This window comes from Megasphaera sueciensis, from assembly GCF_050219315.1.
Taxonomy (GTDB): Bacteria; Bacillota; Negativicutes; order Veillonellales; family Megasphaeraceae; genus Megasphaera_A; species Megasphaera_A sueciensis.
The window spans coordinates 2,363,533-2,421,203 of record NZ_CP116939.1 but is presented as its reverse complement, the minus strand read 5'-3'; the positions used below and the strand labels follow the sequence as shown (position 1 = coordinate 2,421,203).

Genomic DNA, 57,671 nt, shown 5'->3' with positions numbered 1-57,671 from the left:
AAACATTTCTCCTACACCGCCGAAATAATGGAAGGGCAGATAAATGCCAAAGAAAAGCATAGCAAGCATCATGGCTATATCCTTAATAAGAGCAGTAGAAGCAACTCCCTTTAAGCCGCTTAAAAAAACAAATGCAGCAACCATAACAAATGCAATCAACATAGCGGTTATACGAGAAATCCCGCCCAGCGAAGCCACTTCCACAATAAGACCAAGCGCAGTAAGCTGCAACTGAAGATATGGCAATAAGAACGCTACACCAATACAAGATACCAAAATACCCAAAGGACGACTGTTATACAAGTATTCGACCAAATCACCTTGTGTAACAAGCAAGTGGCTGTGTCCATATACACAAATTTTCGGCAAAATGTAATAGCCTACCATATATGCCAAAGAACCATATCCCAAAATATAGAAGGACGGTCCTCCCTTCGCATAAGCCCAGCCGCTGGCACCTAAAAAAGCAAAGGCTGTATACACTTCACCCGCCATAATAAACCAATTCAGCCAACGGCCAAAATTACGATCACCGACAGCCCAGCTTTCAGAATTCATTTTATGTTTCATACCCGGGATAGCTCCCAGTATAGAAATGCCAACGATAAAAATAAACAATATAATAATTGCACTACTATTCTCCATGAATGAGTACCTCCTCTCTTAATTTTCCCTTGATTTATGACCGTCTAACGCATGTTCGGCCGCTTCTGCATCAGCTTTTGCATGCTTCTTCTTGTCTATCATATAAAGCGTATGAATACAAAACACAGATATAATGACACCCAGCTGGATCCAAAAAGCAAGAAACGGTACGCCAAAAATCATGGGATGTACCCGATTAACCCATGGCAATGCTCCAATAATCCAAATAAACGGCACTGCTGTCAAAAAAATTCGTAATGCCATAACAAAACCCCCTTCTTTATAAAATAGTATCCTATATAACAAACATCAAACAAATCCCACTAAACGCAAGAAATTGTGTCTCATTGCAGATTAATCGCAATGCATTTTCAGCCAATCAATGGCACTCTGGGCATATACACCCGAACCGCCGGATAAAATCGAATCATCTATGGTAAAGTTATTACTGTGATGGGAATTGACTGCCCCAATAAGCGGATTATTAAATCCCACAAAAGCAAAACAGCCTGGTTTATGTTCCTGATAGCGAGAAAAATCTTCGCCGCCCATAGTCTTTTGCATATGAAATAATGCATCTTTTCCCAGAACTTTTTTAACAGCACCTTGTGCAATAACTGAACATTCTTCATCATTCACAGTAGGAGGTACCATAATCCAATACTTAAATTCCGCCGTAGCTCCATACGCGTGGGCGGTATCCATAATAATACGTTCCATGGATTCCTTAAGGTCCTTTCCTACCTCCGTGCCGAAATAACGAGTTGTACCTTCCATAACGGCTTCACCGGAAATAATATTAAAACGATCCCCGCTATGTAATGTTCCTATAGTCAACACGACCGGATCAAGCGCACTGTAATGGCGGGATACCAATGTCTGCAAATTCATAACGATTGCCGACGCCGTAACAACTGCATCGATAGATTCCTGCGGCTGTGCTCCATGCCCGGATCTACCATGAACCTTAACAATAAATTGTCCGCCTGCAGCCATACGATCACCGGCCTCTACTGAAATCTTACCGGCCGGTACATCAATCCAAATGTGCCCGCCAAAAATAGCTCCAATTTCATTATACCAATTTCCAAAATTAATCATATACTGCGAACCGCTGCCCATTTCTTCTGCCGGTTGAAAAACAAGATATACTTTACCATATATATCATCTTTAACATCCAAAAGCATGCGTGCCGCACCCAAAAGCATGGCAATGTGACTGTCATGACCACATGCATGCATTTTCCCTTCATTTTTAGATTTAAAAGGAACATCATTCATTTCTGTTACATTCAATCCGTCTATATCGGCACGCAGCGCTACTGCTTTTCCCGCATGCCCTCCTTGTATCACGGCTACAAGTCCTGTGTTTTTTTCTGGGTTAATAGCATAAGGAATCCCCATTTTATCGAGCTCGTCAGCAATACGTTTCGTTGTTTCCACTTCTTCGTAACTGAGTTCAGGATATTGATGAAAATAACGCCGTAAATTGCGAACATAATCCTGATATTTTTGAACTAAATCCTTTACTTCCATTATTACCTTACCTTCTTTTCATTAAAATATTAAAGTTTATTCCACATTATACAATATAATCAAATTAGTTACAAGTAATTAATTACATTATTATTACAAAAACATTTCATTCACATTACTATTTATCATTATTATTCATTTTTATACCTTTCATACCGCATTAAACTATGTGATACTAACGCCGTTATTTTACACATTATCTTCTATATAATAAAAATAATAATATACAATAAAAATATATTAAAAATTATAATTATTTTTTTCAATTTAAATTAAGTTTTCATTTCAGACACTGAATATACCATTTTCCAACACCAAACAGCATTTATTAACAATACTCCCGCTGTAACAAAAAATACATTTTGAATTCCTATTGCCGCCGCCAAATGCCCCCCAAAAAAAGCACCGGCAAACATTCCCATAAATTGCGCCGATTGATTAAATCCGTAAATGCGCCCCAAACATAGGGACGGGGTATACTGCCGAATCAAATTATTGACAGACGGCAGCATACCCGCCAATGCGATTCCCAAAGCAAAGCGCAATATGCCAAGTTCCACCGGACTTGTTACTAATCCTTGCGGAACGAACGAAATACCTGCTAACACAAGAGAAAAAAACAATACCTTCTGCGATCCTATCCGATCAGCCAACCGTCCAATGCGGGACGCCGTAAGCATACTAGCAAAGCCGGTAGAAGAAAAAACAGCTCCGGCTATAAGTGCCAAGTGATCGGAAGACGCGACCAATTGTGAGATATACACGGTAATAATAGGTTGGATCGACATAGTAGCAAACTGCATAACCAGTGTGGTTATAAAAAGTCCGAAAATTAATTGCGGCTGCGGCAATCGATGAAACGTATCTTTTAACGTCAATGCGGCTGCCTGCACATGCGGCTTACATGTTTCATGAATTTTAAAGAGTGCTAAAAATCCCAAAAAACAGAAAAAACCTATAACAAAAAAAGTATGGCGGATACCGATAAGTTCCGAAAGCCAGCCGCCCAATAAAGGACCCAAAAGAGTTCCGCTGACCTGGCAAGTAAAAAACATGCCTAAGGCCCAGCCGGAATGATCCCGTGGTGATTCTTGGGCGATAAGTGGAATAACGGCCGCTTGAAAACCGCTCATAGCTCCCTGGGCAAGACGTAAGACCGCTAATTGATACACATTCTGTGCAAATCCCATCCCTGTCATGATAACCGCCAGCCAAAGGCTCGCTCGCAACACCATCGGCTTACGCCCATACCGATCCGACAATCGTCCCCATATAGGAGAAAAAACAGCCAAGCTAATAAAGTTGCACCCGAAAATGATGCCTGACCAGCGTTCTATTTGCTGTATGTCATGTATTCCCAGTTCCGCCACATATAGCGGCAGCATAGGCGCCATTTGACTCATTCCCACAGACACTATAAACCCTGCACAACAACATATCCATAAATTTTGTTTCCATTTTTCCATATCCACGCCTGCCTATATTGAAGTCATTTAACAATATATTATAGCATGGTACCTACGATTTATCACGTATTATACGAAATAATATTTACAGTATTTCTATATTCACTTATAATTTTTTTTAATACTTAGAACTTTTCTTTCTAAATCTTTTAATGACGTACCTATAACTAAAATTAATGTTTCCAGATTAATTCGATCCGGGGTTGTCAATATATCGGGAAGTGTATCACGATGTGCTAAAACCGTATCCAAATCAATCAAAAACTCATTCTCTTTCTGTTGATAATTTTTACATGACGGCATGTCAATACTAGTAAGCCCTGCCATATTACAAGCCTGCAAAACCGCTTTGTTCTTACGCAAATTCATTATGCAGGCTGCTTCAGGAAAATACTTGCGCACTTCAAGAATAGATTCTCCCATATGGACACTTGCCCCCATTTCCGGTTCGCTCGCAGCAACCGCCTTATTTTTAACACTGATAATTCTACCAGGTATTCCTGCCACCTGACTAAGTTGTTTGCCATTTTTTTTCACACAAGCAATATTAGCTCCAATTTCCGGTAAAAGTTTATAAATATTCTCATCACAAAATATAGCTGCAGTTTGTTTCAATGCCGCACACAACTTTTCTTCTTCTGATTGGATCTTATGCGCGTGAAGTGCTGCTGCTTCAAAAAAAACATCCCAGAATTTATCTCTGCCTGGCGGCACGAGTTCTTTTAAATCTCCATTTTCTAAATACATACACCCCTGTGATGATTTTGTAATGGTTCCGATAATCCGGGCTTTTATCCCTGCTTTTTCATAGTCGTTCAAAAGCTTTTCGGTTGTTTCCGGTGCACAGGTAAGCACTAATGTCCCTTCACTAATGATTTCCCATGTATTCAGGTTAAAATACCCGCAAACAGCTTCTATGTCATGCGGCCGCAATAAATCTTTTGTATTAATGACGACTCCCTTTCCGGAAGCCTGCGCAATTTCCCATACACCACGTTTTACGCCTCCCTCCGTGGCATCATGCATAGCATGAATGCCATGATTGTGTGCCGCTATGCGGGCATCCTTTACAACCGAAACGTCATGCATCCGTGCAAGGGATCGTTGTAAATCGTCTGTATCTATGTTGTCCTTGAGAACCTCCTGCAACTCGAACGATAATAAGGCAGCGGCTTCTACTCCGCAGCCTTTAGTAATAATAACATTATCCCCGTCTTGTGCTCCCATCGGCGATATATAGGTATCATTGGTTCCCCATACGGTGATGCCGCCAATCGTGGGTACCGTAACAGTTCCATAAAAGCCGGTATGTCCACCTACAATCGTAATACCGATTTCTTTCGCATACCGACTGATAGCTGCAATAAGTTCCGCAATATAATCTTCCTCCGTATCCGGCGGCAGCAGTAAGGAATATGTCATATAACGAGGTTGTATTCCCATAACGGCAATATCACTAGCCCCTATATGAACGGTTACAAAGGCAAAATCATCGGCGGTCATAGACAAACTGGGAAAAATCGGATCTTCAGCAACGGCCATATATGAATCTGAAAGCCTTAATATGGCCGCATCGACTCCCATATGAGGTCCCATAACGACAGCTTCTGCCTGCATTCCTGTCTGAGTCAGCACATGTTTTTGAAAAAAATCATCATTTACTTTTCCTATCATGGGTATTCCCTCCTGTATCATACTTTCAAAATAATTTTAATTGCCTGTATTCGCTTTTCCATAAAATCAAAATAGCAGCAAAAAAAGAGCGGTTCTCTTACCCGCCCTAAAAAAACGCCAAAATGCGCACCTCCGGAAAGAGTAAGCGGTCGATACTAACAGTATCCTCTCAACCTGTCATACAGGCTCCCATCGCATATTGGTCATCACTATATATTTTCCGCAGCAAAGCCAGGGCGCTCCCCCTCACTTCACAAGTAAACCAGCTTTAGTATATAGCACCCTAGACACCCTGTCAAATTCACAGCTTGCGAAAAAATTCCCACAACTTCATACTACTGCGTACTGTCATAATTTTCGATAAAATAAGTCCTGCTTTACTAATCAAACCCGGTACAGACGTCATACGCCCCAAAGAAGAATCTTTAAGTGCCTGCCGTACAACGGTTTTACCCTGCAAAGAAAATAGATAATTTGTTACATAGGTTTTCTTTTCCGTTTTTTTTGCTTTTTTGATAAATTCCGTATCCTTGATCCAATAAGGACAGACGGCCGTAACCATAATATCGTGATTTCGCAATTCTTCGTGAAGAGCACAGCTATAATGATAAAGAAATGCTTTGCTTGCAGCATAGACATTTAAATACGGCAGCGGTTGAAATGCCGAAGCCGAACAAATTTCCAATATTCTCCCCTGACTTGCCATATACGGAATTACCATTTCCGTAATCCATACAACGGCCTTGCAATTTAAATCTATCATAGCCATGCTATCAAAAATCGGAATGTCCTGCCCAAAGCCAATCCGGCCAAAGCCGGCAGCATTAACAACTATATCTACTACCGGCCGTTCTTCATCAAATATATGCTGAAGAATTTCCAAGGATGATCGCTGTGTTAAGTCCAGCATAATAGATCGAAAAGGCGTTTGTATTTGTTTTTCTAAACTATCTAAGGCTTCCTCGCTGCGTGCAATTCCCCAAATTTCATCTACTATTCGCAATTGATCTATTTGCATGACAAATTCGTGCCCTAATCCACTAGATGCGCCTGTTATCAATGCAATCCTCATATGTATTCCCCCTAAAAAATGACCTGCTAGAACTATTTTCCAATGTAACCACACTATACTTCCATCGCCAAAATTGCATTGTAGTTATTTTTATTATGTTTTTACAGAATAATATATGCAATTTTATCTTGTATACAGTATTTTTATTAAAATTATTTTGATTATTTTTAATTTTATTGTATACTGTAACTTGTATTATCGATATAAGTCCAAAGGAGCGAATTCACATGGCCGATATGAACAAATATGTTAATAACGTGTTAGAAATGGTAGTTGCAAGAGACCCTGAACAAAAAGAATTCCACAATGCCGTACGCGAAGTATTGACATCAATTATACCCGTTTTGGAAAGTGACCCGACGTATTATAACGCTAACATTCTTGAACGTTTGGTTGAACCGGAACGCATCGTTATCTTCCGTGTTCCTTGGGAAGATGATAAAGGAGAGCTCCATATCAATCGTGGATATAGAGTTCAGGCAAATAGTGCCATCGGTCCGTATAAAGGCGGTTTGCGCTTTCATCCCACTGTAACTCTTAGCATTCTAAAATTCTTAGCATTTGAACAAATTTTTAAAAATGCGCTGACGGGTCTTCCCATCGGCGGCGGCAAAGGTGGCTCTGACTTTGATCCAAAAGGAAAATCAGACAAAGAAGTCATGCGCTTCTGTCAAAGCTTTATGACGGAATTGCAGCGCCATATCGGACTTAATACCGATGTTCCTGCCGGAGATATCGGTGTAGGCGGACGAGAAATCGGTTATCTTTTCGGACAATACAAACGGCTTCGCAATGCCAATGATGCCGGTGTACTTACCGGCAAAGGCTTAACCTACGGCGGCAGCCTTGTGCGTACAGAGGCTACAGGGTATGGTCTTCTTTACCTCGTAAAAGAAATGCTTGACGACAACAACATCGATATAAAAGGCAAAACCATCGCGATATCCGGTTCCGGCAATGTTGCCATTTATGCCATCCAAAAAGCGCAGGAATTAGGCGCCAAGGTAGTAACCTGCTCCGATTCCAATGGGTATATTTATGACCCTTCCGGCATTGACCTTGCTCTCGTGAAAGATATCAAAGAAGTTCACCGGGCCCGTATTCAAGAATATATAACGCATCATCCTCAGGCAGAATATCACGAAGATCCGTTCAGCGAATGGAATATAAAATGCGACATCGCACTTCCTTGTGCCACACAAAATGAACTGGATCTTGCAAGTGCTGCCGCACTTGTAAAAAACGGAGTAATTGCTGTCGCCGAAGGAGCCAACATGCCTTCTTCATTGGAAGCCATTCAATATTTCCAAGAACACGGCGTCCTTTTTGTCCAGGCAAAGGCCGCCAATGCCGGCGGTGTTGCTGTTTCCGCATTAGAAATGTGTCAGAATTCTGCACGGTTGGAATGGGATTTTGAAGCAGTTGATCGAAAACTTAAAAATATTATGACAAGTATTTATCACCAAGCTAAAACAAACGCCAAAAAATATGGCGTAGAAGGTGACCTTGTTGCTGGTGCCAACATTACTGCCTTCCTCAAGGTAGCCGACGCTATGATTGCACAAGGAAATTATTAAAATCGATGCTGATATAAGGAAAAACTACATCATTACAGGGCTGAGCGAAATATTTGATCTTCTTTTCGCTCAGCCCTGTATTTTTTCTATATACCATAACACATTACTTATTTTTATACTTTTCGTTCCAAAATCAGCCCATTGCGATAGGCACAGAGAAGAGCTTTCAAATCTTCAACCATTGTCAATATTTTTTTTCCATTATCTGTATCACCAATCATAACGCGCTGCGGTTCCATTTCCACCTGTGTTGAATCGGAACCAATATCGGCATTGGTCATAAGAACTTGATGAACATCTTTAAACGGATAATGCGCTTTTATGCGCAGCCCGTGAGAATTGAAAATCAGCGTATATCCGGCAATACCCGTAGAAGATTGATAGGCCCGGCAAAAACCGCCATCGATACAAAGCACTTTTCCTCCTGCCCGGATAGGACTTTCTCCTTGTACTACCTTTACCGGTGTATGTCCATTAATAATATGCCCTTGCGGAGAATCAATTCCAAATTCATGAAGGATCCGAACACACGTATCTGGATCCTTTTCCCACGTATAATACGGATCCTGCGGTTCTTCCCATGTTCTTTTATCTTCAATATATGTTCGTTCAAAAGTCTTAACAACACGTCCGGAAACAGGAGATTTATCTCCGCACCAAAGATACCACATATAGTCCAGGCTATCCTGATCGCGTTGTTCATATGCCTTGCGTGCTACGCGATCCGCATAATCCATAAAAGCCTTTCCTTTATATGATTTGCCATTATAAAACATTTCATGAAATGTTCCATCCTCATTAATGGGAATTCCTCCGTGAAATAAAAGATTGCCGTTAAAACAGCGATACATGGATCCATGACTATAAAGAAAACTCATATGTCGGGCCAAGCGTTCACTTTCCAAAAAGGCCGTACGCAAATCAATAACAATTCGGTGTTCTTCCGGTGACAATGTATACGGATCTATCGAATTACGTGTTGGAAAATCGACACTTTTCAATGGATAGGTTTCTCTATCAATATTAATAGTTCCTTCTTCGAGATTCATTTTATGGAACAAAAGCCGGTCATCCATATTATACTCCGGATGACGGATAATGGTTTGTCCTTCAAGTTTAAATAAAATTACATTGATTGCCTTTACCAGTGGATCGATATTATCTTCTCTCGTATACGTATCTCTAGCAAAAAGCGCCAAAGGCCGCAGACTGATACCATATCCGCTTTCTAATATTTCCAGATTATTATAGCGAATATTATTTCGTAATACATTGGCAATACAGGCATCACTGCCAGCAGCAGCCCCCATCCAAAGAATATCATGATTTCCCCATTGAATATCAAGCGAATGGTGCTGCATCAGGTTATCCATAATTTTATCGGCATGACCGCCTCGATCATAAATATCCCCAATAATATGAAGATGATCCACAGCCAATCGTTTAATGAGTGCAGCCAAGGCATATATAAATTCTCTCGTACTACCCGTTTCAATAATAGAGTCAAGAATTTTTGTATGGTATACATGGCGATTATTATCTTCATCGGACTGTGCATGTATCAATTCATCAATAACGAAGCGGAATTCTTCAGGCATAGATTTACGTACTTTAGAGCGGGTATATTTTGAAGACAATAATTTAGCCAGGCGCAGTAAATGATGCAGCGTTTGTATGCGCCACGTATCATTTACTTTATTCTTGCGGTTCAATAAATCAAGTTTTTCTTTAGGATAATAAATTAAAGTCAATAAATCATCCTGTTCTTCAGATGTCATAGAATTAGCAAAAATGGTTTCAACCTTTTCACGAATTACCCCGGAACAATTATTCAGAATATGGTAAAAAGCTTCATATTCTCCGTGAAGATCACTCATAAAATGTTCTGTTCCTTTAGGAAGATTGACAATAGCCTGCAAATTTATAATTTCTGTAAAGGTCGCCTGCTGTGTAGGGAACGATTGTGACAACAATTCCAGGTACTTTAGATATTCGGCTGAAAATTCTTCCTCATTTTTCATAATAACTCAACCCCATCTTCATTTTATTCGGCCGTACATTGTTATTATTATCATATCACGATTCTCCTCTAAATTGCGAACAAATATATAAACTTCCTTCAAATGCTTGATTTTAAAACAGTAATACGACGCACCCTCGAAAAAAACATGTATTGTCAGAAAACTACTGATAGATACTCTTTCCATTCGTCATTTTATAATAGACTTAGATCTTGTCAGCTCCATCTTGGATATTGCAACCTTTAGCCTTATGTATTTTATCATTTACCGGCTGTATGCGGCGGATCCTTATTACTCGTCTAGTGAAAACCAGCATCTGCTTTTTATTTTTCTTTTTCAAGCCGGTTGGTTTATTGAATCCATGTGGAGCCAACCGTTAGTGATTTATATACTGCGAACACCAAAAATACCTTTTTTCCAAAGTCATGCTTCTTGGCAAGTAACTCTGCTCACTTTTATGGGAATTGCCATATTGACGCTAATACCTTTCACCACGGGGCAATGCTATCGGATTTCATGCGCTGCTGTTTTTTTACTTTATTTTGCTAAGTATTATTATTGCAGGATATATGATTCTGGTTACTTTTAGAAAAAAGCTTTATGTAAAGAAATATGGGGATTTGCTATAACCGCATAAACGATTCCAATAGTCTCCATGACGAGAGCCATTTATCTTGTTTTTTACTAGTCATAAGACTGCAACAGTTATATAATATAAAAAACATCCCATAAAGGAGCTTGATTAATGCATATCTCTCAACTAATACAAAAAGCAATTGAATTTGACAGCGGTGATGCACGGCGTATTCAACACTTTCTCAAGGTATATCAGTTCGCCGCGCTCATAGGAACCTTGGAAAAGATATCTGCCGCACAGCAAGAAGTACTTGATGCGGCTGCTATCCTGCATGATATCGGCATCCATGCTGCAGAAGAAAAATATGGCAGTTCTGCTGGAAATTATCAGGAAATAGAAGGTCCTGCTATCGCTCATCAAATACTGGATGAATTCTCCTGTTCGCCGCAATTCATAGCCCGAGTATGTTTTCTCATCGGGCATCACCACACATATAACCAAGTGGATGGTGTTGATTATCAGATTCTTATAGAAGCTGATTTTCTCGTAAATGCATACGAAGATAATCTAACTTCCTCTGCTATCAAAACAGCAGCAGCCCGATTATTCAAAACAAAAAACGGAATGCTGTTATTAAAAACTATATACAATATTTAATTTTTTCTAAGGAGGCTGCATTACTATGATATTTATTTGTTATCCTAAATGTACAACCTGCCAAAAAGCAAAAAAATGGCTGGAAGAAAGAAACATCAGGTTTGATTTTCGTGATATCAAAATCAATAATCCTACAGCAGAAGAATTGCAAAAATGGCACAAGAGCAGCGGTCTTCCTTTAAAACGTTTTTTCAACACCAGTGGTATCCCTTACCGGAAGCTGCAGTTAAAGGAAAAAATCTCCTCCATGAGTGAAAGCGAGCAGTATGCGTTGCTGGCAACAAATGGGATGCTGGTCAAGCGTCCGCTTCTTATCGATGATACAACGGTACTTGTAGGTTTTAAAGAATCGGAATGGGCGGAAAAATTGCAGCAATAAAAAAACGGTTCTGTTTAGTCGTTTGTATACTGACTACGCAGAACCGTTTTATAGTTTATTGGCCGGCTTCTGAAAATTCTTTTTTCATACTATTTCTTACGACTTCATCCGATGCCATCCTCAATATTGTTTTTACCATGATATGGGCACCTTGTAAAATAGTAGATTCTATATTCTTATTTTTTACCATATCGGCAATTTCCCGAGAATGTCCCGGATAGAAAGTATTACCCATAGCAAGCTCTATATGAACAGCCGGACACTGATGACTTACATTGCCAATATCAGAACTTCCGCCATCTCGTTCTTCTTGAAAAGGTATATGCATATCCCGTAAAACCTGCCGGACTACCTCCGTTGCCGTTTCATTCCAAAGCATATCATCAAATGCATATCCCCATTCTGCCACTTCATAGGTCGTTTCTGTGGCAATAGCCGCTCCTTTAAAACAATTCATAACCTTAGCAATAACAGTATCAAGATATTTTCGCTGCGTATGACGAATACAACATTCCACTTCAGAATAATCTGGAACAATATTAGATGCCGTCCCCCCATGAACGATATATGAGCCAATCCGAGTTTCCGGACGTACATGCTGACGCAGCATATCCACTGCATGCAAAGCCAGCATTGCTCCATTCAAAGCATTACGTCCTTGCCAAGGCTGCGCCGCAGCATGCGCCGTCTGTCCATGAAATTTGATACGATAATCGCTCAATGCCAAGAAACGGGAATTAGGGGTTGTCTCATTAGGGGAAACATGAACCATCATAGCCAAATCATATTCTTTAAATATATTTTGTTTGCACATGGCCACCTTGCCACCCCGTAATTCTTCATCAGGTGTACCGATAAGGTCAATATCGACTGGAATATCTTCCATGTCATGAAATGCTGCTGCTGCCAAAAAACTCATAGCTCCATTGGCAGAGTGTCCGCACCCATGTCCAATATCAGGCAATGCATCATACTCGGCTAAAAGAGCAATTTTCATAACCGGATGAATACTGCGTTTAATACTTGCTTTAAATGCGGTTGCTTGTCCATTAAAATGTTCTTCTACCTTCATTCCCAAATCGCAGCATTCTTTTACATACGTCGCACAGGCATGATATTCTTCGCCGGATAATTCCGGATCATTAGCAATTTTTGAATTAATACGGTACGCAGCATTGCTGTGTTTTTTTAAATTTTCTTCCATCGTACTTTCTAAAGACATATCTTCCTCCTGTTAACCGATAATAAACATATATATAGGAATAACAAGCATCCCCAATATAATAGAAATAAAGCTCACCGCCGTGGAATATTCCACATCCGCACCCACAGACTTAGCAACAATAGTCATATTAGTCATAGCTGGCATACTGGCTTGCATGGTAAATACCTTTGCCGACATATCCGTTACAGGAATAAACGGCAGCAAGATAAGTACGCAGACGGGACAAACAACAAACCGACCAATGAGTGCACCGATAACATCTCTGTCCCATGTAATTTGGGTCAACGGAATCGTACTCATTTCTATCCCAATAACAATCAGCGCCATAGGAGTTGCTACATTCCCCACATATTGAAAAGAAGCTATCACAAAATCCGGCAACCGTAAATCGAATAAAGTCATCGCAAGACCAACCAGAAATCCTAATAACGGCGGTGAAAAAACTTTTTTTAAGGCCGGCAGGGAAAGCATTGACATACCCGATTTGCCGGCCATGGTATCATTAACGATGTGATATACGCCAAGCGTCCAAAACATAACGGTATTGGCCATGTAATATAGCATAACGGAAGGAATGCTCTGCGGGCCAAATAAAGCCAGATTAACAGGCAGCCCGATAAAAATCGTATTGGCAATAAAGAAGAACACGATAAACAATCCTTGGCGGTCTTTATGAATATGCAGAATTTTTACAACTATGCGGCCTACAATATAGGCTGCTATAATAGATGCAAAAGGGAGCACTAAATCCGGCGCCATAGCCAGCAAAGATTCTCGGGTAAAATCTTTCTGAATATTGCAAAACAAATATAAAGGAAGAGAAATTTTCATAATGAAACGTGTAAGCAGTGCACTGCTGGCTGTATCAAACCAGTTTTTTTTAGCTAGGACAAAACCGATTCCAATAATAAATAATACTTCGAATATCCCTTGTAAGCCGTGAATAGCTCCTTCCATCTCATCAACCTTCTTTTATTCTATATTGTAGAGCTCCGGCCGTCGATCATAAAACACATTTATTTTATCCCGAATACTTTTGATTACTGAAAAATCTAGATCTGCGGCAACGATTCGTTCCTCATCTTCTCCTTGCGCGATTATTTCGCCCCAAGGATCAATCAGCATCGTATGTCCGCAGAACTTCAGCGTTCCAGAAGTACCGCAGCTATTAACAGCAGCAATAAATACTTGGTTCTCAATCGCACGCGCCTGATTCAGAATTTGCCAATGATTTAATCGCGGATACGGCCAAGCTGCCGGCACAAAAAGAAGCTGAATTCCCGAAAGTGCTGCCTTTCTTATCCATTCACAAAACCGAATATCATAACAAATAACCGATGCCATCTGCACTTCGTCTAAGGAAAAAATATTCATAGTATTTCCTGCAGTAAAAACTTTTTCTTCTTTTCCCGGGGTAAACAAATGTACCTTGTCATAAGATGACACTATAGTCCCCTTCCGATCCACAATAAAGGTAGTATTGTACAACTGCCCCTTACGCTTGTTAGCAACAGAGCCGCCAACAATATTTATGCCGTATGTTTTCGCCAGATTTTCCAGGAACGGTTTCGTCCGCTCCCCGTCTGTATCAGCCAGTGCTTCTACATTGGGGGGGTAAAAAGATGTGTTCCACAATTCCGGCAATACAACACTATCCGTTCCCTGTTGGGCCGCCTTGCGTATCAATCGTTCGGCGGCAGCATAATTAAACTCTATATCTCCTAATTTAACAGCAAATTGTATGGCTGATATTCTCATATATATCCCTCCCGGCAAGTCAGCAGCTTTCAAAAAATTCTTTGATTTCCTGATGTTGTTTCATGCCTTTCAATTCTTCTGCTGTCGGTAACTTAACTTTATCACGATCCACATTGACCAGACAGAGAAATCCCAGCGATTCTCCCTTATTAGCACGAAACTGATGTAGTTCCTGCGGTGCAATAGAAATTACATCTCCGCACTTCACATCGTGTATGTGCTTACCGAGCAGAACCTGGCCTTGTCCTCGGAAAACAACCACCAAATGAACATGTTCATGATGCTCCAGTGTAGAATATCCGCCTGCCTTAACTTCAAAATAACGCAGCTGACAAGGAATATTTCCCATTCCATTGAATAAAACCTGGCGCGTCACATCTTTAAAAGGGCTGCCATCATTCTTATATATCAAACGATCTACATCATCCCAAGAATAATCAGCTTCATGAAAATGACGAATCATATGCATACCGCCTCCATTTTTTATTGATTATTCTATTATAGACGAGGCAGTATACTTACGCAAATGAAAGATATATAAAACATACTATTTCACATGAAATTTATTAGAACTGTTATTTTTTATATAACATACGAGCTGCATTAAGTACACATAAAGCGGCTACTCCGGAATCGGCAAAAACAGCAGCCCACATAGAAGCATACCCAAAAAGTCCCAACACCATAATAATAGCTTTGATGCCAAGTGCAAAAACTATATTTTGCGTTGCAATATCTACCGTTTCACGTGCAATATGCATAGCTTGGGGAACCGCACTCATTTGAGAGTTAAGAAAGACCACATCCGCAGCTTCCACGGCAGCATCTGCCCCACTGCCCATAGCTGCACCTACATCAGCTCCAGCTAAAACCGGAGCATCGTTAATGCCATCACCGACAAACATAACGGGACCATATTTTTTACGCAAAGCTGCCATATGTTCCACTTTATCCTGCGGCAACAGTTTTGCCTTCATTTCATTCATGCCTGTTTGCCGCGCAATATATGCTGCCGCATCCTGCGAATCCCCGGTAAGCATGGCTGTGACTGCACCCAATTCATGAATTTTCCGCACTGCCGCTGCTGCGTCAGGTTTAATGGTATCGGAAATGATAATACGTCCCCAGAAAATATGATCCACCGCAACAAACAATTCTGATCCATATGCCGGATCTTGTATAACCGGAACCATCACATCACAGCGATCCATTAATTTTTTATTACCGCACGAAACGGTACTTCCCATGATTTCAGCAATTATACCTTCTCCTGCTATCTCTTGGTTTTGCACCGTTTTATATAAAACTAAATTTTTATTTTTTGCCGCCATGACAACACTCCGTGCAATCGGATGCAAGGAATGCTGTTCCGCCGAGGCACACATGCGCAATATTTCATCCGATTCCGCCGAACCTGCCGGTATAATATCTTGTACGGTAAAAACACCTTTTGTTACAGTCCCCGTTTTATCCATAACAACGGCTTTAATGCGTTTCATTTGTTCAACAGCATTGCCGCTTTTAAATAAAATTCCTTGTTTAGAAGCGGCTCCTATCCCTGCAAAAAAAGATAACGGAACGCTAAGTACCAACGCACAAGGACAGCTAATAACTAAAAAAGTCAATGCTATATAAATCCACTGATGCCATTCCCCCGTTATCATCGATGGTATAAACGCCGTCATAACAGCAATCCCTACAACAACCGGCGTATATACGCGGGAAAATCGGGTAATAAAGCGATCTAATTTAGGCTTATTGGCAGCTGCCGTTTCAACCGATTCCAATATTTTAGTAACCATTGATTCTGACAATCTTTTTATAACCTCTATTTTCAGCACTCCAGAAATATTAATACCTCCGGACATTACGCGGTGTCCCTCCTCACACAAAACAGGCACCGGTTCTCCCGTTACGGCTGAGGTATCAATAAAACTGCGTCCTTCAATAACGGTACCATCCAGCGGGATTCTATCCCCCACACGAACCAGCAATATATCTCCTATATCGGCCTCCGCTGCGGGGATCGTTTCCCAATCATTTTTTTTTGTAATCCGCTGCACTGACTGCGGACGCAAATCGACAGCCTTCATAATCTGCCCGCGGCTTTTGTCAACAGCTCGTTCCTCAAAAGCTTCTCCAATTCGGCTAAAAAGCATCACTCCGACAGCTTCCGGATATTCTCCAATTGCAAAAGCGCCCAAGGTAGCGGCCGCCATAAGAAACGTTTCATCAAACGGACGTCCGTGGATCATATTAGACACCGCGGACTGAAGAATATCTTTTCCCAATAGTAAATACGCTATACTATATAAAATGATATCATATGGTTCTGATATTACTCCGGATATAAACGTGAGTAAAAATAAGGCAATTCCCAAACCGCCTATCCAAATATTCCTTTTTTTTTCTGCGTGATCGTGATTACAACAAGAACAATGTGCGGATTCATGATGTTTCACGGAGACATAAACTTCCTCCATAACAGGAATACTATCCTTATTCATATTTTTTCCTCCACTCTGCTATATTTTCTGTATCATTATCATATCATTATTTTAACATATGTTCAAGTGTTCATATGTTTTTTTTTTACAGCTACATACGAAAATAATAAATAAGAAAAATTTTCAGCAAATTAAAAAAAGTAACATATTTTTAATTTTAACAAAACTTTTCTATGTTTCCGCTTAGCTTTGATATATAATAAAATAGTATTTATTATTACTGGAAGGAAGGGTTTTTATGAAATTGATGGTAACCGGCATTGGCGGTGTCGGAGGATATATCGCCTCTGTCCTGTGTGCAAATCATAAAGAAGTGACGATCATTGCCCGCAAAAAACGACGCCAAGCATTACAAGAAAAAGGTCTCGTTCTTCACAGTGAACGCATGGGAGAAAAAATCTTTCATCCCACCGTGTTGGAAAATCCTGCCGACATAGGTATTCAGGATGTAATTTTTGTCTGTGTCAAAAATTTTTCACTGCTTGAGGCGTTAACGGCAATTCAGCCTTGCATCAATTCCCACACGATCATTGTACCTATCCTTAACGGCATTGACCACTATGAAACGACCTGCCGCTTTTTAAAAGAAGGAATCGTTGTTAACGCGCTGATATATATTACCGCAGCCTATAACGAGGACTATTCCATTACACAAACCGGCGACTATGCCAGGGTATTAGTTGATGCTCCCAATAAAGAACACGCACAGCATATTGTATCCTTATTAAATCACGTAGGAATTCTTGATTGCTCTATCCCAAAAAACATGGATGTTGAAATGTGGACAAAGTTTATCACCAACTGCGCATATAACACAATTACAGCACGTTACCAATGTACAACCCGGGGACTGTTAACCCCACCGGAACGGTTGCAGGAATTTCATACCCTGATTGAAGAGGCCTGCTTTGTTGCTGAAGCAAAAAACATTCCCATTCCCTATGATTTAGCGGATTCAGTATTTGACCGCATGACGCATCATCGTACCTTAGATGCTACCAGTTCCATGGCACGTGATACCATAGCCCACCTGCCTATCGAATTAGAAACTTTCAGCGGCTATCTAGTAAGGACAGCCCATGAATTAGAGGTTCCTATTCCCCTTTCTGAACGAATGTACAAGGAATTAAAAGAAATGACAAAATAGTCCCATCATAATCGGAGGAATATATCATGAAAATAATGGTAACAGGTATTGGCGGTGTCGGAGGATATTTAGCTTCTGTTCTTTGTGCAAATTACGCAGGTGTAACCCTTATTGCCCGCAAAAAACGTAAAGATGCCTTGCAAAAAAACGGACTTATCCTGCACAGTGATTATTTTGGCGAACACATCGCCTATCCGCGCATTACAGATAATCCAGCAAGTACGGGCATACAAGATATAATTTTTGTCTGTGTTAAAAACTATTCACTGGAAACAGCGGTATCGGCAGTTTTGCCTTGTGTTGCTGACCATACCATTATTGTACTTGTTTTAAACGGAGTCAATCATGCAAACATTGTCCGAAAACTGATAAAAACAGGTCATATAATTGATTCTACCATATATATAAACGCTGCTTACAATAGTGATTATTCTATCCGGCAAATGGGAAAATTTGCCCGAATTTTTATTGGTTCAGACAATAGCTCCTGCAACGAAAAAATTCACACTCTCTTAAATCATCCAGGATTAAAATGTCACATTGTCAAAGATATCCAAGTAGAACTATGGAATAAATACATCACGAATTGTGCATATAATGTTATTACCGCATATTACGAAAGTACTATCGGCGAAGTTTTTAAAAAACCACAACGTCTTACCGAATTTCGCATTTTGATAGAAGAGGCTTATGCTGTAGGAAAAGGCTTAGGCATCAATCTTGATGCGAATCTCATAGACACCATCTACCAACGTGTTGCTGAACAAAAAAACAAAGACACTACCAGTTCACTGGCTCGCGATATAATCGCCCGTCGGCAAAGTGAACTGGATACATTCAGCGGTTATTTGGTGCGAACTGCCAATGAATTAAACATTCCGGTTCCGCTTTCTGAAAAGTTTTATCGTGAAATAAACCAACGAATCAAAGAAATACAATAAAGTAAAGGCGTTCAGGGAAAAATTCCTGAACGCCTTTTTTCTGCAATATATACGTCAATCATCCATTATATTTATTGCTGTTTTAATTTTTTGGATGTTTTTGGTACGGTCTTAATTAAAACATTTCGGCCGTCTTTCACCACTTCAAAAGAAATATCTCCTATGCCATCTTTATAATAGGCCAACTTAATATCCAGCAAGATTTTTCCTACCTTTTCCTGTAAATCAGGGGTAAAGAATTGAGATCGGAAATCCGCCGCGGTCTGCTTCTTTCCTGCCCTATTGACAACGGGCCGTTTACCGGTTTCTTCATCATCCCATCCCGTATTTTCAAACGTAATTTCTTCTTTTATACCTGTCAGCATTTCATTTAACGATCTGTTCTTAGGAATTTTATTTTTTGCCATAATACAACCCTCTATTTTTTCGTGTTATCCGCCTTATCTGAGGCTTCATGCATACTATTTAATGTAATCTTTGAAAACTCTTCCGGTGTACTGTATGTTGCTATTTTCTTAAACCCTACACCCAGTCTGCCGCGATATGCAGCAATGACATTATCCTCTTTATTCATTTCCGCTATGAATATTTCCTGTCCGTCAATGCCGATCAAACGAAATTTCCCACTGGGAGAAATAGTGCGCCAACTGCTATCTGACCCTTTAAACATATATACAACACCCGTTCTTAGATTATCATAGAAAAATATATCTTGATCATAAAATACGGCAATCCGGCCAATATTCTCTGCCTGAACACGAATACGCCGTGTATCATAATTAGCATCTGTACGATAAATACGATACTGATCTTTTCCTACTTCCAACTTCATATAAACGACATTAGTCGCTGTAGAATAAGCTGCATCCGTAATTTTACTATCCCGCGGCGCATCTTCGATAGGCGTATCCAGTTCATGATCCGGATACAGCGGATTATATTGGGCAATATAGACTCCAAATCTCCCGGTTTTACTATCTTTTCCATAAGAAGCAAAAATAGCTAAGTCTCGATCTGGCAGCCATTCAAAGAAGGATACCTTCCGTCCATGCAAGCTAACATGCTGCGGCTCACCCTTTTTACCGGCTTCATAAATATTGACCTGATCCTCCAATATAGTCGCCATAAACCGCTTATCAAAGGAATAATAGGATTGTCCTGTTGGTTCCGCCCCAAAGCCAGCCGCCTCCTGTTGGCTGGTACTACCAATTTGAAAGTCTGAAGTTGGTGCAAAGAGGACTCTATCCAAATAAAAATATACGCCTAACTGAATAGCTATCCCGATGGCAAATGTCAAAAGAACCTTTCCTAGCTTCATACGTTCCTCCTATTTTACGATAAATGCTGTCGGAATCATGCGTTCCCCCAACAAATCGGCCGGTTTATTCACAACCTCACCATTCAAAAACAATGTCGAACTCGATCCGCCATCAAGATTTGCAGCAATATAAGCACCCTGTTCATACATAATGTTTTGCAAATCACGGAGAGTAGCTCCTATAGCGTATCCAGGCTGTCTCCCGTCAATCACCAAAAACAACACGGTGCCATCTTTCCGCTGGCCGATAGCAGTACGCGGACCAACACCCCAGCCTCCATCACCATTCGTAATCATCTTCTGCCCATTGACAATTAACGCCGGTCCAAAGGAAATCCCTTCCTGCACACCCATAGAAATCAATTCTCCCTTACTATAATTACCGGCAAGAAGATTTCCGTCTTTATTAAAACCAATAAATTCATTGACTTCACTGTCACTGGAATCAGCACCAAGCAAAAACTTGCCATTATGTATAATGAAGCCGTAGGGACTACGACCAGTGCCCGTACCATTGGCATCATAAAATCCACCGGCGTTAATAGCCGCCACCGCATTATTTTGTTTAGCAATGTCGCTGGTTGTATCACCTTTTTCTTCCATATTCTCTGCCGTCGCTACCTTTACTCGTTTAGGATCTGGTATTTCCAATAAAAAACCCTTAAATCGGCTGGAATCAATTTTCTGCAGTTTCAATGTGGAATCGGTACGATTCTTAAATTTAAACAATTCTTGTTTTGGCGCTGTACTAATACCACCCAATATTTTATCAATCTCATCCTGAGAAAAAAGCCATGTAATATATTGCGGATGACGACTCTTTAAAATAGCTCCCACAACAGTCCGCTTAATATTGTCAAAGGGACCGAATAAAACAACAAAAGGTGATGTAACCGTAAAAAACAGGAGCAGTACAACAACAAATTTTGCAACTTCTTTGTATTTTTTCATTCTCAACCTCTGAAAAAAAAGATTTGGGACAACACGTTATCGTTGATCGTACTGTTCTGTCGTCACGCGTTGCTTAAAATTAGCGATATCTACAGCATTTCCAATCCATATACGTTTAACAGCATACGGATCATCGCCATATTTCGCCCAGCCGCCGTTCATGGTAAATGCTAATTTAATACCGGCTTTTTTCAAAGCTGCTTCAGCTGCTGGATTATTACCTCCGTAGGGATAACAGAAAAATTCATTTGTGATCCCCAGCTGCTGATACAGTTCTTCCTGACTTTTTTCAATTTCATCAGCTAATATATGTTCCTTCATATCACTCAGCCGATTATGGTGATACCCATGGGAGGCTATAGTCATACCACCTTCCTGCATCGTTTTAATTTGTTTCCATGTAAGCCGCGTGCTTTGATCGGCATCATAGGTAGGAATAAACACAGTACATTTAAATCCGTACTCTTTCATTATCGGCATAACAATAGAATACGTATCAGGATACCCGTCATCAAAAGTCAATACAACCGGTCGCACAGGCACCGGCTTATTATGAACCATATATTCATATAGCTGATTTAAAGAAATGGGATGGAAATCATTATCCTTTAAAAATTTCATCTGCTCCCGCAAATGCGCTTCCGACAATACGGCATCATTATCCTTTACTTCCCCGATCATGTGGTACATGAGAACGGGAATCCCTTTAGGCGGAACAGCCATTTCCACCTGCTTTTGCGAAGTTTCTGCCGGTACTCCGGTATCCGCTTTCTGCGTAGAGGAACCACCACAGCCTGTCAGTATCATACAACTTAACAAGAACAGACAGCTCCATTTCCAAATGCGCAAGATAAGGAACCCTCCTTTGCATAATATTCAGTGCAATAGACATAAAAAAGTTAACGCTAAGTCATATTGTACAAAATTTATGAAATATATGCAAATCCTATACAATACATATAATGTCTATACTTATTTTTCCCTGGCTGCAACAATAGGCAATTCCTTCAGCCGTCCCTCAAAAAAAGCGCGGATAAAGCCAACGGCATCACTCTTCAATGCTCGTTCCGCCTCTACCGAATGGCAGCCGCACTGCGGTGTCAGTAAAAATTCCGGACGATCAATCATTTTCAACATCACCGGACTGGGATGCTCCATCGACAGGACATCTAAAGCCGCACTGCGGATATGACCTTCATCGACAGCATGATATAAGGCCGCTTCATCAACAAGACCGCCTCGGCAGCAATTAATAAACATGCTGCCTTGTTTCATCTGCTCAAATTGTTCTTCTTGAAATATATATTGTGTAGTGTCATTCAAAGGCATATGCAGCGATACAACATCGCATTCCGCTAATAATGCATCTAAATCAACAGGTTTTACACGATTTTTAATCATTATTTTTTCACTGACAAACGGATCATACGCGTCAATACGACATCCAAAGCACTGCATGTGTTCAGCCACAACACGGCCTATATGTCCAAAACCAACAAGACCGATAACCGTATCAGCAACCCGATGTATAGGCCACGCAACAGTTCCATACTGCCACCGAGTATTATTTCTGATATCTTCCTGATATTCTGGAAGCTGGCGTATCAGCGCCAATATCATAGCACATGTATGATCGGCAATATCTTCTATACAATACGATGGATTATGTATTACAGTAACGTGACGTGCCGCTGCGGCAGCTAAATCGACATTATCATATCGTGCAGATAGGATAACTATAAGTTTCAGCTGATCAAGTTTTTCCAGCAAATTTTTCGTAACCGGTTCATCTCGACAGATAAGCACCTGCGCCTCTCTGCATTGTTCAGCTAGTTTATCTTCATTCAAAGCGGGGCAATACGCTACATGCGCAATATCGCCCAAACTCTCGCCAAAATCATCGTCGTCATTATGACCTAACACACTTATGTGATACATTATCACGGCCCCTTTTCCTTATAAAAATTTCATGAAGTTACAAATATACACTTAAATATATATCACAAATCAGCGCAATTATCAACCAAAAAGGAAAAAGAACCTCTTTCTTACTGCGAAAGAAGCTCCTAAAAAACGATATGTCATATATTGATTCCGCTTTTTTTCCGGCTTTGTTCTGATACTATTTCCACACCCGTTACCAACAACATCAACCCCCATAAAAGAGCTCCCGCCTCAGACCAGTTATAATGCATCATGGCTAACATCAGCGGTGTCCCGATTCCGCCGGCACCAACGAGTCCCAACACAGCCGCATCCCGTATATTGATATCAAACCGGTACAACACAGCCGATACATATCTGGGATAAATTTGCGGCAATATAACATATTTTACTTTTCCTAAAAAAGAAACGCCCATAGCAGTATATGCCCGGTACGTACGAAAATCCATATCATCAATAGCAATAATAAAGCGTTTAGCCAGTAACCCAATACTGCATACGGCTAATGTCAAAACTCCGGCAAAAGGTCCCGGTCCCGTAACACGGATCCACATCAGTCCATAAACAAATACAGGTACCGTTCGTATAAAAAGCAATACAAGTCTGGCGAATAAGGCTGCCGGCCAGGGAAATAAACGAAAATTAGCCGTAAAGGAAAATACTGCGGCCATGCACATGCCGGCTAATGTACCTAAAAAAGCAATACAAAAAGTTTCATATAATAAATACGGCACACCGTCATACTCCAACGAAAAAAGCATTCCGAAATCAGGATGAATCATCCCCTCTATAATTGCACGGGCTGCAGAAAAGCCGGAAGTGTCTGTATGGGGAAAGGACAACAGCAGCAATGACGTACCCGCAAAAAAGACCACACTGCCCCATACTGCCAAACGCTCTGTCAATGTCAATTTTCTTGCACCCTTCAACACCCGGCGAAGCCATTCGCTTATTCCTTCCGTACTCAATACTACGACATACAAAAGAAGCAAAATCATACCCACTTGACTATATTGCCGCCACGAAATCTGTTCATTTAAGAGAATGCCAATTCCACCGGCTCCCACATATCCCAAAATAGCAGCATGGCGAACATTGGCTTCCAATATATACAAAACATTTGTCATATATCCCGGCAAAACGGCCGGAAGAATCGTTCTTATAAACGCCCGGGTACGACCACAACCAGCCGCTTCCAAAGTCTGCGCCGTTATGAAAGACATACTCTCTATGTCCTCATATCCCATGCGGGTCATTACGGCAAACGTATACAGCGCAAGCGCTATCGTTCCCGCCAACGTTCCCAGACCCAAAAGGAAGGTACAAAACAAAGCCAAAATAAGGACCGGAATAGTACGTATACAATGAATGAATCCTTTTAAAAGGATTCGCAGCCACCGGTGCTGGTTATTGTATGCATTGGTAACAAAAGCTCCTATAAAGCCGCATATAGCTCCTATCGCGGTCCCTGCCAAGGACATTTGAACAGTCGCCCACAACGGTTGTAAAACGACAGCAGCATAGGCTGTATCCGGCGGCAGCATTGCCCGAAAAATATCGAAAAAGCGACTGCCTCTCTGTATAAGCAAAAAAGCAGAAAAATCCACGGTCTGTCCGGCCGCCACGATGAGCACTATACATAATGCTGCCGCTGCGGCCTTATGTTTGCATATCACGATATACCTCGTCCATACAACTGGACAAAATCCTGTCCTGTCCATTGTTCTGGCGCTGCATCATAATATATTTTTCCCTCTCTAAGTCCAATAATACGATCAGAAAATTTTTTGGCTTGTTCTACATTATGACTATTCATCACGACCGTCAGTCCCTCCTGACGCTGAAGTTTTCGCAGCAAAACAAGAATCTGCTGTGCTGTCATAGGATCTAATGAGGCCACCGGTTCATCAGCCAGCAGTACCTCCGCTTTTTGCAGCAATGCTCTTGCAATGGCTACCCGCTGTTTTTGCCCGCCGCTCAAGGAAGCAGCAAGGGCATGTTCCTGCTCCGCCAAGCCCACCTGCTGCAAAGCAGCTCGTGCCTGCTCTTGAACGCGTGCAGGAAAGTGACCGCTTACTACCCGCCAGATAGGCATATCTGATAAGCATCCGTTCAACACATTTTGCAAACACGTACTTTCTTCAACCAGACAAAAATCTTGAAATACCATTCCCACACGATGCTGCACTTGCCGCCTTTTCTGTCCGTTCAGCGTATCGAAGCGTAGGCCCCCGACCCACACCTCTCCCGATACGGGACAAGCCATATGATTGAACAGCCGCAATAAAGTTGTTTTACCTGCTCCGCTAGGGCCGATTATAGACACGAACTGCCCCTGTTTAATCGTCAGAGTAATGCCGCGCAGAATAAGTTTATGCTTATGATAACTCTGATACACATTTTTCAGTTCTAACATATCCATATAATGTCCTGCCTTATTTCAGTAATTGCTGTACTTGGCGCTCGCCATCATAATTTGCTCGATCGGCCCAATCATAGCCCTTATGCCCAATTGTCTTCAAGACCTCTATTCCTTCCTTAGTCTTACCTATTTCAATAAGGGATTCTCCCAATGCTTTTCGGAAACCTTCATCCTGCATAATTTTAGAATTGTTGCTGACACTTACTGTGTCGTTAAAAATTTTATCAGTTATGGCAATCATGCCTGTCTGTTCCCATATATCCTGCGTCCCACCTAATTTTGTCTGCCAATTTTTAGCCATATTAGCGCGGATATGCGAATAGGCTGTCAAAATATCTACCTGCCCTGAAGCAAGACGTGCTAATGATGTCGTATAAGAATCAGCCTGGACCACATGAGATAAATCAGATATTTTCTTGCCATATTGTTCTTTCAGCCACAAGGACGGATACATATACCCCGATGCCGATGCCGGACTCATGACCGACCAGGTAAGATCATTAAGTTCCTGCCAGGTTGGCTTTTGTCCGTTCTTTACCTTCTGCAGTAATGCCTGTCCCTTCGGGCTGGGCCCTACCATAATGCAGGAACGATAATACTGTGTCAAATCGTCAGTAAATTTTTCCGGCGTTCCATCATTCCATTTCTGCAAATCAGTTGTATCTTTATCAATACCGTTGCGCAGCGCCGTAAGTAAAACGGAAATATCTTTGTCATACAATACATAGGTGGCTCCTGAAATAAAACCCATGTCAGCACTGCCGGCACTCAACGCTTCTCCAACTGCATTATACGAGGTACCGACAGACAAGGTAACTTTCTTTATATTATATCCTTTCTCTTTCATTTTACTTTGTATCATCTTACCAAGCGGCGCAGTATGGGTCTTCATTGTATCGGCATCCTGGTACGGGGAAATCGCAATCTTCAATTCTGCAATATTCTTCCCGTCTCCGCCGGAAGGTGTACTGCTGCAGCCTGTCAGCAAAAGACTCCCCATAAATAACGCCGCCGCAAGTATTCGTATTGTTTTCATACGTAACAATCCTCCTTATATAATTTACAATGTTATAAAAATAACATACCCTCATTTTTTATAATCAAAACTACCTGTATAACAGGTAGTTTGCTCTGCGGCTAGAAGCCTTATTACCTGCCTAGGCCGCAAGGGCCTATGGAAAATCCACCAACCGCACTACACTTACCTGCTGCCCCTCTCCGAGGGGCGCTTCTTATTTATAGGGATTCCCCGTGAATGGATCTACCAGTTCTTTCAGTGTCATTTGGTCACACACCATATCTTCCTGTAACTGTTCTCGGATATATTGTGCTATTACCTTCTGATTTCTTCCCACTGTATCAACGTAGTATCCTTTACACCAAAATTTTCTGTTTCCGTATCGATATTTTAATTGTCCATGTCTTTCGAAAATGATTAGAGAGCTTTTTCCTTTCAAATATCCCACAAACGCAGATACGGACAACTTAGGTGGAATACTCACTAACATATGTATATGATCCCTACACGCATTAGCTTCCAGTATTTCTACATCTTTCCGGCTACATAATTCCCGTAAAATTTTTCCAATATCTTTTTTTAATTTCCCGTAAATCAATTGTCTACGGTACTTGGGTGCAAACACAAGATGATATTTACATCTCCATTTTGTATGTGCTAAACTTAAAGTGTCCATGGATAGCATTTTCCTCCTTTGCTCTAAGTACGGTTGGCGAACCTGTGCTTAGTATAGCAAAGGAGGTTTTGCTTTTTCTACCTATAGCTATAAGCTTTTAGAACCATACGCACAGCGTATGGTTTTCAATACGACAAAAAAAAGACGGGTATATACAATACCCGTCTGAACCACCGTAAAATGCGTACCCAAACAGGCATCCGATATCATGTATCGGCGGTCGATGCTGCAAGCATCCTCTCAATCCGTTACACGGATTCCCATCGCATTTCCGGTCATTAATATGTCTTTATATACATATAGCAAGATAAAGGAGCTCCCCCTCGTCTCACAATTAAACCAACGTAAGTATATAGCAGGAAAAACGCACTGTCAAGACAGATTACTGATTCTTATGCAGCATAATATCCAATATCTGTTTATCTGTTTCCTGCATTCCTTTTGTAGCCAAGACCCCGATATTTCGCAGGGACTCATCAACAGTATCTGACACCAGTCCTTCATTTCCACTCACCCGCTTGCCATCAAGGGCCAGCATAACCGAACGAAATGCGGAGCCGGAAGCGGAACCAACCTTCATGGCACAGCTGTTCGCCGCCCCATCACAAACCATTCCCGTAACATCCCCGGTCATAGAAGATAAAGCCCGTGCAGCGGTATCATAATCGCCGGTCATAAGCAGCGCCATGCCGGCAGCTCCCCCCATACTAGAGGTCAATCCACAGCAAAGTGCCGACAATTTAGGTAGAAATCCATGGATATAAATAGCCGTCATATGAGAAAAGGCTAATGCCCGTATCAGCTTTTCTTCCTCTGCCCCTAAATGCCTGGCTACGACAGTAACCGGAACCGTCGCACAAATTCCCTGATTACCGGAACCGGAGTTAGACATAGCCGCATACGGGGCTCCGCCCATACGAGCATCCGCCGCGGCGGTCGTCCGCATTACCACTTGGTTGAAAAGATCGGTTCCAATTAAATTTTTATCAATTTTATCGGCCATGGCATGCCCCATGCCAAGCCCATACTCACCGCTTAAACCGATTTCAGACAATGCATCGTTGAGCGTTGCTGCTTCCTTAATGAAGGAAAGCATCGGTAAAGGTGCCTTAACAGCAAATTCATATATATCATAAAAAGTCAATGAGCGAAGAAATTTGACATCCGGATCGATTTCCGCTGTTTCGTTCTGTGGCAAAGAAAATATTATTTCTTCATCCTTTTTAATAAAAATAATATGTGTGTGGCTGTCGGCAATACAAACTTGTACACAATGTCCCTGTCCATACACATTGGCTTCTGAATACAAAACCTGCGGTACGTCTTTGACAGCCACTGTCGCCAACCCGCTGTCAACCATATTCTTAGCCTCGGTTACTTTATCTTCATGCAAGTTTCCCAGCACCTGCAGCCCGCCTTCCGCATCCCCATCCAGCGCGCCGATAGCGGCTGCCATCTGCAATCCCGGTCTGCCCGTCCCCGGAACAGTTACACCCATGCCATTTTTCATTAAATTCGCCGATACATACGCCTCTACCCGTTCTGCCGGATAGCCAAGATGCTTAGCTGCCACCGCTGCCGCATAAGCTAATGATATCGGCTCCGTACACCCGGTTGCCGGCATAACATTTTTTTTCATGATTTCTATCATTGTTTCCCATTTCATTGTCTGTGTCAATTCTATTCGCTCCTCCTCAAAAAACGCACCCTATACTGCAAGTTATTATCCACGTTAAATATATAACGCAGCTTCTGCTCTGTCAACAGGTTCCACAACAGCGGCATAAAAGAAACTATGTTAATTTGTTAATCAAAATTCCCCTTATGCTTACCTATCGGAATATATCCGCAATACAAAACTCTCCCCCTGCCAGCGCATGAGGAGAGTATTTTTTTTAAATCAACACAGCACAACGAATCGCCCCATCAATGGCTATATGTCAAAATTCGAATATCGTCACGAAGTCTTTTGCGCAAAACAGAAAGCATCCTATCTTTGTTAGGACAGGGAAATCCAATAGGAGATGGGTTATGCAAGAAGATAAAACAATGGTATCACAGCCGTTTTTAACCATATTTTCAGCCCGGGTAATTGCTTTTTTGCCAGGACACCCCCCACAAGTATTTATATTCATCAGTTCAATCTCTTCCTGGCTATCTTGAAACGCTCCCATATGCGCTTTTATCGCTTTCAAACAAAGAGTCGTCCCACACATATCCTCTGTCTGCAAACATCTAATCAAGCCTACTTTCATCTTACCATCTCCCTCTATCACCATATACATCTGCCGTATCATATCATGTTACAGTAAAAAATTGAATAAATAGCCTGTAAAGATAATACCCATTCCAACGACGCTGAAGAAGATAACCAGCAGACGCGGTTTGAGTACCTGTTTTAGAAGAATCGCTTCCGGAAGACTTAACGCGGTCACTGCCATCATGAACGAAAGCGCCGTTCCCATAGAAACACCGGTTCTAGTCAACTCACTGATTAACGGAATAACACCCGCCGCATTGGAGTACAGCGGTATTCCGATCAATACAGCAATGGGAACAGCAAAGGGGTTTTCTTTTCCTGCATACTGCGCCAAGGTTCCCGCCGGAATCCAGCCATGGATAAAACCACCGATAGCAATACCGATGAGAACATAGATCCATATGCGTTTAATTAAATCACGAGTAAAAATCCACGCATCATATAGTCTATTTTTCATATGCGGTTCAACAATTTCCATGCTGGGTATATTTTGCATTTCATAAACATACGCTTCTACAAATTTTTCCATTTTCATTCTGCCGATAATCATCCCCCCTATCATAGCAATAATTTCTCCAGATAAAATATAAATCAACATAATTTTCCAGCCAAATAAACCGTACAGAAGACCTACGGCGATTTCATTTACCATAGGTGCCGCAATCAAAAACGAAAAAGTCACACCTAAGGGAATTCCCGCTTCTACAAACCCGATAAAAAGGGGAACTGCAGAACAAGAACAAAACGGAGTTACGATTCCCAGCAGGGCCGCTAAGACATGTCCGACTACTTGATTTCCTTTTGTATGAGAAAGAATTTTTTTTGTTTTTTCCGGAGGAAAATAACTGCGGATAAATGTAATGGCATAAATAATAACGATCAAAAGTATTAGTATTTTTACTGTATCAAAAATAAAAAAATTAACAGCACTGCCCAATTTACTCTCCGGTAAAAGGCCTAACGCCGTGTAGGTTAAAAAATCAGCGATTACCTGCAGCCAATCAAACATAGTGCCACCTCCTCTTCATCATTATGCATAAAAGTTATTGTTCTTCGACAATATACCGCTTGATTTCTTCTACTGTGCATACCTTCCCCGCCATTTTCACCTTTTCATTGATTACAAGAGCCGGAGTCCGCATGACACCGTATTTCATGATTTCGCGGATATCCTGTACTTTAATAATCATACTATCGACTGGTATTTCATGAACCGCTTTTTGTATATTTTCTTCGAGTCTTCTGCAATTGGTACACCCGGAACCTAATATTTTAATTTCCATAGTTAATAATGCTCCTTCCATATTATACATATAAATAAAATTGCTAAGGCTAAAAAATGAAAACAGGTTTACATGTTTTCCGCTGCGACTACTCATTTAAACACTTTGTATCTTCTTGATACATTTCCATACTTCTTAAATTGTCATACACTAACCTATCCAGAAATGTCAGCCGTTTATCTCCTAATATTGAATAATACGTTCATTACAACTACTTACGATCAGCAGCCAATCCCGTATTCTTAAGATAACAACGATGTCTGGATACTTTAGTCTGCGTAATCTGTAATGTTTCTATAACATCACGTACGCACAGTCCCGTTCATATAATAAATTTTAAATTATTAACCGAGGCCATCAGATAATGCTGTTAACACATTGACTATTTTCTGCATCTATTATCCCCCCTTATGCTTAAATATAATAACTGTATAATCGAATAATCGATTATACAGTTATTATATATTATCCACTAAAAATTTACAAGACAATATGTTACCATTTTTGAAATAATAGAAAAAAACAAGAGTTTCTCATTATCTCAAAAACATTTATTATGCATGGTAAATAAAGATAGAATATAAGGCGGTACCATTTTAAAATTTCAGCAATTTTCAAAATCAATACTAACTCATTTATAATCAAATACACTTAATGCAAAATAATTTACCAATTTTACAAAAACAACCCTCTGCCACTAACAAAGTGTTATTTTTTACACTCATGTGTTAGATTTTATTTTTTGCTTATATTATATACTCCTGTATATCTAGATATACCTACTAGATATCCGCATACATGCACTGTTTTCAGTGTCGTATTATCATCTTTGTACCCTACTAAGTCGTTTCTCAATATTCAACCCTTTATTTTCATCAAAATACCCTCTACACCATTTTTCGGTCCTAATTGATAAAATCAAAAAAGAGCCCACTGGATTTCCCATGAACTCTATTACTATCTATTTCTTGTATTTTTAGTATCCATACAGCTTCTTTACCAATTCGTCAACTCGTCTACTTAACGATACCATTCATTGCGGTACAGTTTCCTCCTTGCTTCTTGGCAAGGTACATTTGCTTATCTGCCATACATATCATTTCTTCTATGGAAATATTCTTAATCGCATTTTCCATATTCACCGTATATATACCTATCGATGTAGAAATGCCTGGTTCTTTATTTTTCCGTAATTGAAGAATTTTAATCCGAATTCCTTCAGCAATCTGATACACAAAGGCTTCCTTCATATTGTTCAAGCATATTATAAATTCATCTCCGCCAAAACGGCACGCCCAGTCCTCTTTCATCCGAATCGTATTACAAAAGATCTTTGCTACATCAGCCAGTACCTGGTCCCCTTCCATATGTCCACAGTCATCATTAATCAATTTAAATTTATCTAAATCAACAAATAAAAGTGATATGGTCTGTTGATTGGCTGTCGCTTCCCGAAGATCTCGGTCCAGCCGAGAGTACATATACTTCTTATTATACAGCCCCGTTAATTTATCCTTAACGATCGTATCATTCATTTGCATAAAAAACTGTTGAAATAAAACCGTTTCCCTATACTCATCATCCTCGATAGTCAAAGCATTCGTCACATCTTTTACCAGTTCCAGTACACTTGGTTTTGCTTTATATAACAGCGGGATTACGGCAACCAGCCACAATTTATGGTGATATTGTACTAACTTATGGAATCCTTTCCCTTCCATATATGCTTTTTCCGCCATACAGCCATCACGTTTACAAGGGTACTCCTTCTCTTGGGAACAAATACAACGTCCATTAAAAAGTGGGAATTTCTTCCTGCTGTAATCAACGATCACTTCTTTAGAAAAAGGATGCACTATTCTAACCACCGTATACAACGAACTTAGAAAAGACATATCCATAACATCCTGTGTATCTTCAATTCTTTGACTACTCATCATAAAAATGATGTCATCTCCTATATCATTATCTATACGTCTGTAATAATACATTATATAATAGGGCAACCAGTTAATGCATCATTTACTATGTCACCTCTTTAGTATAAATTGCAATAATTACTACCTCCACAGTCTGAAATTTATTATACCACGATATAGTAGATTGTATAGCACTATTTATAATATATTTTTTTGACCTTTTTGCGTAGTATCTCTATATAAATACAGCAACTAAAAGGTTTCTTTAAATGAAAAAGCAAAAACCAGGTTCCACTCCTTTCTGTTCATTTTATATATACGGAAAAGGTCGAATACGTGTTGCTGTTCCCTCTTATTATTTCATAACTTTAACACATTGCATTCACCTGTATCTACTGGATATCTACACATATCCGCCTTATTTATCTGAAGCAACTAATCAAATTATTAGCTACTTTTAATACAGCAAATATCGTTGAAGTAAACTATTATAAAATATAAATATAAATTCTGACTACGGATAAGAGTCACTATAACATGATAAAAATTACATACCATGATTTTTCTAACGGTCCCATTGAACAATGTTGTAATCTTTGCAACGCTCGTATGTATCTTCAAGCTGAACGAAGTAAAAAACACACAATGGTCCTCCGTTCCATGAATTTTGACACTTGTTTAAACCTTCCTTCGAAAATGCCGAGAAACGTTTTCTATACATGGCATACGACGATGTAAAACCAAGATGTACATTATCTTTTTGTACATGTTTCCAATGGAAACAATGCTGATACTTTTTATAAAAAATATGGCTTTCATTTTAGTCATGATGTTTTTCAAGACATGATCGATGCCTATATACAGAAGTTGTAATAAACTCCCAAACCGAATACTATCTTCTTCAGATATAAAGCTAAATAGTATTTTTCAAAAGATATAGTAGAATGTAAGCAAGCTATCCATATTTCACTCCTTATTCGTTTGCTTGATACTGGCTGTTTCGGAGTTTTAACGGCCTTTTTCACTTTTGTGAACTTAATTGTACTCTATCATCACAGCCAACGTTGCGAGTAATCCAAAGAGATAAGTCATTGTCATCGGAATGTGAATATTTATCCACAGATTAGCTTAATCAAAAAAATATGAACCATTTTATTCTTTATAAAAATAAAAACCAAGTTTTACCTCTTATCGATGTTTGCTATACTTTTTATCTCACATTCTTTCTTGAATTAACTCTCCTAAAATATGAAAACCAGCTTCAACTTGTTGTAGTGAAAGTAAAGAGAAACTAATTCGTATATGACTTTGATCTATATGTCGCGGATAAAAATCATCGCCACAGGCAATATATACGTGATTCTTTTCCGCTTGTAAACAAAATTCTTTAGCCAATATTTTTTGAGGCAATCGTATCCAAAAAGATAACCCTCCTTGTGGATTTTGTACAATTACTTTGTCTGAAAATGCATGTTGCGCTACTTGATAAGCAAAATCAAATTGTGCCTTATATATCTTACGAATGTGTGCAATATGTTCCTGCCAAACACCTTCCCGCAGATATAAATCAAAAACACGCTGTGTCAAACCAGAGGTAGATATATCTGTTATATATTTAATTTTCAAAATCCGTTCTGCTAAATATTCCGGTATACACAAAAACGCCAATCGCAGTCCCGGCATAAACATTTTTGAAAAACTTTTGATATATATAACCCTATCATCTCGATCTAACGCCTTCAAGGGAGCTAATGGACTGGTACGAAAAGATAACTCACTGAGATAATCATCTTCTAATATACATACATCATAATACCGCATCAATTCCATAAAACGATTACGTTTTTCTATGCTATACGATATGCCTGTCGGATTCTGTAATATTGGCATCACATATATTAGTTTCGGACGAAAACGTTGAAGATATTTCTCCAATTTTATCACATCTATGCCATCTGGTTCCATCGGGATGTCAATAACTTTAGCACCTGCTGAGCGAAAAGCTGCAATAGCACCCGGATACGTCGGTGATTCTGTAAACACATAATCCCCATGATTTAAAAGAGCTCTGACAACAATATCTATTCCCTGTTGAGCACCAGAAATAACCTGTATATTTTTTGCACTTGTAGAAACATGGCGCTCTTTCAAATAAGTTACAACCGATTCCCGCAATGGTAAAAAACCTTGACTTCCTTCATAACTAAAAGTTTTTCCTTTATCACGATCTAATACTTTTATCACTAATTCTTTAAACTTTTTAATAGAAATAACATCCGGATTCAAAGCAATACTGCGCATATTAATCATGTCTCCATTTTGTTTGTTTTCCCATCCCTCTTCTAATAAGGTGCAATCCGCCATGACAGTTCCCATATCCAATTCCATCAGAGAGGTTTTTTCAGCAATATAACTGCCACTTCCACCATGAGAAATGACATACCCACTTTTTTCTAATTCTTTATATGCATTCACTACGGTTCCCGGATTAATAGATAAATATTGGGAAAATTTTCGTACTGAAGGCAATCGATACCCCGGTGCTAATACGCGTGAATGGATAAGTTCAATAATTTGATTATATAATTGAACATATAATGCATTTTTTTCATTCTTCGTCAACTGTATCGATACAAATTGATTAAATTCATTAGTCATATTGAATTTTTCTTCCTTTTCTTGTAGAATAGTAAAAATTTACCAAAATACAAATAAATTGTACTGATACAATTTATTTTAGTAAATTTTTACTATTTGTCAAGAAAAGAGGTATCTCATAATGGAAAATCGATATGAATTGAACAAAAATCTGGCACAAATGTTAAAAGGCGGCGTTATTATGGATGTCACCAATGTAGAACAAGCAAAAATAGCAGAAGATTCCGGTGCAAGTGCCGTCATGGCATTGGAACGTGTCCCTGCCGATATCCGTCGTGAAGGAGGCGTTGCACGTATGTCTGATCCAAAAATGGTTAGAGAAATCAAAGAGTCTGTATCCATTCCTGTTATGGCTAAAGTACGTATTGGTCACTTTGTAGAAGCTCAAATTCTACAAGCCATCGGTATTGATTATATTGATGAATCAGAAGTGTTAACACCAGCTGACGATGTCAACCACATTAATAAAGCGGCTTTCCAAATTCCATTTGTGTGTGGAGCTCGTAACCTAGGAGAGGCCTTGCGACGCATAGGTGAAGGTGCCTCCATGATTCGTACAAAGGGAGAAGCCGGCACAGGTAATATCATCGAAGCCGTTCGTCATATGCGTACTATGACAGTTGATATACACCGTGTCCAATTTTCCACACCCATGGAATTAATGCATCTTGCCAAAGAAATGGGAGCTCCGTTTGCTCTCATTCAGTATGTACATGAAAAAGGCACCCTTCCCGTTGTTAATTTTGCTGCCGGTGGCATTGCTACTCCCGCAGATGCGGCCCTGATGATGCAGCTTGGCGTGGATGGTGTTTTTGTTGGTTCAGGTATCTTTAAGTCAGGAAATCCTGCAAAAAGGGCAAAAGCCATTGTCAAAGCGACAACTTTTTACGATGATCCGGAAAAATTGGCGGCTCTTTCCGAAAACTTAGGAGAAGCTATGGTCGGAATCAATATTGATACTCTTTCCTCTAATGAACGACTGGCTAACAGAGGATGGTAGCGATGAAAACAATCGGTGTATTAGCAATGCAAGGTGCTGTATCAGAACACTTAGAAAAACTCTATGCCCTTGGTATCCAAGGGCATAGAGTTCGAACTGAAACTGACTTAAATAATATTGACGGACTTATTTTACCTGGCGGCGAATCCACTGTAATGGGTAAACTTTTAGAAGCATTTAATCTCCTTCTCCCGTTAACACGTCAAATCGAGGAAGGTCTTCCCGTTTGGGGTACATGTGCCGGTCTCATTCTCTTAGCAAAAACAATTATAGGTCAAGAAAAAACATATTTGAGTACCATGAATATCACAGTTCGTCGTAATGCTTACGGCAGTCAAATGGAAAGTTTTATCACACAAAAAACAATTTTTCCTGTCTCTACACATAAAATACCACTTGTATTTATTCGGGCCCCTTATATAGAATCTGTCAAACCGGATGTCACCATTCTCACAAAAGTCAATGGAAAGATTGTAGCTGCTAAACAAAAAAACATGTTGGCTACTTCATTTCATCCAGAACTTACAAAAGATATCAGTTTTCATCACTACTTTGTTTCCTTGTGCTAATATAATACTCGCATCTGCTAACGTATATTCCCTAGTTTGTAAAGATTATTTATCTGATCCCAAAGCGTCACGCTGGAAATAGGCTGAGTGATACATTAATGAACCATTCATACAAACTATCTATTTTGGTCTACTTTTTTTGAAATACCTCATTAGCAGTACGCAGGCAATGTAATATCCGAGGAAAACCTATATATGGATTCATCGTCGTAATCGCGCCTATAACTTTATCTTGTGCAGCCCCTTATCAAATCGATTGCCATCATTGATTGTACTTTGTTTGTCTGATGGAAGGACAATACCATTTTTCTGAAACACCTGATCCATGACCGGTATAGTTTCTACTACTTTTGAGAAACCGACATATGGTGCTAATTGGTATACAGATTCCCGTATTTCCAGCGGTGTCACTCTATCTTGAATCGCACCTTGAACACTCCTTTGAAACAATACCGTATCTTGATTCGTTACCAGCACCGCCAGCGTAACGAGATGCTGTTCCTTTATTGCGATTTTGACTTGTTGCACAATATCTCCGTAAACATACTTTTTCATTATCGCTGTCAGTTCAGGATCAGTCTTTTCAATACCCAAGCCCTGTTTTCCCATCATAGTGGCATGATTTTTATTTACTACGCTAGTCCGACTATTGCTATCCATCGTATCACCACTGAAAATTTGAGCGAAACTACCGCCCCCCATATTGAATAAACTTGTACGAATCAGACTCAACTGCATCGTCTTCTTCCATATCCTATTTTTTACCCTTTATTTCCCTTTCAACCAATTAAGGACTTCTGTAGTACTTACTCCGCCGCTAAAACGAATACCTACCTGCCAAGTTCCTGTACCTGCCGCTTTAGCTAAGTTCGTACCACTTGTACCCAACGGACTCGAACTGGACGTGCAGAACGGAATGACTTCTTTACCTCCGAAATTATGATGTTCAACAAACGTATAGACTACGTGTGGTGCCTGCTGCCACCAGAGTGGATAGCCGATGTAAACTGTATCATACGAATCCCAGTTTTCTACATCCCCCTCATATGTCGGGCGTAAGTCAGGTTGCCCATGTTCTTTCATGACACGACTGTCTGTATTTCGATAATTCAGATTTTCTTCTGTATACGACTGCGACGGTTTTATTGCAAAAAGTGCAGCATTTTTCTGATTGGCAATCGTTTCCGCTACGCGTTTTGTATTACCACTCGCCGAAAAATAAACCACCAAAATTTTTCCATCGCTTGACGTTACTTTCGAATCGACCTTCTGACTTTGCATTGTTTCAGGTACACTTCCACAAGCAATTAACGTCACTACTCCAGTGAATATTAATAACCCTGCTAAAATTTTTTTCCACATTGCATATGCTCCCTAATAAACAGCAACAATATCACACTTATCTTAAATTCTCTCATTCATAACAGTCCTGATAAATTCCTCATATTCACCTATATATCACAAAAAACATTAAAATAATCTTAAATTAGTTATTATCCACTTTACGCAGTACCTATCAATAATTCATCCCCACAGTAATAAAGGTAATAGAAATACCGAATCTCTACACCGTTTTATAACGAGATATTGTTTAGAGATATTGTTTAGATATTTGGTTTATAACTGATAATCATTTCTACAAGTTTTGGATCATAATGAGAAAAAAACAAACTTTGCTCTTCATCTATTTTTGTTATATGCTGCATATCTTCTTCTGCCAACACAAAATCAAATATATCAAAATTTTGTTTCATACGATTAAACTCTAATCAAAAGTATCACTTAGAACACACTCCATCGCAAGTATTTTCCTTAAATATATGAAATATCAGGATTTTTCATTCCCGGAAATATATTTTCCCCCATTATAGCAATAGCATAGCCATTGTATCAAAGACATCCTATGCTTTCAATACAAATGATTATTACTATGACCATCGATACGTTTTTTATATCACACTACCATGTGCTGTATAATAATGCGCAGGATATCCTATAAAATTTTTAACTGATACATCTTTATATTAAACCACAGGAGTTGCAATCATCATATTAAAGTCATTAACAAAAAGGGACTTTCTACCATCATAAAAAATGTATTAAATTCTTCACATAACTTTCTTTAAGACAAAATGTATTGTTTCACTTGCATAATCCAGTTATCAATCTCAGAAGATGCTGTCATCAGATGATTTCCTTCATTAGAGTCAAATCTGATTTCCATTTCGCCTAAAGATTTAGCACCTTCACAAACTTTTTTACATATTTAATGACGTGTCCAGGCCATCGCGTGTGCCATAGAATACCACCATGTGGAAGTCTCTACAACAATTAACACGTTATTCATATGTTCTCCTTATTTTTTACAAAAGTTTATTATATTCCTTTATATCTACAGGTTCGAGCCATTCGTTACATGCTCCTTCAGCGGGAACTTCAATTGCTACATGTGCAAACCAACTATTTTTAGCTGCACCATGCCAATGTTTAACTTCTGGCGCAATAGTAACCACATCCCCCTGATGCAATTCTTGTGCGTCTTTCCCCCATTCTTGATAATAACCACGCCCCGCGGTACAAAGAAGGATTTGTCCTCCTTTGTGGTGAATATGCCAATTATTTCGACAGCCGGGTTCAAATGTTACATTTCCAATAAAAACGAGGGCTGTTGAAAGCATATTTAAATAACTTTGACCTATAAAATATCGTGCAAAAGCATCATTTTTCGCTCCCATAGGAAATATACTGAACTGTTCGTTATCCATAAAATTCTCCTTTTCCCAAATATCTTATATCATTAATATACTATTTAAAACATAAACGATTGCTTACTATATCAATTGCTATGCCGCGGAAAATACACACAAAATAGATTCGATTGAAAATATTCTTTATTCCGATAGTTTAATAAATTCTTTTTTTATGCATTATTTAATGCCCCCACTATAGCATGCGGTACCTATAATTAATCCAGAATTTTTTACATCTTCCTCTGTTAGAATCACGTCTAACACCCCAACTACATCATCAAGATATTTAATTTTTGATACTCCGACAATAGGAGAAGCCATTCCTTTTGCAAATTGCCGTGCCAGTGCAATCTGTGTCATCGTCACATTATATTTTTCCGCAATTTCCCCGACTCTGTCCACTATTTTTTTATCTGTTTTTTCTGTTGCATCCTATTTTTAAACTGCAACTTTATCAGTCTGACTCCGTTCTGAATTAGAATGCCATTGAGATCTTGAAAACCTGCCAGATGCTAATGGACTGTAAGGAGTAAAAACAACTTCATATTTCCTGCAAATAGATATCAGTTCGCATTCATCCTCTCTACAGTAAATTATAGTGATTTTGCATAGTTACAAATTTTGTCCATCCCCCTTTTTCAGCCACAACCTGCATAGTATGAAACTGATAACCATACATGCAGAAACTCCAGGATTTAGCACTTTTCCTGCCCTTACTAGACTGTCAAGTGTTTCCATTGTTTTTTCTGGGAGTATCATAATCAAATCAATAAATAATATACAAATCCACATAATCAGTCCCTAATCGGTTTAAGGACTAATCAATTTTTTGGTTAATTACTTTTCTAGATAATCTTCCTTGATGCAACCTGCTTAATTTATCAACACTAAAAAACACCTTGGTAGCTAAAAAAATATCATCCCGTTTAAATTTTTTTAATTACCCGCCCCACAGATTCTTTGCTCGTTCCAGCAGAATAACAGTTAACTGTATCAAAAAAATTGATGCCCAACTCAAACGCATGTCTCATAGCTTCTTCACTTTCTTCATAATCAAGTGTCCCACCTAGAAAAATCGTAATAATATAATAGTTTAGTCAAATATGTCTATCTCAAAATGTAGAATAAAAATATATACTTTTACTAAAACTACTTTCAACACAAGAGAATTATAACTTCGTATTATAATATTTTCATGTATAAAATTGATAAAATCTAGCATAGAAACATTCTTCAATATAAAAAAATATTTAAATTTACTTTCATTTATCAACTCCGTTAATACAAGCAGGATGTTCTCACAAATTCAGCATAACACTTAAAGTTCACTACAAGTCAAGAAAAAAATTGCATTATTCTATGCCCGTCAATATAATGCAATACGTTATTGCTTATATAACAACTCATTGACAAAAATTTTACTTTGATGATATATAATTGTACGAATTATTCAGACGCAAAAACTAATAACGACTTAACATCAGGTATTTTCAATTTATTGCAATCTCATTACTGCCATAATATTTTTTACTTTTTAAATTTTAGCATTTTTTCAAAAAAATAAGCTATACGCGGTCTGTCTTTCGAGCTCAAAACCTTTTTGGCACTTTCCCAGTTTAACATATTTATTTCTTCTTATATTTAAGGCAACAAAAAAGCACTCCCTGCTGAATGCTTGCGGTGGAAAGGTTTATCCATTCCAGCCTTTCCAAAAGGGAAGTTTAAATAATCAGTCTGGTTCTAATTATTTATTCCTTAATATTTAAATTATTATCATACAAGTTACTAAATTTATATTTATAGTTTTATTTAATACTGTATTCATTTTAGAGTCAAGTTATGTTCGCAAAAACCACCAAACTTCAAATAGAGGTTACACAATTTTTGATAAGAGAAGTTCCATAATAATTTTGAGATTCATGTAGGAACGTCTGCTAGACCAATCTTCATTGTATTCCATGAGATAACTTGTCATTGATCGGACGTACGAATCCATGCTGGGAAATATTCCAACAACCTTCATGCGACGGCGTATTTCTTTGTTGAGCCGTTCCAATAGATTTTTTGAGGATATCTTCCTAGCATCCCTTTGATATTGTCAATATCTCTTTACACTTTTTTCTCGAGGATATTGGATCTACGCTGCATCCTTCAATGAGCGGTAATACTGTTGTCTCTTAATCATTGGAGGTAATCCTCCATTGGTGGAGCAGATTCTTCGGTTATTCCAGTAACTAATGAAATATCTCCATATAATTGTTTTCATATGTTCAACAGTTGTTTTTGAAGCATTATATCGATTATAGATTAATTCTTCCTTTAATCTTGCCCACATGCTTTCGCAACGGGCATTATCATGGCATCTGCCACCTGCACTGTTCATACTTTGTACTATTCCGTATTGCTTAATTGCATTACGGTACAGCTCACTGGTATACTGTGTTCCCCTATCACTATGCAGGATACAGCCCCGAATTTCTGGATATGCTTTATATGTATTAATTATTGTTTGTTCACATAACGTGGCTTTCATATTTGTATCCATTGCTAATCCCAGTACTGCAGAATCGAAGCAGTCAAAAACTGCGGATACATACAGTTTTCCATCCAGACACTTTATTTCAGTCATATCTGTTACGCACTTGCTTAACGGTTTATCAGAATAGAAATCACGTTTAATTAAGTCATCAGATTTTCTGGCTTCTTTATCAGCTTTTGTGATTCCATTAGGTTTTCTTTTTGGTCTATGGCTAATACCGATTTCTTCCATAACACGGTATACAGTCCGTTCACTCGGAATCTCAATACCAGCAGGTTTTTTTAGCTCTAAAGCTTGATGCATTCTGATTCGTCCGTAAGTATCATTGCATTCATCTTCAGCACAGATATCTAACATAGCATCTGCAAGAGACTGATATTTCCAAGGCTTATCTTTATATTTAAGATAATTGTGAAATCCCTGTCTGGTTACGCATAGGCTTTTACAATAGAATGAAATTTTACCTTTAATAGTGCCGTCTTCAGTTTTTATTGCAATAAATATCAATCTCTGTTTTTTGTTGACTTCCGACGGCTGGCGGCGAAAAAAGCGCTTGCTTCCTCAAGAAATTCATTCACTTCTTTAAGATGGCGATTCTCTTTGTCCAGTTCTTTAACACGCTTTTTAAGTTCAATAAGTTCCTCGTTAAGAGATAAGGCATTGGAAGGAGTATGAACAGCGTCTTTTGCCTCCAACCTACCTCCTTTGAAGGCTTTAACCCATGTATAGATAGTACTATCAGGAAGCCCCAGTTCCGTTGCGGCTTTGTGTCCACCAATCTCCTGAGCTAATTTTACAGCCTGTGATTTAAATTCTTGGTCATAAGTTTTTATAATTCGTTTTGCCATCTTATTTCTCCTATTCTCTATCAATTATATATCACAATCCTTGAGAATAGGGTGCCAATTTTTATTGTACAACATCAATAGAGACAATCTTCAATTTTGTGTAAACCTTCGATAAAGGGTTCTATAATAAATGTTGGGGTAAGACTAGACAATCCATTGTCTGCCTTACCCCATTTTGCGTAAAAAGATGGACATAACAGCATACGAAAAAATAAAAACACTGGACCTCTTATGGGCTGCCACATATATCTATCCAATCATTCCGAAAAATGACCGTAACATATATCCTTCCAGCTGTAAATTTTAAAGAAGCATCAGAATTTGCCCGACACTCTAATATCCAAACAACGGCGAAAGCCTATTCAGAAATTCTTTCCAGCAGAAGAGAAATACCGACTATGTTACTGAACAATATTGTTGATGGTGCTATTCAATCTCAAGGAATAAAAATAAACATCCCAACAAAAAACGACAAAATAATTCCAATAAATGCCCCTGTTGCAGAAAAAAAGTCCCAAAAACAAGCCCCAAAAGCTAAATAATGAAAAAAATATGGGTTCTCGATTATCTCGAGAACCCAGTAATTATCTATGGCGGAAAGGGTGGGATTCGAACCCACGGAGCTTTAGAGGCTCGACGGTTTTCAAGACCGCTTCCTTCAACCACTCGGACACCTTTCCATGCCGCATAATATTATACCAAACATATGTGATTTGCGTCAAGAAAATTTTTTGTGTTTTATTCAAATAAATTATTTTTTTTCTTTGAAAAATGAGGTGAATCTCCCCATTTTTCAAATCCAACCGTATCGCCTACAGATGCAACACGTCCTTCCAAACAGTGCCGGCATTGTTCCGGACTGTCTTCGACACAAGGCTTATTATCATACAGCAGATATTGTGGACGAAATTCCGGCAGTGTAACGATAGGCATCAAAACATTGGCTCCTGCTTTCAGTCCCAATTCTCTTCCCAAGGGGTTCAATGCCTGCAACGCCGTAGTCGCGGCAATATTCACGTCGCGGAGAAACAGTCGGGTTACAGCAATCATGTTTAACCCCAGTGTAAAACGGCGTGATTTACACTGCAGTGAATCATCACCTGCAGCAATAACATGTTTTCCGATAGGTGTATTATGATGAACTACATAAGGTCCCATTCCAATCATATCGATATCCATATCTCGATAAAAAAGGATATCGTCCGCTAAGTCTTCTATAGTTTGTCCCGGCAATCCTATCATATCCCCCGTCCCTACTTGATAGCCTATGCGGCGCAGGGATTCAAGACAGTTCTTGCGTACAGTCCATTCATGATGACCATCCTGCGGATGGATCTGTTTATATAGCTCAGGATTACTGGACTCAATACGCAAAAGATAGCGATGTGCTCCGGCTTCAAACCAGCGGCGATATGTATCCTCTTTTTGTTCTCCCACACATAAGGTTATCCCTAGTTCACCGTGGCTCATTTTTTTTATATCTCGTACGAGTTGCTCAATATACGTAGCAAAATCAGCATCTTGCCGTTCACCTGACTGTAAGGTTAAGGATCCATATCGATTGTTATATGCCCACTGCGCCATGGATAAAATATCTTCCCGTTTTGTATTAAACCGTTTCACTTCGTGGTTATCTTTTCGGATGCCACAATAACAACAGTTTTTAATGCAACGATTGGAAAATTCAATAAGGCCTCGATAATAAACAACGCGCCCTACACAATCGGCTTTCACAGCGTAGGCTGCATCATAAAGCTGCTGCAGCTGTCCGTTATCCGTCAAACTTAGCAGATATATCAAATCATCACGAGTCATATTCTGTTTTTTTAATAATTGTGAAAAATTATTCATCTTATATCTCCTAGTATAGATATTTTATTTTCCGTAATTATCAACATGTAATTTTTCAAACACCAAAAATGTCAAACTCAAGATCATCGCCACAACCGTAGCCAATCCCATCCCTTTAAGCTGTACGGGTCCCAAAATAATGGTGGCTCCGCTTAACCCGGAAACCATTGTAACCGCCGTAAGAATAAGATTTTTAGAGCGTGTATAATCTACCTTTTTTTCAATAAGCATGCGAATACCAGAACTGGCAATAAAACCAAACAGCAAAATACACACCCCACCCATTACAGGGGTCGGAATCCCATGAATCAAGGCAGCAATCTTGCCGACAAACGAAAAAATAATAGCAAACACAGCAGCACCGGCAATAACCCAAACACTATACACGCCTGTAATTGCCATAACTCCCATATTTTCACCATATGTCGTATTGGGAGTCGATCCAACAAGTCCAGAAATAACATTAGACAATCCATCAGCAAATAACGAGCGATGCAATCCCGGATCTTTAATAAGATCGCGTCCTATAATATCACTTGTCACAAATAAATGTCCCAAATGTTCCGCAAAAACCACAAACAATGCCGGCATAATCATCATAATAGCGCTGAAGTTAAACTTCGGTGCATAGAAAGTGGGTGCTGACAGCCATGCTGCTTCTTGGACCGGAGCAAAGTCAACTACTCCCATAAAGAAAGAAAGAATATATCCTGCCACAACACCGATCAATATAGGAATAATTCCGATAAATCCTCGTCCCAATACAGTCGCCAAAATAGTAACGATGAGAGTAAACATAGAAATAATCATAGCGGTTTCATTTGTCATTCCTTGTGTTTCACCCAAAAATCCTGACATGGTCATCGCCAAGGGTGCTAATTCCAGTCCAATGATAGCGACAATAGATCCCATTGCAGCCGGAGGAAACAATACATCAATCCAGTGCGTTCCCACTTTATCTACTACCAGTGCTAAAATCATGAAGGAAAATCCGAAAACAATAAATCCTCCTTGTGCATCCCCGTAAGTCATTCCCGGTGTGGCACAAACGGCAAGAACAGGGGAAATAAACGCAAAACTGGAACCCAGATAAGCAGGCAAACGTCCTTTACATAAATACAAATACAAAAGAGTTCCAATTCCATTCATGAATAAAGCAATGGCCGGATCTACATGAAGCAGAAAAGGAACTAGAACAGTCGATCCAAACATGGCAAATAAATGCTGTAAACTTAACGGAATGGTCGGCAATATCGGCAACCGTTCATCAACCTGAATAATTCTTCTCATTATAATTATATCCTCCTCAGCAAATCAGTTAATGTAAAGGAAACTGACTTTTTGTTTCCTCTCTCATAGACGGCAACATCACGCGTGCCGACATTTGCGCCTTTCGAACCGCCTCATTCAAATTCTTCTTGGAAATATTCAGCAGCAGCGCCGCTGCCGCCATATTGACAATAAGTGAGGTCCCGCCGTAACTGATAAAAGGCAGCGGCACACCCACAACGGGTAGTAATCCACTTACCATTCCTATATTGATAAATCCTTGTCCGCCTATATATAATGTACTTCCTAATGCCAAAAGCATTCCATATTTATCCAGTGCATGCAAAGCACACATACAACCGCAATATACAACAACCGCAAATAAAGCTAACATAACAATAGAACCGATAAGACCCCATTCCTGAGCAAAAATGGCAAAAGCAAAATCGGTGTGTGCTTCCGGCAAATAACTAAACTTACTAACACCCGTACCAATCCCCTGCCCGGTAATGCCTCCGGAGCCAATTGCAATCAGTCCCTGCACCGTCTGATACCCCAGTGTCTTTTCATAAGACCACGGATCGATCCATGAAATAAGCCGGTTGCGTCTATACACTGCACTCAGTGTATAAATCAAACCCATGCTAACCGCAACCAAAATCGGCAATTTCGCTCTGGATATATGAGCCCCGCTGGCAATAACCATAATAACAGGAATCAGCAATATCACAATAGCAGTACCTGCATCCGGCTGTTTTGCCACTAAAATGGCCAATACCAAGGGAATCCAAAGTGCCCGTTCCGGTTTCAGTTTCCAGCGTTTCCAAGCAGGTGCTTTCTTTTTATGACTCATTGCGTGTACTAATTCTACTGGTTTATCTTTATCCAACAACTGTGAAAGTATTGTGGCTGTATAAATAACGCCTACCAACTTAGCTAATTCGGACGGCTGGAATGTAAAAAAGCCAATCCCCAACCACCGTCTAGCCCCATTGATATGAATACCGGCAATAAAAACAAGCACAAGCAGCGTTACCGTTATAAAACAGATGATTCCCAGATGCCGACGCCAAAAAGTATAATCCACACGATACACGAATAAAGCGGGTATAACCCCAATAAAAAGAATGATAATCTGTCGAATCAAATGATAGTAGGTATTTCCAATCATACGATCCCCAACAAACGTCGAACTGAATACGTTGACCAAACCAAGAACAATAAGCACGGAAAACGCAACAATCAGTCCATAATACACACGACGCATTTTTCTAGTTTGGCGATCCATCTCCCGTCACCTCCACAGGGCATGCAGCCACACAATGAAAGATGGGTTGTCCTTTGGCGCTGAATTTGGCTTCATATTCAGTCATTGCCTCATTTTGAATATTGCTATGATGTAAATCATATGTAACCTCAGACAAATCCCATTGCCGTTCCTTACATTCTTTTAATGTAAATTCAAACAGATCTGCATTATCTGACTTAAAATATATTTTCCCTTCATGAGATAATATAGCGGCATACCGATCCAGAAAATCACGATACGTTAATCGTCTTTTTGCATGCTTCGATTTGGGCCAAGGATCACAAAAATTAATAAAAAATCGATCAACCTCATCCAAGTCAAATATTTCCGGTAAATTTTCTACATCGAATCTAAGAAGCTGTACATTTTTTAATTGCGCCTCTGTTGTTTTTTTCGCTGCATAATATAACACTCCTATTTGAATTTCAATGCCTATAAAATTAATTTCCGGATGCAGCAGCGCCATTTGGGAAATAAAATTTCCTTTGCCGGTTCCCAATTCTACCCATAACGGAGCCTGCGGATCGGGAAATAATGACCGCCATTTTCCTTTCCATTGCTCACAATGCTCTAAATGAACAAAGGATCCATACTCTTTGATGGCCTCATCAATCCAAGATTTTCTACGTAAACGCATCCTTTACTCTCCTTATTTTCATACATATTTATTTGCAAAAATAGGCTGATTCGACAGGAATCAGCCTAAAGCTCAAATGCCTATTTTATTATATAAACTTAGCGTCCCAGTGTCAAACATTTTTACCAGTTATATCACCCGGCAGAATATCTAAAATATGTTCTACCGAATCAATGATATAATCGGCTCCCTCCGATTCAAACATCGTCCGTGCCTCGCGTCCTTCCAATCCTGTAAGCGTGCCGATCATGACGGCCCCCATCGCTTTAGCGCACCACACATCAGAAAGAGAGTCACCCACAACATAATACGTCCCGTTTTTAAATGCCTCCGGATTTTCTGTATATGCACGGTAGTTAGATGGTTCTTTGCCAAATGCCCCTAAATAATAAGCAAACGGATTGGGTTTGCCGAGCGGCATATGCAGCATTTTTTCCGCAGCTGCCACATCCGTATCTGTAGAAATATAAAACGGATCAAACTCAGAAAGCCAGCCGTAGGTCTCAAAGGGAACCTGCATTTCTATTTGTGATCGGCCGCTGGCAATGGCAATTTCATATCCTCGGCGTTTTAATTCCTGAAATACATAGCGAATTCCCGCTATCGTTCCAAGCGGTTCTTCTTTATGAAGAAATCCTTCTTTTCCCTTGGTATATGACGTCTCCCCATATATTTTTTCATAAAGGGAATCCCCAAAATACCAATGTTGAAAAGACCGTTGATGCAGCTGCCAAAGCGGTCCGCCCAGCGGGACCCATTCTCTTACAGCAGCTCCTACTGTTTCTGCCATGGCTTGACTCAAGGAGGCAAATACCGCTTCTTTATCTGCTGCCGGAGGCACAACCGCCAATAGCCGCTGTTCTACGTCATCGGCTGTGGGAATCACATATGGTCTCAGCATCGTCCCTAATTTCTGTACATCTTCTACCGTATGCAGAGATAATGCACATACCTTGCCACGTTCCCGGATATATTGCTCTAACAGCAGCCATATAGTAGTCACTATATGAGCATGTACCATATCCCAATTGCTATTAATCCCATGACTTTTCAGCCATGACAATATCTCATCATTTTTCCAAAACCGCGCCCGCAACGTCGTGATTTGCTCTTCCGTCACGTCGGCAGTTACTTGTTCCTCATCTAAATGCATATACTGAGAACTGTGATACCATTCCCATACAACCAAAGCCGAGACATCGAAATAACGTTTTTCACTGAGCAGTACGCCATCTATATCAAATATTACTTTTTTCACAGTATGTCTCCTTAAAAAGTCTTATCCTGATGTCCTATTTCCTTTTTATTTCCTTCGATGTGAGATCTTGCTTCCAGCACCGCCATAACATCATTGACAGTAACTCCTGCATTTTCCCACAATACGGATAAATGATACAGTAAATCAGCCGATTCCTTGCATACTTCTTCACGCAAATGATCTCCATTTTCGGATATATCTGTCACAACGTGATCGGCATTTTTTGCGGCAATAATAACTTCCGCTGCTTCTTCGCCGATTTTTTTACAGATTTTATCAATACCCGCACTAAACAAATACGCCGTATACGACTTTTCTGTAGGATGAATTTTCTTCTCCCTGATTTCTTTTTGTAAATCACTTAATATAGCCACAGACCCGGTATATGGCTTTACTGCAAACTCCTGCAGGTGGCGAAAAAAGCAGGATATATTGCCCGTGTGACAGGCCGCTCCCGTCTGATCGACCTGCAGGAGCAACGTATCTGCATCACAGTCGACCGCGATGGCCGCAACCCGTTGTACATGTCCCGAGGTTTCTCCTTTGTGCCACAAGCATTGCCTACTGCGGCTATAAAACCATGTTTCTTCTGTTTCTATCGTTTTACGCAATGATTCTTCATTCATATAGGCAACCATGAGGACCTTTCCACTGCTTTTTTCCTGAACAACAGCGGGAATCAGGCCTTGTCCATCATACTGTATATGGCTTAGATTTACCGTGTCCATCATGCCTCCACCTCTCTCATGGGGATTCCCTTTTCCTGCAGGTACATTTTTAAATCAGGAATGTCGATTTGTCCAAAATGAAATACTGATGCCGCCAGTGCCGCATCAACGCCTACATCAAATACATCTTTAAAATCTTTCATGGTTCCGGCTCCGCCCGATGCAATAATCGGTACCGGAAGTTCTATCGCCAGACGCCGGTTTAATTCTAAGTCAAACCCCTTTTTTTCTCCGTCTGCATCAATAGAATTAATGCAGATTTCTCCAGCTCCCAAAGCAACTCCTTGTTTAGCCCAAGCAATCGCATCAATCTCGGTATTTTTGCGACCGCCTTCAACATAGACATCCCAACTGCCCCGATCATTACGTTTTGCATCAATAGATAAAACAACACATTGATTGCCAAACCGAGCAGCTGCTTCCCGAATAAGTTCCGGCCGGAGGACGGCCGCCGAATTAACGGATACTTTATCAGCGCCTGCCAGCAATACCTGACGAAAATCTTCTATGGTACGGATTCCGCCTCCTATAGTAAAAGGAATATTTATTTCTTCGGCAACCGCTTTTACAACATCAATAAAAATACCTCGTTGCTCATGGGTTGCTGTAATATCATAAAACACCAATTCATCGGCCATTTGATCCGAATAAAATTTGCCTAATTTGACCGGATCATCTACATCTTGTATGTGTTTGAATTGTTTTCCTTTCACTACCCGGCCGTTGCACACATCCAGACAAGGAACGATTCGCTTTGCTAACATAATGCATCCCCCTTATAAACTTATATTGTTAGGACTCTGTTTTTAATCTTCCTGCGACAGTTTCCGTATTTCTTCCATCGTAACTTTCCCTTCATATAAGGCTTTTCCCGTAATCGCTCCATATACGTTTAATTTCCGCAATGTTTTTAAATCCGATATACCGCTTACTCCGCCCGATGCTATCAGCCGGATATCAGGTAATGACTGCAGTTTTTCCATCATTTCCATATTCGGTCCAGAGAGCATTCCGTCACGGCTGATATCGGTATAAACAATTGTACGAATGCCAATAGATAATAGGAATTTCACAAATGGGACAACCGCTTTGTCGCTGTTGTTGACCCAGCCGCGCGTTGCTACTACATCGCCCTTAGCATCAACAGATACCGCTAATCTATGTCCGTATAAGCCAGCCATTTCTGTAATAAATACAGCATCCTCGACCGCTTTTGACCCAATGATGACTCGGCTGGCCCCGCTTTCAAGATACGTTTTTATTGCTTTTTCACTGCGTATTCCTCCCCCTACTTCAACGGGAATAGGAACTGCCCGGCAAATGCGTCCAATACTATCAACATTGCTGAGACTGCCGGAAAATGCACCGTCCAAGTCAACGATATGAAGATATTCAGCTCCTTCATCTGCCCATTTTTTAGCTGCTTCTACGGGATCTTTGAAGTACGTCGTACTTTCTTCTTTAATACCCTGCCGGAGTCGTACAGCATGTCCGTTTTGTATGTCAATTGCTGGTAATACGATCATATATTATCCTTTCTTGAGGTGCTTCAAAATATTTTTTAAAAACTGTTCCCCAACAGCTCCGCTTTTTTCTGGATGAAACTGCATGCCCAGAACATTATCCTTACCGCAAATTGCCGGAACTGCCTGTCCATAACAAGCCGTTGCAATAACATCCGATGAATCCACGGGAGATTTATAATATGAATGAACAAAATAAGCATAGGGATGTGCAGCTAATCCCTCCTGCAGCCAATGAGATTGACAAAATTCCAGCTCATTCCACCCCATATGAGGAACTTTAAGCTGCGTATGAAAAGGAACTATTTCACCTGGCAAAAAGCCAAGGCCTTTATACACACCGCCTTCATAATCTGTTTCAAATAATGCCTGCATGCCCAGACAAACACCTAAAAAAAACTTTCCTGCTTTTACCTGTTCTTCCAATAACGGAATGAGATCAAATTTCTCCAAATTCCCCATTGCATCGCGGATTGCCCCAACACCGGGAAGTTCTATTAATTCGGCATTGCGGATAATCTCCGGATCACGGGTGATTTTCGGATCCTCCCCCAGTCTTCGCCAAGCATGATATACATTGGCCAAGTTCCCCACTTCATAATCAATAACAGCAATTCTCATAATTTACAGCACCCCTTTTGTCGAAAGAATATTACTGTTCTCCCCTTCGATATAGACAGCTTGCTTAAGCGCATGCCCCAATGCTTTAAATACGGATTCCACAATATGATGTGCATTGGTTCCATAAAGAGTTGTTACATGAAGATTCATGCGTCCGTGGACAGCCACTGCATATAAGAACTCCCGCAGCATTTCTGTTTCAAATGTCCCGATACGTTCTGCCGGTATTGCTACATCATATACTAAATAAGAACGGCCGCTCAGATCAATGACGCAGCGAGTCAAGGTTTCATCCATCGGGCAGTAAAACATGCCGTACCGGGTAATTCCCGCCTTATCTCCCAGTGCCTTGTACAGGGCTTGACCCAAAACAATGCCCAGGTCTTCGATCGTATGATGTGTATCGACTTCCAAATCGCCATGAACATGGATAGAAATATCCATCCCGCTGTGACAAGCTAATAAGTCAAGCATATGATCAAAAAAACCAATACCAGTTGAACCTGCAAAAGATCCGATTCCGTCCAATTCTATCGACATGGCAATTTGCGTTTCCGCTGTATTCCGTTCTATTTCAGCAGTCCTCATGGTTTGCCTCCTTTTGAAATACTCTCAGAATTTTATTTGCTACATACTCTGTTGTTGCTGTAATACGCAGACAATTCGCCAAATCCGCACGATTTCCATAAGAACGAACGCAAATATCGGCTTCGCTAAGCGCTTTCACATACCGAGATCCATCACAAGTACGTACTAAAATAAAGTTGGCCGCACTAGGGAAAACTTCTACTCCCTTTATTGTTTTCAGTTTCTCTATCAAATAGTCTCTCACCGCAATAGTTGGCGGAACATTGTGTTTTAAAATTTCTTCACTGTGTTCCAAGGCCACTACCCCCATGAGTTGTGTAAAACTATTCAGATTATACGATGGTTTAGTAAGGGATATGGCATTGATAACATCGGTATTAGCCACACAATAGCCCAAACGAAAACCGGCAAGACCAAAGGCTTTAGATAACGTACGAATAACAATAAGATTATCATAAGAATGGAGACGGGATATTATGCTTTCCTGTCCAGAAAATTCCATATATGCTTCATCTACGACTACCAAGTTGGATGATGCCTGAACCATTTTTTCTATCAGGGAAACAGGCCATATATCCCCTGTCGGATTATTCGGATTGCAAATAAAAGTAACCTTAGGCTGCCATTTTCGGATAGCCTCCAAAAAAGCTTTTCCATCCCGTTTAAAATCTTCGGAATCAAGTACTTTGACAATCCGGGCTCCCAACACTTGTCCATCAATTTCATACACATCAAAGGTAGGTGCATGTATCAGTATTGTATCTCCCTGATCAATAAACGTATTAAGAATCAGTTGAATCATTTCATCTCCACCGTTACCCGCCAATATTTCATTATATTCAGCAGAAATATATCGGCTTAACGCCCTGCGGAGAGTGTCCGCAAACGGATCGGGATAATGATACGACGGCAACTTGGCCAAACGAGTTAAAAAATCTTTTTTTACATCAGGAAAATTAAAAATATCATAGGGACTTTCGTTTGCATTAATCACTATATGTTCCTTGATGTTAGGGACTTTATAAGGAGTAAAACTGCGAATTGTCTTGCGGAGCCATTCTTGTTTCATTTTATTCTCCTCCTGACGGCCATTCCATGGGCCTGCAGTCCTTCGACATCGGCAAATTGAGCAACTTTATCTGCAATCTGTACAAAAGCCTGCTGATTATATTCCAATACACTGCTGCGTTTGACAAAATCATACACTCCCAGCGGTGAAGAAAATGCTGCCGTCCCCATAGTCGGAAGTGTATGATTGGGACCTGCAAAGTAATCACCGACAGGTTCGGGTGTATACGCTCCGATAAAAATAGCGCCGGCGTTAATAATATGCTCCACATAAGATTCCGGTTCGGCAAAATCAATTTCCAAATGTTCCGGGGCAATAAGATTCATTATATCAATCGCCTGTTTTCGATCTTTAGTAATAAAAACTTTACCACAATTTTTAATAGAGTCAGCAATAATATCTTTCCTGGGAAGCTCTTCCATCTGTCTTTCTATCTCTGCTTCTACAGCCCCGGCCAGCGCTGCATTGGGTGTCACTAAAAAGACGGCTGCCCGGCGGTCATGTTCCGCTTGAGCCAGCAAATCAGCGGCAATCCATACAGGATTCGATGTTTCATCGGCCAGAATTCCTACTTCACTGGGGCCTGCAATCATATCAATCCCCACCGTGCCGAAAACAAGCTGTTTCGCCATGGCCACGTAAGCATTACCGGGGCCTACTATTTTAAATACGGGAGAAACAGTTTCTGTCCCATAAGCAGCCGCGGCAATTCCTTGTGCACCGCCTATTTTATATATTTCCGTCGCTCCGGCAATATGTGCTGCCGCCAGAATATATGGATTAACCTTGCCGTCTTTTCCCGGCGGAGTAAATATCGCAATGGAAGGTACGCCTGCTACATGTGCCGGAGTCGTATCCATCAATACGGTAGAAGGATACGCTGCTGTTCCTCCCGGCACATACACGCCAACACGTTGAATAGGGGTGTATTTCGCACCAAGACGAACGCCGTCCCGAAAGGTATCTATCCACGTTTCTTGTTTTTGCCGTTCATGATATTGCTGGATATTGTCACGAGCTTCTTCCAGAATTTTTATAAAATTTTCTCCTACATAAGTAACTGCTTCATTTATTTCATCTGCACTAACCAAAAAATTTTCTACCCATATCCCATCAAATCTTTGAGTTAGTTCTCTAACTGCGGCGTCCCCCTGCTCTCGAACCGCGGCAATAATATTTTCTACTTGTTCACGAATTCCTGCGGTTTCCGCTTGATCTCTTTTGGTAATCCGGCGGATATCACGCAGCTTCAATCCTTCATCGGGCACTTCAATCCATTCCACACTATATTCCCCCTATGCTTCTGCATTATTACATTTGATGACATGAATAAGTTGCTGTATTTCATCTATTTTCAGTTTAAAAGACACCGTATTGCAAATCATCCGAGCACTGAAATCCATAAAATACTGCAGTACGTCCAATCCGTTAGCACGTAATGTATTGCCTGTTTCTACAATATCTACGATTACATCCGATAATCCCACGATCGGAGCCAGTTCTACCGACCCGTTCAGTTTAATAATATCCACACTATGGTGATTATTCTCAAAATACTGCCGAGCTATGCGAGGATATTTTGTACCAACCGTAATTCGTTTCGTCATATCTACCTTTTTCCCGGCAATGCCGGCCACAGCCATACGGCAGCAGCCAATTCCCAAATCCAATATTTCGTATACATCGGCACCCGAACATTCTTCAATAAGAACATCTTCGCCGACAACGCCAATATCTGCCGCCCCTCGTTCCACATATACAGCAACATCCGGGGATTTGACCAACGTTACTTTTATCGTTTGCCCTACATCTTCGAAGATAAGCTTCCGGCTATTTTCCGAATACGTTGGAAATTCATAACCGCTTTTTTGGAGATAGGTCATGACTGTCTTAGCAATGCGCCCCTTGGCAAGTGCCATATGGATAGACATATTAAAGCCTCCTCATTTGTTCTTCTAATTCCTGAGCAGTTAATTGTTTTGTCTCTTGATAATATATCCCGTTTTCATATATAGCATGAATGCTGTAATCCCGGCTATCAATAAAAGTAGAACAAGGATACGCCGCCACGCGAAAACCGTGCAGCCGCCAAATCATCAAATCGCGAATCAGTGATTGATCGCTCTCAGCATAAGAAATAGCCAATTGAAAAGAGGGTTCTGTACCTTCTAATAAGCCGGCATCATTCATAAATTCATATAACAGATTGATATTCATTCCAAAACCGCAGGCCGGCCGATCAACACCAAATTGTGCGGATAATGTATCATAACGTCCGCCGTCAATGACATCATATAAAGCGCCATCTACATATACTTTAAATACCATATCGGTATAGTAACCCAGCTGACTGGCAAAACCAAAATCGAGCTGTACTTTATCCGCGTATCCGGCATATAAAATGTAATCGTAGGTCTTTTCCAGCCGCTTCAATGCCTGCTGCATTTCTTTATTAATACAATATTCATATGCCTTACTTAGCGTAACTGCATAAGATCCAAAAAGCATGGGAATGGCTTTGAGTGCCTGATATGCTACTCCTTCCAGCGATAAGGAATCAAGATATTTAGTATACGCTACCAAATTCCGTTCCGCCATATATTTGCGTAGGCGTTCTTTTTGTTCCTCTGCCAGCGATAATCCGGCAAAAAGAGCATCTGTATAAGCAACGGTTCCTATATCAATACGTATATGCTTAACAGATAATGCATCCAGTATTTCTGCCGCCATGACAATAACTTCGCCATCACACTCCGGACTTGCATCTCCCAGTATTTCAATACCACCTTGTAAAAAATCTTTTCCGTAAGTACTGCGACCGTAATATTCGCGAAAAACGGTACTCACATAACCAAATTTAAGCAGCTGGTCTGCCCGCGGAAATTCACGTGCCGCAGTTTCAACAAGAGGTAAGGTCACATCGGGACGAAGGACTAGTACCCGGCCATCCGTATCTATCGTTTTTACCATTTCCTGCCGCAGCTGCGGGAAAAAATGGCGGTATACATCATAATCTTCAAAGCTTGGAGTCTCAATAATTTTGCATCCATGATTCATAATAACCGAAGTTAATTTGCTTTGGATGCGGTCATAATTGCGCATTTCATCATGATGCAGCATCTTGACTCCGTCTAAAGTATTATTCACTTGCATGCACCTCCTTCACTTTTTCTTTATCTTATTATCTCATCACCTTGATAAAGCATAAAAGTAATGTTGATATGAATTGTACCATAAAGTCATCCACTTGAAAATACCTTTATTACTTTTTTATATATTTTTTGTATCTGCATCGGCTGTAAAAATGATTTTTTTTACAGCTTTTTCAAATTTAGGACGCGGAAGCATTACTCGATGTCCGCAGCCACGGCACCGAATGACAAAATCAACTCCTACACGCATGACTTCCCATTCATTAGAACCACAAGGATGCGTTTTTTTCATTTGTACAATATCTCCTACATGATAACGAACAAAACCT

Annotated in this window: 59 protein-coding genes, 1 tRNA gene and 1 pseudogene (2 of these 61 only partly in view); 9 read left to right on the top strand and 52 right to left on the bottom strand. The window is 40.0% G+C overall.

Annotated features, from left to right (window positions below):
• From NXG62_RS11665 to NXG62_RS11640, 6 genes are all read right to left on the bottom strand, one after another.
• Positions 1–645: the 5' portion of a sodium:solute symporter family protein gene (locus tag NXG62_RS11665; RefSeq protein WP_427112597.1), read on the bottom strand. 816 nt of this gene lie to the left of the window's left edge; 645 of the gene's 1,461 nt are visible here — the first part of the coding sequence; it begins with the start codon at positions 643–645; its stop codon lies beyond the left edge, outside the window.
• A gap of 18 nt (positions 646–663) precedes the next feature.
• Complete coding sequence (locus tag NXG62_RS11660; protein WP_427112596.1) at positions 664–909, bottom strand: DUF3311 domain-containing protein; 246 nt, start codon at positions 907–909, stop codon at positions 664–666.
• A gap of 90 nt (positions 910–999) precedes the next feature.
• The gene (locus tag NXG62_RS11655; protein WP_427112594.1) at positions 1,000–2,181 is read right to left on the bottom strand and encodes an amidohydrolase; all 1,182 of its coding nucleotides are present in this window, start codon (positions 2,179–2,181) and stop codon (positions 1,000–1,002) included.
• A 272-nt stretch (positions 2,182–2,453) separates the two neighbouring features.
• The gene (locus NXG62_RS11650; protein ID WP_427112592.1) at positions 2,454–3,647 is read right to left on the bottom strand and encodes an MFS transporter; all 1,194 of its coding nucleotides are present in this window, start codon (positions 3,645–3,647) and stop codon (positions 2,454–2,456) included.
• Positions 3,648–3,749: 102 nt separating this feature from the next.
• Complete coding sequence (locus NXG62_RS11645; RefSeq protein ID WP_427112590.1) at positions 3,750–5,321, bottom strand: thiamine-phosphate synthase family protein; 1,572 nt, start codon at positions 5,319–5,321, stop codon at positions 3,750–3,752.
• Positions 5,322–5,622: 301 nt separating this feature from the next.
• On the bottom strand, positions 5,623–6,393 hold the full coding sequence (locus NXG62_RS11640) for an SDR family NAD(P)-dependent oxidoreductase (protein WP_427112589.1): 771 nt from the start codon (positions 6,391–6,393) through the stop codon (positions 5,623–5,625).
• A 227-nt stretch (positions 6,394–6,620) separates the two neighbouring features.
• Here NXG62_RS11640 and gdhA point away from each other — a divergent pair, with 227 nt between their 5' ends.
• Positions 6,621–7,970, top strand: coding sequence for an NADP-specific glutamate dehydrogenase (gene gdhA, locus NXG62_RS11635; protein WP_427112587.1), 1,350 nt, complete (start codon positions 6,621–6,623; stop codon positions 7,968–7,970).
• Positions 7,971–8,083: 113 nt separating this feature from the next.
• Here the strand turns inward: gdhA and NXG62_RS11630 are convergent, their stop codons facing one another.
• Positions 8,084–9,991, bottom strand: a complete 1,908-nt coding sequence (locus NXG62_RS11630; RefSeq protein WP_322351560.1) for a fructose-bisphosphatase class III — start codon at positions 9,989–9,991, stop codon at positions 8,084–8,086.
• Between the two features lie 745 nt (positions 9,992–10,736).
• Here NXG62_RS11630 and NXG62_RS11625 point away from each other — a divergent pair.
• Both NXG62_RS11625 and NXG62_RS11620 read left to right on the top strand, forming a co-directional pair.
• A complete protein-coding gene (locus NXG62_RS11625; protein ID WP_322351561.1) occupies positions 10,737–11,225 on the top strand; it encodes an HD domain-containing protein in 489 nt (162 codons plus the stop codon).
• 25 nt (positions 11,226–11,250) lie between these two features.
• On the top strand, positions 11,251–11,604 hold the full coding sequence (locus tag NXG62_RS11620; protein ID WP_427112584.1) for an arsenate reductase family protein: 354 nt from the start codon (positions 11,251–11,253) through the stop codon (positions 11,602–11,604).
• A 55-nt stretch (positions 11,605–11,659) separates the two neighbouring features.
• Here NXG62_RS11620 and NXG62_RS11615 read toward each other — a convergent pair whose 3' ends face one another.
• The 5 genes from NXG62_RS11615 to NXG62_RS11595 form a co-directional block, all read right to left on the bottom strand.
• Positions 11,660–12,826, bottom strand: coding sequence for an amidohydrolase (locus NXG62_RS11615; RefSeq protein WP_427112582.1), 1,167 nt, complete (start codon positions 12,824–12,826; stop codon positions 11,660–11,662).
• 12 nt (positions 12,827–12,838) lie between these two features.
• Positions 12,839–13,786 (bottom strand): AEC family transporter, encoded by a 948-nt coding sequence (locus NXG62_RS11610; RefSeq protein WP_427112580.1) that lies wholly within the window; start codon positions 13,784–13,786, stop codon positions 12,839–12,841.
• A gap of 15 nt (positions 13,787–13,801) precedes the next feature.
• Positions 13,802–14,587: a carbon-nitrogen family hydrolase gene (locus NXG62_RS11605; protein WP_427112579.1), complete on the bottom strand. Its 786-nt coding sequence runs from the start codon at positions 14,585–14,587 to the stop codon at positions 13,802–13,804.
• 19 nt (positions 14,588–14,606) lie between these two features.
• Positions 14,607–15,050 carry a cupin domain-containing protein gene (locus NXG62_RS11600; RefSeq protein WP_427112578.1) on the bottom strand — a complete coding sequence of 148 codons (444 nt, stop codon included), beginning with the start codon at positions 15,048–15,050 and terminating at the stop codon, positions 14,607–14,609.
• Positions 15,051–15,162: 112 nt separating this feature from the next.
• Positions 15,163–17,094, bottom strand: a complete 1,932-nt coding sequence (locus tag NXG62_RS11595) for a heavy metal translocating P-type ATPase (RefSeq protein ID WP_427112577.1) — start codon at positions 17,092–17,094, stop codon at positions 15,163–15,165.
• Positions 17,095–17,332: 238 nt separating this feature from the next.
• Here NXG62_RS11595 and NXG62_RS11590 point away from each other — a divergent pair, with 238 nt between their 5' ends.
• Entirely contained in the window at positions 17,333–18,241 is a 909-nt protein-coding gene (locus tag NXG62_RS11590; protein WP_427112575.1) for a ketopantoate reductase family protein, read from the top strand.
• Positions 18,242–18,267: 26 nt separating this feature from the next.
• Entirely contained in the window at positions 18,268–19,182 is a 915-nt protein-coding gene (locus NXG62_RS11585; RefSeq protein WP_427112573.1) for a ketopantoate reductase family protein, read from the top strand.
• A 71-nt stretch (positions 19,183–19,253) separates the two neighbouring features.
• On the opposite strand, the gene NXG62_RS11580 is transcribed toward NXG62_RS11585, so the two are convergent.
• The 14 genes from NXG62_RS11580 to NXG62_RS11515 all read right to left on the bottom strand — a co-directional run bounded on the left by NXG62_RS11580 (position 19,254) and on the right by NXG62_RS11515 (position 32,994).
• Positions 19,254–19,589, bottom strand: coding sequence for a hypothetical protein (locus tag NXG62_RS11580; RefSeq protein ID WP_427112571.1), 336 nt, complete (start codon positions 19,587–19,589; stop codon positions 19,254–19,256).
• Positions 19,590–19,600: 11 nt separating this feature from the next.
• Positions 19,601–20,500: a hypothetical protein gene (locus tag NXG62_RS11575; protein ID WP_427112570.1), complete on the bottom strand. Its 900-nt coding sequence runs from the start codon at positions 20,498–20,500 to the stop codon at positions 19,601–19,603.
• Positions 20,501–20,509: 9 nt separating this feature from the next.
• Positions 20,510–21,451, bottom strand: a complete 942-nt coding sequence (locus NXG62_RS11570) for a phosphodiester glycosidase family protein (protein WP_427112569.1) — start codon at positions 21,449–21,451, stop codon at positions 20,510–20,512.
• 36 nt (positions 21,452–21,487) lie between these two features.
• On the bottom strand, positions 21,488–22,300 hold the full coding sequence (locus NXG62_RS11565) for a polysaccharide deacetylase family protein (RefSeq protein ID WP_427112567.1): 813 nt from the start codon (positions 22,298–22,300) through the stop codon (positions 21,488–21,490).
• Positions 22,301–22,423: 123 nt separating this feature from the next.
• On the bottom strand, positions 22,424–23,389 hold the full coding sequence (locus tag NXG62_RS11560) for an NAD(P)-dependent oxidoreductase (protein WP_322351562.1): 966 nt from the start codon (positions 23,387–23,389) through the stop codon (positions 22,424–22,426).
• 143 nt (positions 23,390–23,532) lie between these two features.
• Positions 23,533–25,071, bottom strand: coding sequence for a PhnE/PtxC family ABC transporter permease (locus tag NXG62_RS11555; RefSeq protein ID WP_427112565.1), 1,539 nt, complete (start codon positions 25,069–25,071; stop codon positions 23,533–23,535).
• Positions 25,068–25,817: a phosphonate ABC transporter ATP-binding protein gene (gene phnC, locus NXG62_RS11550; RefSeq protein ID WP_427112563.1), complete on the bottom strand. Its 750-nt coding sequence runs from the start codon at positions 25,815–25,817 to the stop codon at positions 25,068–25,070. Before phnC ends, NXG62_RS11555 begins: the two co-directional genes overlap by 4 nt.
• 13 nt (positions 25,818–25,830) lie before the next feature.
• Complete coding sequence (locus NXG62_RS11545) at positions 25,831–26,853, bottom strand: phosphate/phosphite/phosphonate ABC transporter substrate-binding protein (protein ID WP_427112562.1); 1,023 nt, start codon at positions 26,851–26,853, stop codon at positions 25,831–25,833.
• A 196-nt stretch (positions 26,854–27,049) separates the two neighbouring features.
• The gene (gene tnpA, locus NXG62_RS11540; protein WP_427112560.1) at positions 27,050–27,511 is read right to left on the bottom strand and encodes an IS200/IS605 family transposase; all 462 of its coding nucleotides are present in this window, start codon (positions 27,509–27,511) and stop codon (positions 27,050–27,052) included.
• Positions 27,512–27,893: 382 nt separating this feature from the next.
• Entirely contained in the window at positions 27,894–29,189 is a 1,296-nt protein-coding gene (locus NXG62_RS11535; protein ID WP_427112558.1) for a serine dehydratase subunit alpha family protein, read from the bottom strand.
• Between the two features lie 262 nt (positions 29,190–29,451).
• Positions 29,452–29,766, bottom strand: coding sequence for a CGGC domain-containing protein (locus NXG62_RS11530; RefSeq protein ID WP_427112556.1), 315 nt, complete (start codon positions 29,764–29,766; stop codon positions 29,452–29,454).
• A gap of 48 nt (positions 29,767–29,814) precedes the next feature.
• A complete protein-coding gene (locus NXG62_RS11525) occupies positions 29,815–30,780 on the bottom strand; it encodes a permease (RefSeq protein ID WP_427112555.1) in 966 nt (321 codons plus the stop codon).
• A gap of 34 nt (positions 30,781–30,814) precedes the next feature.
• A complete protein-coding gene (locus tag NXG62_RS11520; RefSeq protein ID WP_427112553.1) occupies positions 30,815–31,054 on the bottom strand; it encodes a thioredoxin family protein in 240 nt (79 codons plus the stop codon).
• Between the two features lie 1,016 nt (positions 31,055–32,070).
• Entirely contained in the window at positions 32,071–32,994 is a 924-nt protein-coding gene (locus NXG62_RS11515; protein ID WP_427112552.1) for a GGDEF domain-containing protein, read from the bottom strand.
• Positions 32,995–33,510: 516 nt separating this feature from the next.
• On the opposite strand from NXG62_RS11515, the gene NXG62_RS11510 reads away from it, so the two are divergent.
• On the top strand, positions 33,511–33,711 hold the full coding sequence (locus tag NXG62_RS11510) for a hypothetical protein (RefSeq protein WP_427112551.1): 201 nt from the start codon (positions 33,511–33,513) through the stop codon (positions 33,709–33,711).
• Positions 33,712–34,188: 477 nt separating this feature from the next.
• Here the strand turns inward: NXG62_RS11510 and NXG62_RS11505 are convergent, their stop codons facing one another.
• Positions 34,189–35,631, bottom strand: coding sequence for a PLP-dependent aminotransferase family protein (locus NXG62_RS11505; RefSeq protein ID WP_427112550.1), 1,443 nt, complete (start codon positions 35,629–35,631; stop codon positions 34,189–34,191).
• Between the two features lie 121 nt (positions 35,632–35,752).
• Between NXG62_RS11505 and pdxS the strand changes: the two genes are divergently transcribed.
• Both pdxS and pdxT read left to right on the top strand, forming a co-directional pair.
• The gene (gene pdxS / locus NXG62_RS11500; protein WP_322351530.1) at positions 35,753–36,631 is read left to right on the top strand and encodes a pyridoxal 5'-phosphate synthase lyase subunit PdxS; all 879 of its coding nucleotides are present in this window, start codon (positions 35,753–35,755) and stop codon (positions 36,629–36,631) included.
• Positions 36,632–36,633: 2 nt separating this feature from the next.
• A complete protein-coding gene (pdxT, locus tag NXG62_RS11495) occupies positions 36,634–37,200 on the top strand; it encodes a pyridoxal 5'-phosphate synthase glutaminase subunit PdxT (RefSeq protein ID WP_427112548.1) in 567 nt (188 codons plus the stop codon).
• 219 nt (positions 37,201–37,419) lie between these two features.
• On the opposite strand, the gene NXG62_RS11490 is transcribed toward pdxT, so the two are convergent.
• The 9 genes and pseudogenes from NXG62_RS11490 to NXG62_RS11450 all read right to left on the bottom strand — a co-directional run bounded on the left by NXG62_RS11490 (position 37,420) and on the right by NXG62_RS11450 (position 43,337).
• Positions 37,420–37,938: a carboxymuconolactone decarboxylase family protein gene (locus NXG62_RS11490; protein ID WP_427112546.1), complete on the bottom strand. Its 519-nt coding sequence runs from the start codon at positions 37,936–37,938 to the stop codon at positions 37,420–37,422.
• 30 nt (positions 37,939–37,968) lie between these two features.
• Entirely contained in the window at positions 37,969–38,562 is a 594-nt protein-coding gene (locus NXG62_RS11485) for a flavodoxin (protein ID WP_427112544.1), read from the bottom strand.
• Between the two features lie 242 nt (positions 38,563–38,804).
• A complete protein-coding gene (locus NXG62_RS11480) occupies positions 38,805–38,954 on the bottom strand; it encodes a hypothetical protein (protein WP_427112542.1) in 150 nt (49 codons plus the stop codon).
• Between the two features lie 609 nt (positions 38,955–39,563).
• The gene (locus tag NXG62_RS11475; protein WP_427112540.1) at positions 39,564–39,965 is read right to left on the bottom strand and encodes a cupin domain-containing protein; all 402 of its coding nucleotides are present in this window, start codon (positions 39,963–39,965) and stop codon (positions 39,564–39,566) included.
• Positions 39,966–40,127: 162 nt separating this feature from the next.
• Positions 40,128–40,352, bottom strand: a complete 225-nt coding sequence (locus tag NXG62_RS11470) for an aldo/keto reductase (RefSeq protein ID WP_427112538.1) — start codon at positions 40,350–40,352, stop codon at positions 40,128–40,130.
• Between the two features lie 524 nt (positions 40,353–40,876).
• A complete protein-coding gene (locus NXG62_RS11465) occupies positions 40,877–41,026 on the bottom strand; it encodes an aldo/keto reductase (RefSeq protein WP_427114280.1) in 150 nt (49 codons plus the stop codon).
• Positions 41,027–41,823: 797 nt separating this feature from the next.
• Positions 41,824–42,036, bottom strand: a pseudogene (locus tag NXG62_RS11460) (transposase); the annotation flags it as partial.
• 51 nt (positions 42,037–42,087) lie between these two features.
• Entirely contained in the window at positions 42,088–42,996 is a 909-nt protein-coding gene (locus NXG62_RS11455) for an IS3 family transposase (protein ID WP_427112048.1), read from the bottom strand.
• Positions 42,993–43,337, bottom strand: coding sequence for a transposase (locus tag NXG62_RS11450; RefSeq protein ID WP_427111881.1), 345 nt, complete (start codon positions 43,335–43,337; stop codon positions 42,993–42,995). The genes NXG62_RS11455 and NXG62_RS11450 overlap by 4 nt, the downstream gene beginning before the upstream one ends.
• A gap of 269 nt (positions 43,338–43,606) precedes the next feature.
• Between NXG62_RS11450 and NXG62_RS11445 the strand changes: the two genes are divergently transcribed.
• Positions 43,607–43,879: a hypothetical protein gene (locus tag NXG62_RS11445; RefSeq protein WP_427112536.1), complete on the top strand. Its 273-nt coding sequence runs from the start codon at positions 43,607–43,609 to the stop codon at positions 43,877–43,879.
• A gap of 49 nt (positions 43,880–43,928) precedes the next feature.
• Here the strand turns inward: NXG62_RS11445 and NXG62_RS11440 are convergent.
• The 16 genes from NXG62_RS11440 to NXG62_RS11365 all read right to left on the bottom strand — a co-directional run.
• Positions 43,929–44,017: transfer RNA gene (locus tag NXG62_RS11440), tRNA-Ser, on the bottom strand.
• 58 nt (positions 44,018–44,075) lie between these two features.
• Positions 44,076–45,188 (bottom strand): [FeFe] hydrogenase H-cluster radical SAM maturase HydE, encoded by a 1,113-nt coding sequence (gene hydE / locus NXG62_RS11435; RefSeq protein WP_427112535.1) that lies wholly within the window; start codon positions 45,186–45,188, stop codon positions 44,076–44,078.
• Positions 45,189–45,212: 24 nt separating this feature from the next.
• The gene (gene uraA, locus NXG62_RS11430) at positions 45,213–46,478 is read right to left on the bottom strand and encodes a uracil permease (protein WP_427112534.1); all 1,266 of its coding nucleotides are present in this window, start codon (positions 46,476–46,478) and stop codon (positions 45,213–45,215) included.
• Between the two features lie 28 nt (positions 46,479–46,506).
• Entirely contained in the window at positions 46,507–47,745 is a 1,239-nt protein-coding gene (locus NXG62_RS11425) for an FtsW/RodA/SpoVE family cell cycle protein (protein ID WP_427112533.1), read from the bottom strand.
• Entirely contained in the window at positions 47,729–48,403 is a 675-nt protein-coding gene (trmB, locus tag NXG62_RS11420; protein ID WP_427112532.1) for a tRNA (guanosine(46)-N7)-methyltransferase TrmB, read from the bottom strand. The genes NXG62_RS11425 and trmB overlap by 17 nt, the downstream gene beginning before the upstream one ends.
• Positions 48,404–48,515: 112 nt before the next feature.
• Positions 48,516–49,661: an HAD family hydrolase gene (locus NXG62_RS11415; RefSeq protein WP_427112531.1), complete on the bottom strand. Its 1,146-nt coding sequence runs from the start codon at positions 49,659–49,661 to the stop codon at positions 48,516–48,518.
• Between the two features lie 11 nt (positions 49,662–49,672).
• A complete protein-coding gene (gene hisIE, locus NXG62_RS11410) occupies positions 49,673–50,392 on the bottom strand; it encodes a bifunctional phosphoribosyl-AMP cyclohydrolase/phosphoribosyl-ATP diphosphatase HisIE (protein ID WP_427112530.1) in 720 nt (239 codons plus the stop codon).
• Positions 50,389–51,153, bottom strand: a complete 765-nt coding sequence (gene hisF, locus NXG62_RS11405; RefSeq protein ID WP_427112529.1) for an imidazole glycerol phosphate synthase subunit HisF — start codon at positions 51,151–51,153, stop codon at positions 50,389–50,391. Before hisF ends, hisIE begins: the two co-directional genes overlap by 4 nt.
• Before the next feature lie 42 nt (positions 51,154–51,195).
• The gene (gene hisA, locus NXG62_RS11400) at positions 51,196–51,915 is read right to left on the bottom strand and encodes a 1-(5-phosphoribosyl)-5-[(5-phosphoribosylamino)methylideneamino]imidazole-4-carboxamide isomerase (protein ID WP_427112528.1); all 720 of its coding nucleotides are present in this window, start codon (positions 51,913–51,915) and stop codon (positions 51,196–51,198) included.
• A gap of 3 nt (positions 51,916–51,918) precedes the next feature.
• On the bottom strand, positions 51,919–52,533 hold the full coding sequence (gene hisH, locus NXG62_RS11395) for an imidazole glycerol phosphate synthase subunit HisH (RefSeq protein WP_427112527.1): 615 nt from the start codon (positions 52,531–52,533) through the stop codon (positions 51,919–51,921).
• A gap of 3 nt (positions 52,534–52,536) precedes the next feature.
• Entirely contained in the window at positions 52,537–53,121 is a 585-nt protein-coding gene (gene hisB / locus NXG62_RS11390; protein ID WP_427112526.1) for an imidazoleglycerol-phosphate dehydratase HisB, read from the bottom strand.
• Positions 53,108–54,190, bottom strand: coding sequence for a histidinol-phosphate transaminase (hisC, locus tag NXG62_RS11385; RefSeq protein ID WP_427112525.1), 1,083 nt, complete (start codon positions 54,188–54,190; stop codon positions 53,108–53,110). The genes hisB and hisC overlap by 14 nt, the downstream gene beginning before the upstream one ends.
• Positions 54,187–55,473, bottom strand: a complete 1,287-nt coding sequence (hisD, locus tag NXG62_RS11380; protein WP_427112524.1) for a histidinol dehydrogenase — start codon at positions 55,471–55,473, stop codon at positions 54,187–54,189. The genes hisC and hisD overlap by 4 nt, the downstream gene beginning before the upstream one ends.
• Before the next feature lie 12 nt (positions 55,474–55,485).
• Positions 55,486–56,121 (bottom strand): ATP phosphoribosyltransferase, encoded by a 636-nt coding sequence (gene hisG / locus NXG62_RS11375; RefSeq protein WP_427112523.1) that lies wholly within the window; start codon positions 56,119–56,121, stop codon positions 55,486–55,488.
• Position 56,122: 1 nt separating this feature from the next.
• Positions 56,123–57,343 (bottom strand): ATP phosphoribosyltransferase regulatory subunit, encoded by a 1,221-nt coding sequence (locus tag NXG62_RS11370; protein WP_427112522.1) that lies wholly within the window; start codon positions 57,341–57,343, stop codon positions 56,123–56,125.
• Positions 57,344–57,460: 117 nt separating this feature from the next.
• Positions 57,461–57,671 carry the 3' portion of a DUF951 domain-containing protein gene (locus NXG62_RS11365; RefSeq protein WP_091650218.1) on the bottom strand. Its footprint extends 5 nt past the window's final position, so only the last 211 of its 216 coding nucleotides appear in the window; its start codon lies off the right edge, out of view — the gene reads right to left on this strand; the stop codon is at positions 57,461–57,463.

What these genes read in the sequence shown, in the direction of transcription:
- NXG62_RS11660 (WP_427112596.1), bottom strand. Translation starts at nt 909, where the DNA reads ATGGCATTACGAATTTTTTTGACAGCAGTGCCGTTTATTTGGATTATT.
- NXG62_RS11655 (WP_427112594.1), bottom strand. Translation starts at nt 2,181, where the DNA reads ATGGAAGTAAAGGATTTAGTTCAAAAATATCAGGATTATGTTCGCAAT.
- NXG62_RS11650 (WP_427112592.1), bottom strand. Translation starts at nt 3,647, where the DNA reads ATGGAAAAATGGAAACAAAATTTATGGATATGTTGTTGTGCAGGGTTT.
- NXG62_RS11645 (WP_427112590.1), bottom strand. Translation starts at nt 5,321, where the DNA reads ATGATAGGAAAAGTAAATGATGATTTTTTTCAAAAACATGTGCTGACT.
- NXG62_RS11640 (WP_427112589.1), bottom strand. Translation starts at nt 6,393, where the DNA reads ATGAGGATTGCATTGATAACAGGCGCATCTAGTGGATTAGGGCACGAA.
- gdhA (WP_427112587.1), top strand. Translation starts at nt 6,621, where the DNA reads ATGGCCGATATGAACAAATATGTTAATAACGTGTTAGAAATGGTAGTT.
- NXG62_RS11630 (WP_322351560.1), bottom strand. Translation starts at nt 9,991, where the DNA reads ATGAAAAATGAGGAAGAATTTTCAGCCGAATATCTAAAGTACCTGGAA.
- NXG62_RS11625 (WP_322351561.1), top strand. Translation starts at nt 10,737, where the DNA reads ATGCATATCTCTCAACTAATACAAAAAGCAATTGAATTTGACAGCGGT.
- NXG62_RS11620 (WP_427112584.1), top strand. Translation starts at nt 11,251, where the DNA reads ATGATATTTATTTGTTATCCTAAATGTACAACCTGCCAAAAAGCAAAA.
- NXG62_RS11615 (WP_427112582.1), bottom strand. Translation starts at nt 12,826, where the DNA reads ATGTCTTTAGAAAGTACGATGGAAGAAAATTTAAAAAAACACAGCAAT.
- NXG62_RS11610 (WP_427112580.1), bottom strand. Translation starts at nt 13,786, where the DNA reads ATGGAAGGAGCTATTCACGGCTTACAAGGGATATTCGAAGTATTATTT.
- NXG62_RS11605 (WP_427112579.1), bottom strand. Translation starts at nt 14,587, where the DNA reads ATGAGAATATCAGCCATACAATTTGCTGTTAAATTAGGAGATATAGAG.
- NXG62_RS11600 (WP_427112578.1), bottom strand. Translation starts at nt 15,050, where the DNA reads ATGATTCGTCATTTTCATGAAGCTGATTATTCTTGGGATGATGTAGAT.
- NXG62_RS11595 (WP_427112577.1), bottom strand. Translation starts at nt 17,094, where the DNA reads ATGAATAAGGATAGTATTCCTGTTATGGAGGAAGTTTATGTCTCCGTG.
- NXG62_RS11590 (WP_427112575.1), top strand. Translation starts at nt 17,333, where the DNA reads ATGAAATTGATGGTAACCGGCATTGGCGGTGTCGGAGGATATATCGCC.
- NXG62_RS11585 (WP_427112573.1), top strand. Translation starts at nt 18,268, where the DNA reads ATGAAAATAATGGTAACAGGTATTGGCGGTGTCGGAGGATATTTAGCT.
- NXG62_RS11580 (WP_427112571.1), bottom strand. Translation starts at nt 19,589, where the DNA reads ATGGCAAAAAATAAAATTCCTAAGAACAGATCGTTAAATGAAATGCTG.
- NXG62_RS11575 (WP_427112570.1), bottom strand. Translation starts at nt 20,500, where the DNA reads ATGAAGCTAGGAAAGGTTCTTTTGACATTTGCCATCGGGATAGCTATT.
- NXG62_RS11570 (WP_427112569.1), bottom strand. Translation starts at nt 21,451, where the DNA reads ATGAAAAAATACAAAGAAGTTGCAAAATTTGTTGTTGTACTGCTCCTG.
- NXG62_RS11560 (WP_322351562.1), bottom strand. Translation starts at nt 23,389, where the DNA reads ATGTATCACATAAGTGTGTTAGGTCATAATGACGACGATGATTTTGGC.
- phnC (WP_427112563.1), bottom strand. Translation starts at nt 25,817, where the DNA reads ATGGATATGTTAGAACTGAAAAATGTGTATCAGAGTTATCATAAGCAT.
- NXG62_RS11545 (WP_427112562.1), bottom strand. Translation starts at nt 26,853, where the DNA reads ATGAAAACAATACGAATACTTGCGGCGGCGTTATTTATGGGGAGTCTT.
- tnpA (WP_427112560.1), bottom strand. Translation starts at nt 27,511, where the DNA reads ATGGACACTTTAAGTTTAGCACATACAAAATGGAGATGTAAATATCAT.
- NXG62_RS11530 (WP_427112556.1), bottom strand. Translation starts at nt 29,766, where the DNA reads ATGAAAGTAGGCTTGATTAGATGTTTGCAGACAGAGGATATGTGTGGG.
- NXG62_RS11525 (WP_427112555.1), bottom strand. Translation starts at nt 30,780, where the DNA reads ATGTTTGATTGGCTGCAGGTAATCGCTGATTTTTTAACCTACACGGCG.
- NXG62_RS11520 (WP_427112553.1), bottom strand. Translation starts at nt 31,054, where the DNA reads ATGGAAATTAAAATATTAGGTTCCGGGTGTACCAATTGCAGAAGACTC.
- NXG62_RS11515 (WP_427112552.1), bottom strand. Translation starts at nt 32,994, where the DNA reads ATGATGAGTAGTCAAAGAATTGAAGATACACAGGATGTTATGGATATG.
- NXG62_RS11510 (WP_427112551.1), top strand. Translation starts at nt 33,511, where the DNA reads ATGATAAAAATTACATACCATGATTTTTCTAACGGTCCCATTGAACAA.
- NXG62_RS11505 (WP_427112550.1), bottom strand. Translation starts at nt 35,631, where the DNA reads ATGACTAATGAATTTAATCAATTTGTATCGATACAGTTGACGAAGAAT.
- pdxS (WP_322351530.1), top strand. Translation starts at nt 35,753, where the DNA reads ATGGAAAATCGATATGAATTGAACAAAAATCTGGCACAAATGTTAAAA.
- pdxT (WP_427112548.1), top strand. Translation starts at nt 36,634, where the DNA reads ATGAAAACAATCGGTGTATTAGCAATGCAAGGTGCTGTATCAGAACAC.
- NXG62_RS11490 (WP_427112546.1), bottom strand. Translation starts at nt 37,938, where the DNA reads ATGCAGTTGAGTCTGATTCGTACAAGTTTATTCAATATGGGGGGCGGT.
- NXG62_RS11485 (WP_427112544.1), bottom strand. Translation starts at nt 38,562, where the DNA reads ATGTGGAAAAAAATTTTAGCAGGGTTATTAATATTCACTGGAGTAGTG.
- NXG62_RS11480 (WP_427112542.1), bottom strand. Translation starts at nt 38,954, where the DNA reads ATGAAACAAAATTTTGATATATTTGATTTTGTGTTGGCAGAAGAAGAT.
- NXG62_RS11475 (WP_427112540.1), bottom strand. Translation starts at nt 39,965, where the DNA reads ATGGATAACGAACAGTTCAGTATATTTCCTATGGGAGCGAAAAATGAT.
- NXG62_RS11450 (WP_427111881.1), bottom strand. Translation starts at nt 43,337, where the DNA reads ATGGCAAAACGAATTATAAAAACTTATGACCAAGAATTTAAATCACAG.
- NXG62_RS11445 (WP_427112536.1), top strand. Translation starts at nt 43,607, where the DNA reads ATGACCGTAACATATATCCTTCCAGCTGTAAATTTTAAAGAAGCATCA.
- hydE (WP_427112535.1), bottom strand. Translation starts at nt 45,188, where the DNA reads ATGAATAATTTTTCACAATTATTAAAAAAACAGAATATGACTCGTGAT.
- uraA (WP_427112534.1), bottom strand. Translation starts at nt 46,478, where the DNA reads ATGAGAAGAATTATTCAGGTTGATGAACGGTTGCCGATATTGCCGACC.
- NXG62_RS11425 (WP_427112533.1), bottom strand. Translation starts at nt 47,745, where the DNA reads ATGGATCGCCAAACTAGAAAAATGCGTCGTGTGTATTATGGACTGATT.
- trmB (WP_427112532.1), bottom strand. Translation starts at nt 48,403, where the DNA reads ATGCGTTTACGTAGAAAATCTTGGATTGATGAGGCCATCAAAGAGTAT.
- hisIE (WP_427112530.1), bottom strand. Translation starts at nt 50,392, where the DNA reads ATGATGGACACGGTAAATCTAAGCCATATACAGTATGATGGACAAGGC.
- hisF (WP_427112529.1), bottom strand. Translation starts at nt 51,153, where the DNA reads ATGTTAGCAAAGCGAATCGTTCCTTGTCTGGATGTGTGCAACGGCCGG.
- hisA (WP_427112528.1), bottom strand. Translation starts at nt 51,915, where the DNA reads ATGATCGTATTACCAGCAATTGACATACAAAACGGACATGCTGTACGA.
- hisH (WP_427112527.1), bottom strand. Translation starts at nt 52,533, where the DNA reads ATGAGAATTGCTGTTATTGATTATGAAGTGGGGAACTTGGCCAATGTA.
- hisB (WP_427112526.1), bottom strand. Translation starts at nt 53,121, where the DNA reads ATGAGGACTGCTGAAATAGAACGGAATACAGCGGAAACGCAAATTGCC.
- hisC (WP_427112525.1), bottom strand. Translation starts at nt 54,190, where the DNA reads ATGAAACAAGAATGGCTCCGCAAGACAATTCGCAGTTTTACTCCTTAT.
- hisG (WP_427112523.1), bottom strand. Translation starts at nt 56,121, where the DNA reads ATGTCTATCCATATGGCACTTGCCAAGGGGCGCATTGCTAAGACAGTC.
- NXG62_RS11370 (WP_427112522.1), bottom strand. Translation starts at nt 57,343, where the DNA reads ATGCAAGTGAATAATACTTTAGACGGAGTCAAGATGCTGCATCATGAT.